This is a genomic window from Pontibacter rugosus, assembly GCF_042678745.1.
In the GTDB taxonomy this organism is placed as follows: Bacteria; Bacteroidota; Bacteroidia; order Cytophagales; family Hymenobacteraceae; genus Pontibacter; species Pontibacter rugosus.
Map to the genome: position 1 here is coordinate 1 of NZ_JBHTLD010000012.1, position 42019 is coordinate 42019.

At 47.8% G+C, this 42019-nt stretch carries 31 protein-coding genes and 1 tRNA gene; 26 read left to right on the forward strand and 6 right to left on the reverse strand.

What is annotated here, in order from left to right; all coding sequences use genetic code 11:
* Positions 1–191: 191 nt before the first annotated feature.
* The 16 genes from ACFQ2O_RS02680 (at position 192) to araA (ending at position 23526) form a co-directional block, all read left to right on the forward strand.
* Complete coding sequence (locus ACFQ2O_RS02680; protein ID WP_377522709.1) at positions 192–419, forward strand: hypothetical protein; 228 nt, start codon at positions 192–194, stop codon at positions 417–419.
* Positions 420–627: 208 nt separating this feature from the next.
* The gene (locus tag ACFQ2O_RS02685) at positions 628–2322 is read left to right on the forward strand and encodes a glycoside hydrolase family 43 protein (RefSeq protein ID WP_377522710.1); all 1695 of its coding nucleotides are present in this window, start codon (positions 628–630) and stop codon (positions 2320–2322) included.
* Positions 2323–2376: 54 nt separating this feature from the next.
* On the forward strand, positions 2377–3519 hold the full coding sequence (locus ACFQ2O_RS02690) for an endo-1,4-beta-xylanase (RefSeq protein WP_377522711.1): 1143 nt from the start codon (positions 2377–2379) through the stop codon (positions 3517–3519).
* A gap of 247 nt (positions 3520–3766) precedes the next feature.
* Complete coding sequence (locus ACFQ2O_RS02695) at positions 3767–5131, forward strand: family 43 glycosylhydrolase (protein ID WP_377522713.1); 1365 nt, start codon at positions 3767–3769, stop codon at positions 5129–5131.
* A gap of 128 nt (positions 5132–5259) precedes the next feature.
* Positions 5260–6573, forward strand: a complete 1314-nt coding sequence (locus ACFQ2O_RS02700) for a glycosyl hydrolase family 8 (RefSeq protein WP_377522714.1) — start codon at positions 5260–5262, stop codon at positions 6571–6573.
* Between the two features lie 82 nt (positions 6574–6655).
* The gene (locus ACFQ2O_RS02705; protein WP_377522717.1) at positions 6656–8248 is read left to right on the forward strand and encodes a glycoside hydrolase family 43 protein; all 1593 of its coding nucleotides are present in this window, start codon (positions 6656–6658) and stop codon (positions 8246–8248) included.
* A gap of 326 nt (positions 8249–8574) precedes the next feature.
* The gene (locus tag ACFQ2O_RS02710) at positions 8575–10116 is read left to right on the forward strand and encodes an alpha-N-arabinofuranosidase (RefSeq protein ID WP_377522718.1); all 1542 of its coding nucleotides are present in this window, start codon (positions 8575–8577) and stop codon (positions 10114–10116) included.
* A 193-nt stretch (positions 10117–10309) separates the two neighbouring features.
* A complete protein-coding gene (locus ACFQ2O_RS02715; protein ID WP_377522719.1) occupies positions 10310–11512 on the forward strand; it encodes an aldose epimerase family protein in 1203 nt (400 codons plus the stop codon).
* 393 nt (positions 11513–11905) lie between these two features.
* Positions 11906–13900: a glycoside hydrolase family 97 protein gene (locus ACFQ2O_RS02720; RefSeq protein ID WP_377522720.1), complete on the forward strand. Its 1995-nt coding sequence runs from the start codon at positions 11906–11908 to the stop codon at positions 13898–13900.
* A gap of 95 nt (positions 13901–13995) precedes the next feature.
* On the forward strand, positions 13996–14688 hold the full coding sequence (locus ACFQ2O_RS02725) for a 3'-5' exonuclease (protein ID WP_377522724.1): 693 nt from the start codon (positions 13996–13998) through the stop codon (positions 14686–14688).
* Positions 14685–16595, forward strand: a complete 1911-nt coding sequence (locus ACFQ2O_RS02730) for a DUF294 nucleotidyltransferase-like domain-containing protein (protein ID WP_377522726.1) — start codon at positions 14685–14687, stop codon at positions 16593–16595. The genes ACFQ2O_RS02725 and ACFQ2O_RS02730 overlap by 4 nt, the downstream gene beginning before the upstream one ends.
* 124 nt (positions 16596–16719) lie before the next feature.
* A complete protein-coding gene (locus ACFQ2O_RS02735) occupies positions 16720–17430 on the forward strand; it encodes an NUDIX hydrolase (protein ID WP_377522728.1) in 711 nt (236 codons plus the stop codon).
* Positions 17431–17503: 73 nt separating this feature from the next.
* On the forward strand, positions 17504–19222 hold the full coding sequence (locus tag ACFQ2O_RS02740) for a ribulokinase (RefSeq protein ID WP_377522729.1): 1719 nt from the start codon (positions 17504–17506) through the stop codon (positions 19220–19222).
* A gap of 8 nt (positions 19223–19230) precedes the next feature.
* Positions 19231–19929 (forward strand): L-ribulose-5-phosphate 4-epimerase, encoded by a 699-nt coding sequence (locus ACFQ2O_RS02745; RefSeq protein ID WP_377522731.1) that lies wholly within the window; start codon positions 19231–19233, stop codon positions 19927–19929.
* Between the two features lie 132 nt (positions 19930–20061).
* Positions 20062–21936, forward strand: a complete 1875-nt coding sequence (locus ACFQ2O_RS02750) for a sodium:solute symporter family transporter (RefSeq protein WP_377522732.1) — start codon at positions 20062–20064, stop codon at positions 21934–21936.
* A gap of 84 nt (positions 21937–22020) precedes the next feature.
* On the forward strand, positions 22021–23526 hold the full coding sequence (gene araA, locus ACFQ2O_RS02755; RefSeq protein WP_377522734.1) for an L-arabinose isomerase: 1506 nt from the start codon (positions 22021–22023) through the stop codon (positions 23524–23526).
* A gap of 72 nt (positions 23527–23598) precedes the next feature.
* Here the strand turns inward: araA and ACFQ2O_RS02760 are convergent, their stop codons facing one another.
* Positions 23599–24270, reverse strand: a complete 672-nt coding sequence (locus tag ACFQ2O_RS02760; RefSeq protein WP_377522762.1) for an HAD family hydrolase — start codon at positions 24268–24270, stop codon at positions 23599–23601.
* Between the two features lie 239 nt (positions 24271–24509).
* Between ACFQ2O_RS02760 and ACFQ2O_RS02765 the strand changes: the two genes are divergently transcribed.
* The 4 genes from ACFQ2O_RS02765 to ACFQ2O_RS02780 all read left to right on the forward strand — a co-directional run bounded on the left by ACFQ2O_RS02765 (position 24510) and on the right by ACFQ2O_RS02780 (position 30487).
* Positions 24510–25679, forward strand: a complete 1170-nt coding sequence (locus tag ACFQ2O_RS02765) for a galactokinase (RefSeq protein WP_377522735.1) — start codon at positions 24510–24512, stop codon at positions 25677–25679.
* A 36-nt stretch (positions 25680–25715) separates the two neighbouring features.
* On the forward strand, positions 25716–26741 hold the full coding sequence (locus ACFQ2O_RS02770) for a UDP-glucose--hexose-1-phosphate uridylyltransferase (protein ID WP_377522738.1): 1026 nt from the start codon (positions 25716–25718) through the stop codon (positions 26739–26741).
* Between the two features lie 162 nt (positions 26742–26903).
* Positions 26904–27944 (forward strand): arabinan endo-1,5-alpha-L-arabinosidase, encoded by a 1041-nt coding sequence (locus tag ACFQ2O_RS02775; RefSeq protein WP_377522739.1) that lies wholly within the window; start codon positions 26904–26906, stop codon positions 27942–27944.
* Positions 27945–28120: 176 nt separating this feature from the next.
* Complete coding sequence (locus ACFQ2O_RS02780; RefSeq protein ID WP_377522741.1) at positions 28121–30487, forward strand: beta-L-arabinofuranosidase domain-containing protein; 2367 nt, start codon at positions 28121–28123, stop codon at positions 30485–30487.
* 331 nt (positions 30488–30818) lie between these two features.
* Here ACFQ2O_RS02780 and ACFQ2O_RS02785 read toward each other — a convergent pair whose 3' ends face one another.
* The 3 genes from ACFQ2O_RS02785 to ACFQ2O_RS02795 form a co-directional block, all read right to left on the reverse strand.
* A complete protein-coding gene (locus ACFQ2O_RS02785; protein ID WP_377522745.1) occupies positions 30819–31853 on the reverse strand; it encodes a glycoside hydrolase family 43 protein in 1035 nt (344 codons plus the stop codon).
* Between the two features lie 30 nt (positions 31854–31883).
* Positions 31884–32120, reverse strand: coding sequence for a hypothetical protein (locus ACFQ2O_RS02790; protein WP_377522747.1), 237 nt, complete (start codon positions 32118–32120; stop codon positions 31884–31886).
* Between the two features lie 24 nt (positions 32121–32144).
* Positions 32145–32218 (reverse strand) — tRNA-Arg (locus tag ACFQ2O_RS02795).
* A 358-nt stretch (positions 32219–32576) separates the two neighbouring features.
* On the opposite strand from ACFQ2O_RS02795, the gene ACFQ2O_RS02800 reads away from it, so the two are divergent.
* Positions 32577–32993 carry an organic hydroperoxide resistance protein gene (locus tag ACFQ2O_RS02800; protein WP_377522749.1) on the forward strand — a complete coding sequence of 139 codons (417 nt, stop codon included), beginning with the start codon at positions 32577–32579 and terminating at the stop codon, positions 32991–32993.
* A 115-nt stretch (positions 32994–33108) separates the two neighbouring features.
* Here the strand turns inward: ACFQ2O_RS02800 and sucC are convergent, their stop codons facing one another.
* Positions 33109–34311, reverse strand: coding sequence for an ADP-forming succinate--CoA ligase subunit beta (gene sucC / locus ACFQ2O_RS02805; RefSeq protein WP_377522753.1), 1203 nt, complete (start codon positions 34309–34311; stop codon positions 33109–33111).
* Positions 34312–34514: 203 nt separating this feature from the next.
* Here sucC and ACFQ2O_RS02810 point away from each other — a divergent pair, with 203 nt between their 5' ends.
* From ACFQ2O_RS02810 to ACFQ2O_RS02830, 5 genes are all read left to right on the forward strand, one after another.
* A complete protein-coding gene (locus ACFQ2O_RS02810) occupies positions 34515–35573 on the forward strand; it encodes an AI-2E family transporter (RefSeq protein WP_377522755.1) in 1059 nt (352 codons plus the stop codon).
* Positions 35574–35721: 148 nt separating this feature from the next.
* Positions 35722–36396: an ABC transporter ATP-binding protein gene (locus ACFQ2O_RS02815; RefSeq protein WP_377522756.1), complete on the forward strand. Its 675-nt coding sequence runs from the start codon at positions 35722–35724 to the stop codon at positions 36394–36396.
* Positions 36397–37050: 654 nt separating this feature from the next.
* Entirely contained in the window at positions 37051–37833 is a 783-nt protein-coding gene (locus ACFQ2O_RS02820; protein WP_377522758.1) for a hypothetical protein, read from the forward strand.
* Positions 37834–37997: 164 nt separating this feature from the next.
* Positions 37998–38777 (forward strand): transporter, encoded by a 780-nt coding sequence (locus tag ACFQ2O_RS02825; RefSeq protein WP_377522759.1) that lies wholly within the window; start codon positions 37998–38000, stop codon positions 38775–38777.
* Between the two features lie 183 nt (positions 38778–38960).
* Positions 38961–40868 (forward strand): RecQ family ATP-dependent DNA helicase, encoded by a 1908-nt coding sequence (locus ACFQ2O_RS02830; protein WP_377522760.1) that lies wholly within the window; start codon positions 38961–38963, stop codon positions 40866–40868.
* A 9-nt stretch (positions 40869–40877) separates the two neighbouring features.
* On the opposite strand, the gene ACFQ2O_RS02835 is transcribed toward ACFQ2O_RS02830, so the two are convergent.
* Positions 40878–41882, reverse strand: coding sequence for a DUF6056 family protein (locus ACFQ2O_RS02835; protein WP_377522763.1), 1005 nt, complete (start codon positions 41880–41882; stop codon positions 40878–40880).
* Positions 41883–42019: the final 137 nt, after the last annotated feature.

The window sequence follows — 42019 nt, forward strand, 5'->3', positions numbered from 1 at the left end:
TTGTAATATTAACACTTAAATAAGAAAGGGGATTGTTGCATCAAAATCAGGTATTTGCCTTTGGGACTGACGCCAAGGGTAGGACTATTGAACTATCTCTGGGCAGTGTTTCAGGGCAGGTGATTTACTCTATATAACAAGAGAGAGTTGAAACAGCCCTTACCTTTTGCCTCCTCTGATTTACAGAAAAATTGCCATCGCTATTTGCCTTTGAAGCGCTGCAAATCATAAATATACATGAAGTAGATACTATACCAGACTGGAAGTATCAGGGCTGTTGGAATGATGCTGTAACAAACCACATCAGGAAAAAGCAGTCGGTACACAAAAAGCCTGCAACTGGAAAAAATACGCTGAAAGTCTGGATGACTAATCTATGGCTTGTTTTTAAAAGTTTGTTACAGATACTAGAGGGCTAATACTAAGTAATAGGGAGTCTTCAGAAAGCGAGGTTCTTTCAGCAAGAAGGCTAAGAAGTAGTTAATAAAGGGCATTCGGCATTGCAGAGACGTGCGAAATAACATTAAACCTTATCTCAAAAATCAACAGTTAAAATTTGACATGAATAGAATGAAATTTGGATTTGCCCTATTAAGAAACAGCCGAGTTGTTCTACTGTGCGCTTTGATGACGTTACTTTCGTTTATGGGAACAGAGGGAAAAAGCCAGTCAAAAGTGAAGATGGCAAAGAATGCTCCCGTATTTTCCAATTTTATATATGAAGGGAAAGACCAGGTATACATAAACAATCCTTTAAAGGAAGGTGAGTTTTACAACCCCATTTTGCAGGGCGCTTATCCCGACCCGGCTATTACCCGCAAAGGCGATGATTATTATATGGTGCACTCCTCGTTTGCCATGTTTCCTGGGGTTCCTATTTTTCATTCTAAGGATTTAGTAAACTGGACGCAGATTGGCCATGTGTTGGATCGTGTTTCGCAGTTAGACGTGCACGATACAAGAATAAGTGCTGGCGTTTATGCACCCGATATCGAATACAACCCGAATAACGATACGTTCTACATGATCACGACAGCATTTGCTGGAGGATTAGGGAATATCGTTGTAAAAACGAAAGATCCCTTACAAGGATGGAGTGATCCTGTTAAGCTAAAGTTCGATGGAATAGATCCTTCTCTTTTCTTTGATGACAACGGGAAAGCTTATGTGGTGCACAACGACGCACCTGATAAAGGAACAGAGCTTTATGAAGGGCACCGCGTGATCAAGGTATGGGAGTATGATCTTGAAAAAGACCAAGTAATCGCCGGAACTGATAAGATCATCGTGAATGGTGGGGTAGATCTTGAGAAAAAACCTATCTGGATCGAGGCTCCCCATATTTACAAAAAGAACGGACGTTATTATTTAATGTGTGCCGAAGGCGGTACAGGCGGTAACCATAGTGAAGTTGTCTTTGTAAGTGACAACGCTAAAGGGCCCTATACACCTGCTCCAAACAATCCCATACTATCTCAAAGACACTTAAACCCAAACAGGGAGAACAAGGTAGATTGGGCTGGGCATGCTGATTTAGTGGAAGGGCCTGATGGCAAACACTATGGCGTGTTCCTGGCTATTCGTCCGAACGAAAAAGGCAGAGTCAATATTGGGCGTGAGACATTTATTCTGCCTGTTGATTGGTCTGGAGAATTCCCAGTTTTTGTAAACGGGCTTGTACCCATGGAGCCAAAGCTGAAAACACCTGAAGGGGTAGCAAACAAAACCGGTAAAGAAGGATACTTCCCGAATGGTAATTTTACTTTCACCGACCGCTTTACTTCAGATAAACTGGATCACAGATGGATTGGTTTAAGAGGCCCCCGCGAAGCTTTTGTTGCATCAACAAAAAAAGGACTTAAGATTAATCCGTTTCCGGTGAATATAAAAGAATTAAAACCTACTTCAACGCTCTTTCACCGGCAACAGCACAACAACTTTTCTTATACAACTACTCTGGAGTATAAGCCTGCCTCAGAGAAAGATTTGGCGGGTATTGTGGCGCTGCAGAGTGAAGCATTCAACTATGTTTTTGGTGTTACCAGAAAAGGGAAGGACTTCTATATTGTATTGCAAAGAACAGAAAAGGGGCAATCTGAAATTATTGCCAGCAGCAAAATAGACTTTAAGAAGCCTATACGACTACAAGTTGAGGCAGACGGAGACAACTACAAATTTAATTACGCAACCAATGGGACCGACTTTGTGAATTTAGGAGGTACCGTTTCAGGCGATATTCTCTCAACCAATGTGGCGGGAGGTTTTACAGGCACATTGCTTGGCTTGTACGCCACTTCTGCCAACGATGCGCACCCACAGTAAAAGGTTCTAGTTATTTCATTTTTATCTGCACCGTTGTGTAATAAGTTTCAGAATATGAAAAAAAAAGGATTTTTAGTCGGTTCGATACTAGCTATACTTTGTGCGTTTGTTTTTGGCGGTGCCTTTACGTTAAAGAAAAAAGAAACGGCTGAGTTAAAACTCAAAAATGCTTTTGAAAAAAAGTTTTACATAGGCACGGCCTTGAATGCGGAGCAGATAATGGGAAATGACGCTGAAGCTATCAAAGTAGTCAAAGCGCATTTTAACGCCGTCGTGGCTGAGAACTGCATGAAAAGTGGCATGATCCAACCCAGAGAGGGCGAGTTTCGTTTTGCCCTGCCAGATCGTTTTGTGGAGTTCGGCGAAAAGAATGGTATGCATATCAATGGGCACACGCTGATTTGGCATTCGCAGGCCCCGCAGTGGTTTTTTACAGATAACAAAGGCCATGATGTGTCTCGTGAAGTATTGATCCAGCGCATGAAGAACCATATTGCGGCTGTGGTAGGCAGGTACAAAGGGCGTGTGCATACTTGGGATGTCGTAAATGAGGCAATACTGGATGATGGGTCTTGGCGGAAAAGTAAGTTTTACGAAATCATCGGAGAAGATTTTATCAAACTGGCCTTTCAGTTTGCCCAAGAGGCTGATCCGGAGGCTGAACTATACTACAACGACTACTCCATGGCCAACCCTGGGAAAAGAGCAGGTGTGGTGGCGATGGTTGAAAAGCTTCAGAAGCAGGGTGTGCGGATAGATGGAATTGGCATGCAAGGGCATATAGGTTTGAACCACCCTAGTATCGAAGAGTTTGAGAAAAGTATAGTGGCTTTTTCAGACTTAGGAGTTAAGGTCATGATCACTGAACTTGATCTTACTGTACTGCCATCTCCAGGGCAGAATGTCGGAGCCGATGTGTCTGCCAATTTTGAGTATCAGCAAAAGATGAATCCCTATGCCAATGGGTTGCCTGACTCCGTGAGCAAAGCCTTTAACGAACGCTATTTACAGTTCTTTAAGCTCTTTCTAAAGCATCAGGATAAGATTACAAGAGTAACTCTTTGGGGAGTAAATGATGGAAGCTCCTGGCGCAACGGTTGGCCGGTTCGGGGCAGGACAGACTATCCTCTGCTTTTTGACCGAAAAAACAAACCGAAGCCTGTAGTTAAATCAATCATTCAGCTGGCTCAACAGTAATAACAGATGGGCAGAAAAGTGTGGCAAGTCTGTACTTTTCTGCCCATCTGTTATTTCAATTTAAACTAACTATACACCACATTCTGTGAGAAGCGTGGTAGAAACAGAGGGTGCCTAGCTCCGGATGTTAAGCTTGTAAGACTTGCTTGAGAAGGGGAGGCTATATCAACAAGATTCTTTCAGGATGACGCATAGGTTCACCTACGATTGCCTAGTACTCCTTAAAATCAACATAACATGATGCCCTATGAAAAACTATAACCGTTTGCTGCTCTTGGTGGTGATTCCGCTGTTCCTCACACTGGGTAATGCGCTGGCACAGAACCCAATTATCCAGAATCAATTTACAGCTGATCCGACGGCAAGGGTTTTCAAGGATAGGGTTTATGTGTATCCTTCGCACGATATCCTGCCTAACCAGGGGAAGGGGAAGCCTGACTGGTTTGTTATGGAAGATTACCACGTGTTCTCTTCTGCTGATCTAAAGGAGTGGACGGATCATGGGGAGATCGTGAATCAGAAAAGTGTGCCTTGGGCTGATCCGGAAGGTTACAGTATGTGGGCCCCTGACTGTGTGGAAAGAAATGGGAAATATTATTTTTACTTCCCAACGAAAGCGCAGGACACAACCTATAACGGGCAAGGATTTTCTATAGGCGTAGCGGTGGCCGACCAGCCCGAAGGTCCTTTCAAACCTCAAGCCAAACCCATTGCCAACGTAAAAGGGATCGACCCAAATGTGCTAATTGATAAGGACGGGCAAGCTTACCTTTATTGGTCGCAAGGCCATATCTACGGAGCCAAGTTAAAAGACAACATGCTGGAACTAGCCTCAGAGCCAAAGGTATTAAAGGATTTGCCAGACAAAGGGCTAAAAGAAGGGCCATTCGTTTTTGAGCGAAATGGAATCTACTACATGACTTACCCTCATGTCGAGAATAAGACCGAAAGGCTGGAATATGCCGTGGGAAATAATCCACTGGGGCCATTCACGTTCAACGGTGTCATTATGGATGAGTCACCCACCGGTTGCTGGACCAATCACCAGTCTATCCTGTCTTTCAAAAACCAGTGGTATTTATTTTATCACCACAATGACCTGTCCCCGAATTTCGACAAAAACAGATCAGTACGAATAGACAGCCTATTCTTTGAGCAGGATGGCGCAATCAGAAAAGTAACACCCACACTTAGAGGAGTAGGGGTAACGCAGGCTTCAGATAAAATCCAATTAGATAGGTATAGCCAGATTAGTGAACACGTGGGAGCATCAATAGCTTTTCTAGATACCCGCGACACATTTAAAGGCTGGAAAGTAGTACTGGATAAGCCCAACGCCTGGGTAAGATTTAATGCAGTTGATTTTGGTAAGGGAAAAGCTAAGTCTGTAACGTTTCGGGCTGTAGCGCCAGAAGGGGGTACAGCCCAATTGCGGCTAGGAGGCAAAGACGGGCCTATACTTTCTACTGTTGAAATAAGCAAAGGCAAAGAGTGGAGTACCTATACAGCGCCAGTTGTTAAAGCTCCAGAAGGACTCCAAGATTTGGTGCTGGTATTACAGGGAGGCCAGAAGGTAGAGGTTGATTGGGTGGAGTTTAAAGAGCAGAAGTAGAATTAAGTCGTATTGATGTTGGGCCTTGTGCTATTAAAAACCGCTCAATAGGTGATGACACAGAATTTGATGAGTGTCTGCAAAATGATAGTTTATCTCACACTATAAATGATAGGAGGCTAGTTCAGGTGAATAAAAATATTAATTCAAGCGTTTCGCTCTTTGTGTTGATCGGGATGTTCCTGATTACGGGATGTGCTTCTGTTAAACCTTGTGAAAATGATGTAAAGGATACACGCGCTAAAATGAAGCCATGGGAAGCTGGAGCTTGGGAAACGGGTAAGTACCGAAATGTATTTCTGGAGGCGGGTTATTCACAAGCCGACATCGATGCAAAGCTGGCAAAAGCATATTATGATACTTTCGAAGGACCAGACAGAGTATATTTTGAAGTAGGCGATTCGATGGCCTATGTATCAGACTTAAAGAATAAGGATGCACGCACCGAAGGACTTTCTTACGGGCTGATGGTGGCCGTTCAGCTTGATAAAAAAGAAGTATTTGATAGGCTTTGGCGTTGGACCAAAGCATACATGCAACACCAGGGAGGGCCACGTGACGCCTATTTTGCATGGAGTGTAGATCCTAAAACAGGAAAACCTAATTCAGAAGGATCGGCCTCGGACGGTGAGCTGTATTTTGTGACGGACCTGCTGTTTGCATCAAACCGATGGGGCAATGATACGGGTATAGACTATTACGCTGAAGCAAGAAGAATACTAAACGCGATGTGGGCTAAAGACGGCACTATGGGAGTTAAGAACGTGATCAATGTAGAACACAAGCAGATTAACTTTGTGCCTGATGAAAGTGGCTATGACTGGACCGATCCATCCTACCATTTACCAGCTTTTTATGAAGTATGGGCCGAGTATGCGAAGGATGGCAGAGAAGCTTTTTACAGAGATCTGGCTGATACTGCAAGGGTATTTCTGCATCGGGCCACTCACCCCGAAACAGGGCTGACACCAGATTATTCTGAGTTTAGTGGTGCCCCACACAGCAGAGGGCAGATGGGAGAAGCTTTTAGATATGACTCCTGGAGGGTACCTATGAACATAGCCATGGATTATAGTTGGTATGCTAAGGATATTAAATGGCAACAGGAGTATGCCAAACGTTTTCAAAACTTTCTTTATTGCCAGGGAATAGATACTTACAATGATCAATATAACATCGATGGGTCACGTCCCGAATGGATTCTGCCTGCCGGAGGTTACCAGAAATTACGCCATTCGCTCGGTTTGGTATCTACTGCCGGTGCGGCTTCTATCATGGGAACCCAAACCAAAAGCTGGAAATTTGTTGACGAGGTCTGGAACGCTAAACTGGAACCTTACGAAGACGGATATTTCGACCCTTATTTCGATGGTTTGCTGTACTTGTTTAGCGTAATGCATCTGAGTGGGAATTATAGGATCATCACTCCTGATATGAAATAAACTCATGACTCACAATTAGTCTAGAAGTAAGGGGATAACAGTTTTCTGCAGTTGTTTTATTTTAGGAGAACAAATACTACTTATGATTAAAAAACTTTTTCAGCTCGGTTTTCTTACTCTTACTTGTCTTTTTATTGCCTCGCCCTCACACAGTCAAGGCGCACAAAACCCAATCATTCATGCGGATGTACCTGACATAGCCATTATCCGTGTTGGTGATACCTACTACATGAGCAGCACCACCATGCACATGAGCCCCGGATTGCCCATCATGAAATCCAGGGATCTTGTGAACTGGGAGCTCGTAAGCTATGCCTATGACACCTTAGGAGATGTGGATGCCTTGAACCTTGTAAATGGGAAGAATGACTACGGGAGAGGTTCCTGGGCCAGTAGCCTGCGTTTTCACAACGGCACCTACTATGCAAGCACTTTCTCCAAAACTACCGGCAAAACCTACATTTTTACGACAAAGGATATAGAAAACGGCCCCTGGAAAGAGTTATCCTTCGAGCCCTCCCTACATGATCATACGTTATTTTTCGATGATGACGGCAAAGTATATATGATTTGGGGCGCTGGTAAAATCCAGATGGTAGAGCTAAAGGAGGATCTCTCTGGAGTGAATCCAGGAACGGAAAGGGTGCTGATAGATAACGCAACGGCGCCTGTTGGTACCGATATCATACTTCCTGCCGAAGGGTCACAGCTCTTTAAGGTGAACGGGAAATATTACTTATTCAACATCGCCTGGCCCAAAGATGGTATGCGCACTGTTATCGTGCACCGCGCTGATAAGATAACAGGCCCCTATGAAAGCAAAGTAGCTTTACAAGACAAAGGGGTAGCGCAGGGTGGATTGATTGATACACCGGATGGCGACTGGTATGCTTATTTATTTAAAGATTATGGTGCGGTAGGCCGTATTCCATACCTTGTTCCGGTAAAGTGGGAGGCAGGTTGGCCTGTAATCGGTTTGGATGGGAAAGTGCCGGATGAGTTGAGTCTTCCTAAAAGCAGAGGACTGCTACCTGCTATTGTGGCATCCGATGAATTCACGCGCAAAAAAGGCGATTCCCCACTGCCCTTAGTGTGGCAGTGGAACCACAACCCCGTAGCTGAGCTTTGGTCGCTTGCCGAGCGGAAAGGCCATCTTAGGCTGAAAACCGGACGGGTTGACAAAGGCTTTCTGCAGGCTAGGAATACACTAACCCAGCGTACCATCGGCCCAGAAAGTGCTGGTGCAACAGCTATTGATGTGTCGAATATGAAGGAGGGAGACTTTGCCGGTCTTGCCCTTCTGCAGCAGAAGTATGGTTTAGTAGGGGTTAAATTTGAGAACGGGTTTAAATCCGTTGTCATGGTCAATGCTGAATCAGGTGATCCGGTTATAGCGGAGCGTGTGCCGCTCAAGCAGAAAAAAGTTTACCTGAAAGCAGAAGCAGACTTTAACGAACGCAGGGATGTGGCCACTTTCTACTATAGCCTGGATGGCAAAAAATGGAAGAAGATAGGTACACAGCTGAAGATGGTGTACACCCTCCCTCACTTTATGGGATATCGCTTTGGGCTATTTAACTACGCCACCAAAATGCCTGGCGGTTATGTAGATTTCGACTATTTCCAAATCAATGATGGCATCACAGACACCAGTAAAGCACAAGCAACCAAGTAAAGTTAAAGTTATTATGCTGGCGATGTTCCACAATCCTTCGTTAATACTTTGCCTTAGCCCTTTTTATGTTGCTTCTACTTGCTAAATATATTTTTAGCAGGCTCTAAACTGCTTTTCAACATAATAATCCATGTTCAGATTTGAATTTCGAAGTTAAAAGGTAAGGTAAGATAATGTAGTTGAGTAGCGCAAGGTAAGTAGTGTTATGAGAGATTAATTCTTTTTCTGGAACAGGTAGCTTATATTTATAAGCGTTAATGATACACTTATGTAGAACTGTAACTATACCCTACCTTTCTAATTTTCTATACAGTATAAAACCCAGTATGAAAAAACTATTAGCATCTTTAGTGCTGGCAGCCTGCACGCTCTCCGGCTACGCACAAAACACCGGCGACCTCAAAGTCCCAACTAAACCCGACAGAGTAATCAGCCGCCACATTTACGGGCACTTTGCCGAGCATTTAGGCCGCTCTATTTACGGCGGCTTTTATGTGGGGGAGGGTAACACCAAAATCCCCAACACGAATGGGGTACGCAATGATGTGGTGGAGGCACTGAAGCGGCTTAATATACCAAACCTGCGCTGGCCAGGCGGCTGCTTTGCCGACACGTACCACTGGATGCATGGTATCGGTGCAAAAGAAGAACGCCCTACCATTGTGAATGCCTGGTGGGGTGGCGTAACGGAAGATAATAGCTTCGGCACACATGACTTCCTGAACATGTGCGAGTTGCTGGGCACGAAGCCATACCTGGCCGGAAACGTTGGCAGCGGTTCGGTGCAGGAGCTTATGGACTGGGTGCAGTATGTAAACTTTGATGGTAAAAGCCCAATGTCTAACCTGCGCCGTAAGAATGGCAGGAGCGAGCCCTGGGAGGTCTTGTACTGGGGAGTGGGCAATGAGCCTTGGGGATGTGGAGGTAACATGACCCCCGAATATTATGCCGATTTATACAAGCAGCATGCAACGTATTTAGGGAAAGGATACTTGGACAAGGGCATTGTTCGGATTGCATCCGGACCTGCCTCCGATGACTATAACTGGACAGAGGTGCTAATGAAAAAGATACCGCTTAGCCTGATGGAAGGGTATGCGCTGCATCATTACGCTGTTACCGATTGGGAAAATAAAGGACCTTCTACTACGTTTTCAGAGCAACAGTACTTTGGCACCATGAAGAGGGCTTTGTTAATGGATGAACTGATCCAGAAGCACGGCGCCATCATGGACAAGTATGACCCGGAGAAAAAGGTGGCTTTAGTGGTTGATGAGTGGGGAGGCTGGTATGAAGTGGAGCCCGGCACAAATCCTGGATTCCTGTACCAGCAAAATACCATGCGCGATGCCATGATTGCTGGCACTACGTTAAATATTTTTAACAACCACAGCGATCGGGTGCGTATGGCAAACCTGGCGCAGACTGTGAACGTGCTACAGGCGGTTATACTTACAGATGAGGAGAAAATGATCCTGACACCTACCTACCACGTGATGGAGATGTATAAAGTGCACCAGGATGCAAACTGGCTGCCGTTAACGATCAAAAGCGAGGCCTATACAGTAGGGAATGAGAATTTACCAGCCGTATCTGGGTCAGCCTCCAAAGACAAAAACGGGCTGACGCACATCTCACTTACAAACATCGACCCCAACCAAGCGCAGGAAATAACCATCAACATAGACGGGACCAAGTATAAAAACCTGTCTGGACGTGTGCTGACATCTAAAAAGCTGCAGGATTACAACACGTTTGATAAGCCGAATACAATAAAGCCAGAGAACTTTAAAGGAGCGAAGCTGAAGGGCAACACCTTAACGGTGAAGCTGCCTCCATTTTCAGTTGTCATGCTGGAACTGAAGTAGTTTCTCGGCGATTTAATTTTATGCCACCAGTTGTTCAAGAACGCTTGATATAACTAAAAAACATGTAAAGCAATTTAGCTCAAGTATGGGAGCTAATTTCTATCTACCTTATGTATGGCAAAACTTCTAGAGCCTATAATAGGATGATTATAGTGAGTAACAAAGAAAAACTATACTTTATACGAACCCAAACATGAACAAGAAGCATTTCAGAAACCGTCTCCTTCTACTGACGTTGGCAAGCTGTGTAGGTGCGGGCAGCCTAGTTGGCTGCTCTGATCAACAGACGGCAGAGGAGAACACAGAAGTAACCGCTACAACAGACAAAAATCAAATGGAGATTAAACAGGAGCCTTTCGGCAAGACAAAGGAAGGAGAAGAAACTACCCTTTACACGCTCACCAATGAGCAAGGCATGCAGGTGCAGATAACCAATTATGGAGCCACCATCACTTCCGTGCTCACACCTGACAGAGAGGGGAAAATGGCCGACGTAGTGCTTGGCTTCGATAGTCTGGCAGGCTACCAGAGCCCGGAGTACATCAAGAGCGGCCCATACTTTGGCGCTATCGTAGGGCGCTACGGCAACAGAATCGCAAAAGGCAAATTCACGATTGACGGCCAGGAGTACAAGCTGGCTACTAATAATGGTGAGAACCACCTGCACGGCGGCGTAAAAGGATACGACAAGGTAGTTTGGGAGGCAGAGCCGGTATCAGGTGAGAATGCCATTCGCTTTAAGTACGTAAGCCCTGACGGCGAAGAAGGATACCCCGGTACCTTGACCAGTACCGTCACCTACACCCTCACAAATGACAACGAAATCAAAATAGACTACGAAGCCACCACCGACAAGGCTACGCCGGTAAACCTGACAAACCACAGCTACTTTAACCTGGCAGCAGGCGAGGAAAAGGACGCACTGGGACATGTGCTTACCTTGAATGCTGATAAGTATACAGTAGTAGATGAGGCGCTTATTCCGACAGGCGAGCAGCGCAACGTGAAAGGCACTGTAATGGACTTCACCACGCCCCAAGCCATCGGGGCACGTGTAAAGCAGGTAGAAGGTGGCGGCTACGACCATAACTATGTCCTTTCAGAATCAGGTGACGGTTTCAAGAAAGCAGCTACGGTGTATGAGCCAACCAGCGGACGCGTGATGGAGGTGCTTACCACTGAACCAGGAATACAGTTCTACTCTGGAAACTTCCTGGATGGCACCATTACCGGTGCAGGCGGCAGCAAGTATGAGAAGCACTATGGCTTTGCCCTGGAAACACAGCACTTCCCGGATTCACCGAACCAACCGGAATTCCCTTCTACAATCCTGGAGCCGGGAGACACCTATAAATCCACGACGGTTTATAAGTTCTCTACCAGAAATGAGCAGTAGAAGCGAGCTTGATTTATAGGTAGCACTGGCTAACACCAACAAGGTAGCAGTGCCATACTTTCGAAGCCTCCAAAGCGCAAGTTTTGGAGGCTTTCTGTTTTAATGACAGGAGGAGTCAGTTTATACTTGGCTGGCATCTTTGCAGGTAAACATTTCCTATTGCTAGCAAAGCAGTATTTTAAGCAATCTTTGAGGTGATACTCGGAATGTTTCCGAATTTAAGTATCTTGTAAGTGTTTAAATGACACTTACAATTGGGGCTATACTTGCTGCAACCCAGTTATCCTGCTGCTGCTTTAAGTGGCAAGTATAAAGCAGTTCAAATAAAGTGTATAATTCAGGTAAAAGATAAAGCCTATACTTCTAAAACATCATCAACTTAAGACCATAACTATGAAATTACCCTTTCACAATTCACACTTGAGAAGCCTGGCGATGTGGTGCCTCACCGTCTTGGCGCTGTTCATCCAGGGATGCTCTTCTACTAAAAACGGGACCGAAGACGGGAGTATAGGCGAAAGCGAGTTAGTTACCTCGAGCCCGGACAAAAGCTTAAGCGTGGAGTTTGGTTTAACAGACGGTGAAATAGCTTTCTATACGGTTAGTAAAAACGATACGCTGGTACTGGAGCAGTCTAGGTTGGGCATTATGCGGGAAGATGCAGACTTTTCACAGGGACTGAAACTGGCTTCTGTGTCGGAAGTGGAACCGGTGCAGGACAAGTATGAAATACTAACCGCCAAGAGAAGAGTAAATACCTACAATGCCAACAGGCGCACGTACCACTTGGCAAATGCCGCCGGAGAAAAAATGGACATTATTTTCCAGGTGTCGAACGATGGGGTGGCATTTCGCTACTATTTCCCCGGCAACTCGTCAGAAGTGAAGAAGATCAGCGACGAGTTGACTTCCTTTAACTTTAAAGCTGATGCAAAGGGGTGGCTGCAGCCCATGTCGGACGCCAAAACAGGCTGGTCCAGAACTAACCCTTCTTACGAGGAGCATTATAAGAAAGGCATCCCCGTAGGCACACCTTCGCCTTTCGAGGCAGGCTGGGTGTATCCAGCGCTTTTCCAGACAGGCAACCATTGGGTGCTGATCACGGAATCAGCTCCGGAAGGTACGTACAGCGGTACGCGTCTACACCAGGAGTCGCCAGCGGGAGAGTATACGATAGATTTTCCGCAGGAAACGGAGAAGATGCCGGGTGGCGTGCTGAACCCGGAGTCGGCGCTGCCGTGGTACACGCCGTGGCGCATTCTGGCGGTGGGAAGCCTCAAAACCTTCACCGAGTCTACACTCGGCACTGACCTTGCAACGCCAGCCGTAAGTATGGATCAGGACTTCATCAAACCGGGCCAGGCATCGTGGAGTTGGGTGCTGCTCAAAGATGATTCCACCACGTTTGAAGTGCAAAAGCGCTTTATCGACTATGCCGCCGACATGAACTGGGAGTATACGCTAATAGATGCTACCTGGGACACCATGATCGGCTACAACAAAATCAAGGAGCTGGCAGATTATGCTAAAACGAAAAATGTAGGCTTGCTGCTGTGGTATAACTCCAACGGCACCTGGAACGATGCACCCCAAACGCCTCGCCACCAAATGCTGATGCACGAAAGCAGAATGAAGGAGTTCAAACGAATTAGCGACATGGGCATCAAAGGTGTGAAAGTGGATTTCTTTGGTGGTGACGGGCAGTCAGTAATGCAATACTATTCTGACATACTGAAAGATGCGGCTGCGAACAACCTGCTGGTGAATTTCCATGGCAGTACGTTGCCACGTGGCCTGCAGCGCACGTATCCGAATCTGATGACGTCAGAGGCGATCAAAGGCTACGAGTTCATTACGTTTGATCAAGGCAATGCCGATGAAGCGCCGTCGCATGGAGCCATGCTGCCCTTTACCCGCAATGTGTTCGACCCGATGGATTTCACGCCGCTAAGCCTGCACATAATCCCGAATATCGAGCGAAGAACAACGGTAGGCCACGAACTGGCACTGTCGGTGCTGTTTATGTCGGGCATACAGCATTACGCCGAAACTGATCAGGGCATGAAGCACGTGCCCTCTTACGTGAAGGACTTTCTGCGGGAGGTGCCTGCGGTTTGGGATGACACCCGTTTTGTCGACGGTTTTCCGGGTAAATTGGCCGTTATCGCGCGTAAGGCCGGCGACCGCTGGTATGTGGCGGGTATCAACGGAGAAAATACCGCGAAAAGCATCAACATCGACCTTTCCTTTCTGGGAGACAAACAGGGGACACTGATAACAGATGACAGTGGAAAGGGAGCTTTCAGAAATGCGGCGGTTGACCTGGGGAACAGCAGAACACAAAAAATAGAGCTGAAGCCTAATGGCGGTTTTGTGATGGTGTTTTAATAGATGCCAACTCCAAAGCAGGAACAGCCAGGCGTGCAAGCGAGGCATAAAGCAGCGTTTATACTTTTCACTAATCAGCAGCGGGCGTGAAGGCCATGTGGGACTACATTATTTTTATAGACACAGAGACCACAGGCATTCCACGTGATTGGAAAGCGCCCTATAGTGATGTCCATAGCTGGCCCTACTCGGTGCAGGTGGCCTGGCTGCTGTACACCAAAGAAGGCAAAGAGCTAAAGTCAGAAGACCACTATATCTATGAGCCGGAAATAGAAATTTCAGAGGATTCTTACCGCATACATGGTATTACAAAGGAGTTCTTGCAGGAAAATGGCAAAGACAGAAAAACTGTGCTTTCGCTGCTGGCCCACGACCTGGAGAAGTATAAGCCGCTGGTGGTAGGCCACTTTATGCAGCTGGATTATCACATACTGGGAGTGGGCTTTCACCGGGCTAACCTGCCAAACCCACTGCCGCAGCTTACCACATTTTGCACTATGGATGTGACCGCAGGATTTCTGCTGCCGCCCCGCAAGAATTTCCTGCGCCTGGGCGAGTTGTACCAGCACTTGTTTCAGCAGCCGCTGGAGTTGCAGCACAATGCCTATTGGGATGCCAGAGCGACAGCCGCCTGCTTTTTCAGGTTGCAGGAGTTGGGGGATATTTCGGAAGAATCCATTTTAAAAACAGAAAGTCCAAAACTAGAAAAGGCTTTTATATCAACGCGCATCCTTGTATCCCTTTTCGTACTAGTTATACTTGTTTGTTTACTGATCTTTTGGTTATGAATGACAAAATCGAATTTCTGAAGACGGTTAGGCCCTTCGATGTGCTACCGGAGGAGGTGCTGGCTGGTGTGGTAGGCTTGCTGCAGGAGGTGCGGTATACTAAAGACACGGCCATCTATCACCAGGAAGTTACAAAGATGAAGGGGGTGGATATTATTGTGGAAGGAGAATACGAAGCATTTTTCTACGATAGCGAACAGAACAAGCGCGTGATAGACCTACACGGCCGGGGTTACTGCTATGGCGGCCTGTCGGTGCTGCTGAACAGGAAAAGGTCGTTGCGGTCGGTGATTGCCAAAAAGGGCACGCTGGTATTCTTTCTGTCGCGGCAGGACTTTAAGCAGCTTTGCCAGGCGTATGAGGAGTTCTTTCATTTCTTCACAGCTGAATTTGGCACGCGCATGCTCAACGATGCCTATGCCCATTTTGTAAAACGCCCCACCGCTTTCGAAGAGAACTATATTGCCTCCGACCAGCTGTACTCCCGCAAAATAGAGTCGTTTGTGTACCGCGACCTGGTTACCTGCCCCAGCGACACACCACTTTATGAGGCTGCCCAACTGATGGCACGCAAGAAGATCAGCTGCCTTTTTGTGCAGGATAACCAGCAGCGCATCGTCGGCTACATTACTGATATCACCTTGCGCGATGTGGTGGCCAGGCAGGTAAGCGTGCAGGAGCCGGTGTCGCTGGTGATGGCCAACCCGCTTGTTTCCATCAGCACCCAGGCCTATGCCTATGAGGCCATTCTGCTCATGTTCCGCACCAAGAGCCAGTACCTGCTGATAGAAGGAGCGGAAGAAGGAAGCTACCTCGGCTTTATCAGTCGTAACAAACTACTGAGCGAGCAGGCGCAGTCGCCGTTCCTGTTTATTCAGTCGGTAAAGCTGACCCAGTCGGTGGAGGAGCTGAAGCGGAAGTGGGGTAAGGTGCCCGAGATCGTATACCAACTCCTGAACCGGGGTGTGAAGCCTGAAATCGTAAACCAGGTGATCACCACGGTATCGGATACCATTGCCCTAAAGGTGATTGAAGGTGTGATAGCGGAGGTGGGTACGCCGCCGGCAAAGTTCGTGTTCATGGTGCTGGGCAGCGAGGGGCGCAAAGAGCAAACACTCAACACAGACCAGGACAACGCCATCATTTACGAAGACAAGGCCAACGAGCAGCGGGAGCTGGTACGGGAGTATTTCCTGCATTTCGCCGAGTTGGTTTCTGAGCGGCTGGATGCCATCGGCTTCAGTTTCTGCAAAGGCGGCTTCATGGCGAAAAACTCCAAGTGGACGCACTCGCTCTCGCACTGGAAGCGCAACTACACCAGCTGGATGAAAGAGCCAGACCCGGAAACAGTGATGAAATTCGCCACCTTCTTTGACTGTCGCTACATCTATGGCGAAGCCGCGATCATGGATGAATTGCGTGACTTCCTGGACCAGCAACTGCAGGAGCCGCTCGACAGGTTTCTGTACCACATGGCCCGAAATGCCCTGCAGTACGAGCCGCCGTTAACCTTTTTCAAAAACATCAAAACCTTTACTGTGGGTGGGCACGAGGTGTTTAACATCAAGAAAACGATGACACCTCTTGTGGACCTCGTACGGGTGTATGCGCTGCAGAAAAGGATATTCAAAACAAACACCGGCGAGCGCCTGAAAGAGTTAAAGGCTGTTGGCGCGTTTACCGATACGGAGGTGCAGGAGCTGATGCATTCCTATTACTACCTGATGAGCCTGAGGCTTAAAAAGCAGGCAGTGCAGATTATTCAGGACAAGGCCGAGCCGGACAACTTTATTGACATTCGGAGCTTGACAAAGATTGAGCAGGTCACGCTGAAAGAGATTTTCAAGACCATCTCCAATTTTCAGACAACCATCAAATTGCAATTCACTAAAGAGTTGTTTGGGTAGCGAAACGTTAGTTTTCAGGAGTTGCTTGCATGTTTATACTTCATTCTATGTATAAAATGGTTGACTACTCCGATCTATCCTTTAGATTTGAGGAATAAAATAGTCAACAGTAAAAAATAGTAAGATGTTGAAATATTCAGGACAGACGCGGATGCTTGTGGCCGTGGACTGCATCATATTCGGTTTTGACGGAGATAGCTATAAGCTTCTACTCGTACAGCGCGGCATAGCGCCTGAAAAGCGGAAGTGGAGCCTGATGGGAGGTTTTGTGCAGCCAAACGAGAATCTAGATGAAGGTGCCATCAGGATATTGAAAGATCTTACCGGGCTCGACGATGTCTATATGGAGCAGCTGCACACGTTCGGAAACCCAAAGCGCGACCCTGTGGAGCGAACCATAGCGGTCGCTTACTTCGCTCTAATTAATATCCAGAAGTATGAAAAGAGCCTGAGCAAAGAGTATAACGCAGAGTGGTTTCCCCTGCAGGCAATGCCAGAACTCATTTTTGACCATGGCGATATGGTAGAGAAAGCCAAACACAGGCTTCGTTACAAAGCATCGCTACACCCGCTTCTGTTCGAACTGTTGCCTGAAAAATTTACGCTTCCGCAGGTACATGCACTCTACGAAGGCCTCTACGAGACGATTTTTGATAAGCGTAACTTTAACCGTAAACTCTTATCTACTAATCTGTTTATCAAGCAAAATGAGAAGGATAAGGAAAGCTCAAAGAAAGGCGCATACTTCTATCAGCTAGATCGCAGTAAATACTCAAGCAACCTTCAGGCCTTTCTGAAGTTTATTCCAAACCCTGAAGAGTACCTTCTTTCCTGATACTTTCAGGCAATATTCTTTTTTACTTTCGAAATAAGTGTTAATTTGACACAAAATAAAAAAGAAGTTGCTTGTGAAAGATATAGCTTATGTGATAGGGGTAGATTACGGAACTGACTCTGTTCGTTCTGTACTGGTAAATGCCCATAACGGAGAGGAGATCTCCTCCTCTGTTTATTATTACCCACGGTGGCAAAAAGGACTGCATTGCATTCCAAGTGAAAACCAGTTCAGGCAACACCCGCTGGATTATGTGGAAGGGCTGGAAAACACCATTAAGGAATGTATCAGCAAGGCAGGTGCTGACGTGGCTCCCCATGTAAAAGGCATCTCCATCGATACGACGGGTTCTACGCCCATTGCCGTTGACAGAACCGGAACACCGCTGGGCCTGTTACCCGAGTTCAGCGAGAACCCCAACGCCATGTTCGTGCTGTGGAAAGACCACACGGCTGTAGGCGAAGCAGCAGAAATAAATGAACACGCCACCAAGTTCGATACCAATTACCTCCAGTATGTAGGCGGCATTTACTCTTCAGAATGGTTCTGGGCAAAGTTGCTGCACGTGCTTCGGGTAGATGAGCAGGTGCGCAATGCCTGCTTCTCCTGGGTAGAGCACTGCGATTGGATTCCGTTTTTGCTAACCGGCGGGAATGATGTGATGCAACTGAAGCGCAGCGTATGCGCAGCCGGACATAAATCGCTTTGGGCCGCCGAGTTTGGAGGCCTTCCTCCCAATAACTTCTTTTCTTCCCTTGATCCGCTGTTGGATGGTTTTACCGATCGCCTTTTCAAAGACGCGTATCCGTCAGATCAGGCAGCTGGCAACCTAAGCCAGGAGTGGGCTGACCGATTGGGGCTAAGCACAGATGTGTTGGTAGGTGTAGGAGCCTTTGACGCACACATGGGTGCCGTTGGCGGGCAGATAGAGCCATACCACCTGAGCAAAGTAATGGGCACTTCTACGTGCGACATGCTGGTTGCGCCTATTGCCGAAGTAGAGGATAAACTGGTAAACGGCATATGTGGCCAGGTGCCCGGTTCTGTTATACCTGCCATGATGGGCCTGGAAGCAGGGCAATCTGCTTTTGGCGATACCTATGCCTGGTTTAAAAGGCTATTGATCTGGCCGCTGGAGCAGTTGCTCTCGCAGTCGCAGGTTATTTCTGCCGAAACGGCTGCGGCGCTTATGCAGGAGGTCTCGGACAAAATCATACCAGAACTTACCAAACAGGCGGAGCAACTGCCGCTGTCAGAAAACGATGCCTTTGCCATAGACTGGTTTAACGGCCGCCGCACACCAGATGCGAACCAACTTCTGAAGGGTGCCATACTTGGGCTGGGCCTCGGCAGTGATGCACCACGCGTGTTTAGAGCGCTGGTAGAGGCTACCTGCTTTGGGGCAAAAAGTATTGTAGACCGCTTCGAAGCGCAGGGCGTTCCGGTAAAAGGACTCATCGGCTTGGGCGGCGTTGCCCGGAAATCACCTTTCATCATGCAAATGATGGCGGACGTGATGAACATGCCCATCCGCATCCACAAGTCAGAGCAGACCTGCGCGATTGGCGCGGCGATGTTTGCCGCCACCGTGGCCGGTGTGTACGATAAAGTAGAGGACGCCATGGAGGCCATGGGACAGGGTTTTGATGCCGAGTATTTCCCAGACAGCACGCGCGCTGCCCTGTATGCCAGCCGCTATAAGCAGTACAAAGCGCATGGCAAGGCAATTGAAAACCTGGTGCCGACTGCTAAACTACAGGTAACGGACAAGCAGGAAGAAGTAGTAAGATAAGCGACAGCATGAGCAAGTATCAGGATATAAGACAAAGTGCCTACGAGGCTAACATGGAGCTGCCCAAACTGGGGCTCGTACTTTTTACCTTCGGAAACGTGAGTGCCGCCGACCGTGACCTTGGCGTTTTTGCCATCAAACCAAGCGGAGTGCCTTATGTGGACCTTTCGCCGGAGAACATGGTGATTGTTGATTTTGACGGCAATACCGTGGAAGGCGACCTGCGGCCATCTTCCGATACCAAAACCCACGCCGTGCTGTACAAGCACTGGGAGAAAATCGGTGGCATTGTACACACTCACTCGACCTACGCCACCTCCTGGGCGCAGGCGCAGCGCGATATTCCTATTTACGGCACCACCCACGCCGATCATAACACCGTGGATATTCCGTGTGCTCCACCCATGAGCGATGAGATGATTCAGGGGAATTATGAGTACCAGACAGGCTTTCAGATCATGGATTACCTGAAGGGGAAAAATATGAGCTACGAGGAGGTGGAGATGGTGCTGGTGGGAAATCATGCGCCCTTTACATGGGGCAAAACAGCAGCCAAGGCTGTTTATAACAGCGCCGTGCTGGAGGAAGTGGCTCGCATGGCCTTCTTAACAGAACAGATCAGGCCGGATGCACCACGCCTGCAGGACTCGCTCATCAGGAAGCATTACGAGCGCAAGCACGGCCCCGACTCCTACTATGGACAATAAGGCCTGTTTCGTCTGCTGGTAAGATAAATGTTGGTTGTGGGGGGATAGTAGACGCAGTTAAGTGCTAAGTAAGTAAAGATATTTCCATATATTCAAATTTCTACAAACTAAAAACACTAAAGCTATCCCTACATGACAGCCGGATTCTCGACACTAGACTACATAGTCTTCGTTCTTTATGCCATAATCATCCTATCTCTTGGGCTTTGGGTATCCAGAACCAAAAAAGGAGTAGAAAAGACATCTCAGGAGTATTTTTTGGCTGACAAGTCCCTGACTTGGTGGGCTGTGGGTGCTTCCCTGATTGCTGCTAACATCTCTGCAGAACACTTTATCGGCACCTCCGGCTCTGGCTTTGCCATCGGCTTGGCTATTTCGGCTTATGAGTGGATGGCCGCTGTGGCGCTGATCATCGTGGCAAAGTTCTTCCTGCCTGTGTTTATCGACAAGGGCATTTATACCATGCCACAGTTCCTGAATCAGCGTTTTAACAGGGGCGTAAGTACAGCCTTTGCGGTTTTCTGGCTGTTAGTGTACGTTTTCGTAAACCTTACCTCGGTAAGTTACCTGGGTGCACTTGCTATGGAGAGTATCATGGGCGTGCCGCTTCAGTACGGAATCATTGGCCTGCTGCTCTTCTCCGCCATCTACTCCATCTACGGCGGCTTGGAAGCGGTAGCCTGGACAGATGTGGTGCAGGTGGTGTTCATGGTAGGCGGTGGCCTTCTGACAACATATTTGGCTTTAGATGCCGTTGGCGCAGGGGAGGGTATCTTCGCCGGCCTTTCTAACTTATACGATAGAGCCAGAGAGCACTTTACTATGGTAATCCCAGAGGGCAGAATCTATGTGCCGGACGGTACAGGTGGGCAGAAAGACGCTTTTATTGACCTGCCGGGTATCGCTGTAATTGCTGGTGCCATGTGGGCTACAAACCTAGGTTATTGGGGCTTTAACCAGTATATCATCCAGAAAGGCCTCGCTGCTAAAAGTATAAACGAAGCGAAGAGAGGTCTCCTTTTCGCTGGTTACCTTAAAATCTTAATGCCGATTATCGTGGTTATACCAGGTATAGCCGCATACGTGCTCCTGAATGCACACACACCGGAGGAACTTGCTGTTATTTTGGGTAAATCAGTAGGTGAGATAGGTACGATCGCGAAGTCAGACCAGGCGTACCCTTGGTTGCTGAAAAACTTTGTGCCATCTGGTATCCGAGGACTGGCGTTTGCCGCCCTGGCTGCTGCTATTGTTTCTTCCCTGGCCTCGATGGTGAACAGTACCGCCACCATCTTTACTATGGACATTTACAACCCATACTTCAAACCGAACGCAACCAGCCGCCAGTTGGTGCGCGTGGGTAGAATTGTGGCTATCGTTTCGCTGGCAATTGCGGCTATTGTGGCGCCGCAGCTAAGCTCGCTCGACCAGGTGTTCCAGTACATCCAGGAGTATACCGGCTACATTTACCCAGGTGTGGTGGCCGTGTTCGGTATGGGCCTTTTCTGGAGACAGATTACGGCCAACGCCGCGCTTTGGACAGCCATTGCCACCATTCCGGCAGGTATCATCTTCAAGGTGATCAGCCCCGAGATGCCGTTCCTGCTCCGCATGGGCTATGTATTCATCATCCTCTGCGTGATCGCTTCTGTGATTAGCTTTGCCGAGACAGGAGTAAAAATAAAGTCGCCGCTTCCGCCGGAAAGCAGACAGCGCAAGATTGCAGGGTTCTCCTACGTATTCTTTGTGCTGGGTATTATCACACTGCTTGCCGGGATTGTTTACACACCCGAGTACAGCTACTACGGCATTGAGGCGCTTTACTTCCTGGCTGCCCTGTTCCTGATGATCGGAATTATATTATACACTAATGCCAAAATGCCGCTTTCTGATCCAAAGGCAATTGTATCGGATCCGGTGCTGTTTAACACGGGCACGCCATTCAACATTGGTGCTGCGGGTATAGTGCTCATTATAGGATTGATTTATTACTTCCTCTGGTTTTAAAGTAGAAAGAGGGTGTTGCAGCAAAGGAGCTGCAACACCCTCTTTTTTGCCAAAAGTTATTATTGTTAAAAACACACTTTATTTATGATAGATTTAAAGCAGTTCGAAATCTGGTTTGTGACAGGCAGCCAGCATTTATATGGCGAGGAAACGCTGCGCCAGGTAGCGGAGCACTCACAGCAAATAGCGCAGGGTCTTGACCAGGCGGGGCAGGTACCGGTGAAGGTGGTATTTAAGCCAGTGGTAAAGACAACGGAGGAGATCTACCGCATTTGCCAGGACGCAAACGTGGCGGAGAACTGCATAGGCGTTGTCGCCTGGATGCACACCTTCTCCCCAGCTAAGATGTGGATTGGCGGCCTGAAAATACTCAAGAAGCCGCTGCTGCACCTGCACACCCAGTTTAACCGCGACATTCCGTGGAGCTCCATCGACATGGACTTCATGAACCTGAACCAAAGCGCGCACGGCGACCGGGAATTCGGTTTTATCGTGTCGCGACTGCGCATGAACCGCAAGGTGGTGGTCGGCCACTGGCAGGATAGTGAAGTACTAGAGCAGGTAGGCGCTTGGGCGCGTGTGGCCTGTGGCTGGCACGACTGGCAGGGAGCCAAGTTTGCCCGCTTCGGTGACAACATGCGCTTTGTGGCCGTAACCGATGGCGACAAAGTAGAGGCAGAGATGAAGTTTGGCTTCTCGGTAAACACCTACGGCATCGGCGACTTAGTAAAGATAATTAACCAAGTAAGCGATGGCGAAATCAACACGCTGACAAAAGAGTATGAGGAACGCTACGCCGTAGTGGAAAAACTGCGTAAAGGCGGTGATCAGTACAACTCGCTCCGTGAGGCTGCTAAAATTGAAATAGGCCTGCGCGCGTTTCTGGAAGACGGCAACTTCAAAGGGTTCTCGGACACCTTTGAAGACCTGCACGGCATGGCGCAGTTGCCGGGTATAGCCGCCCAGCGCCTAATGGCCCAGGGCTACGGCTTTGCTGGCGAGGGCGACTGGAAAACAGCTGCCCTGGTGCGAGCCATGAAAGTAATGGGAAGCGGGCTGGAAGGTGGCAACGCTTTTATGGAAGACTATACCTATCATTTCGACCCGAACAACCAGCTGGTGCTGGGCTCACACATGCTGGAGATTGATGAGTCGATTGCCAGTGGAAAACCTTCGTGCGAGGTGCACCCGCTGGGAATTGGTGGCAAGCAAGATCCGGTGCGCCTGGTGTTTAACGTGGCGGGAGGCCCGGCGCTGAACGCTTCCATCATCGATATGGGCAACCGCTTCAGATTGCTGGTAAATGAGGTGGAGGCGGTGGAGCCGCAGGAAGACCTGCCGAACCTGCCGGTGGCACGCGTGCTCTGGAAGCCATATCCGGACATGAAAACTGGTTGCGCTGCCTGGATACTAGCCGGTGGTGCCCACCATACTTGCTACAGCCAGAACCTAAGCTCGGAGCAGTTGCAGGACTTTGCCGACATAGCCGGCATTGAATCCGTAGTGATTGACAAAGACACAAAACTGCGCCAACTGCAGAATGAACTGCGTTGGAGCGAAGTGTACTACCAGATAAACAAAACCTTTTAGCCAACCAAAGGGCAGGAGCAAAGCGAAGAAGCGGGCCAAACAATCCGTGATTCGCTTTGCTCCATCTTTTGCTTACTGCTGCTCAAAAAAGTTCTTGATGTAAGGTTCCGTATAATCGGCGATGTAGCCTATCACGTTGTCGTACTGGGCAAAGTCCTCTTTGGGGTGCGCCGTAGTAATTACAACACACCGCATACCCGCATTCTGGGCTGCCTCTACACCTTTGGGCGCATCCTCAAACACAATGCAATCAGCCGGATCTGCATTTAACTTCTCGGCGGCTTTCAGGAATGTCTCTGGGTTAGGTTTGCTGGTGGAAACATCGTCGGCACTAACCAAGGCCTGGAAGTAGTGACGGATGTTCAGGTTGTCGATGACAAAATCAATGTTGTCGGTAATAGCGGCAGAGGCAATGGCCATTTTTACGTTGGCGGCAGCTGCCTGAGCCAGGAACTCCTGCAACCCGTTGATCAGCTCCAGGTGGGGCTTGTAGGCATGCTGGTAATAGCTTTCTTTTTTTGTAGATAGTTTTTCAATTTCATCTGTATCGAAATGATCCTCTCCGAAAATGCGAACCAGCACCTCAGCGTTCTTTCCATACATCTCCTGCTTTACTTCCTCAAACGTAAGGTCCGCGCCCAGGTCTTCGGCAAGTATGTGGTACCATGCTTTGGCATGATAAGCCATGTCGTCAATAATAGTCCCGTTCAGGTCGAAGAGAAATGCGGTGTTTTTAGGATTCATCATTTACAAGTATAAAGTAAGGGCAGGGAAAATCGTATTTAAAAATTATCCAGCTTCATAGCGCAGCAAAGTGTCAAATATAAGATTAGAAGCCTTTGCTACCTACATGCCAGTGCTTGAAACGGGACAAACACTGCATAGGTTTATGGAAAGCAGGCATCCGGCTAACAAAGTATAAAGCTTTAACCTGGGCTAATGCCGGAGCTAGAAAGCAAAATTGAAATTAAAGAACAAAGACTTTGGAAGATATCATTCAGCAGAAGTTCGAAAGCATATTCCAGGCAACGCCCACGCTTGTGCGTTCTCCGGGCCGTGTCAACCTGATTGGGGAGCATACGGATTATAATGAAGGGTTTGTGCTTCCTGCCGCGATCAACAAGGAAATATACTTTGCTATTGCCTTCAACGGCACGGACAAACTCCGCTTTCATGCCCACGATTTGGAAGAGAGTGCGGAGTTCTATCTAGCTAATATCGGCAAAACAGACATCGGCTGGGCCAACTACCTGCTGGGTGTGGTAAAGCAGTTTCAGAAAGCGACCCTGGAGGTGAAGGGCTTCGACCTCGTTTTTGGTGGCAACATACCCATCGGAGCGGGACTGTCCTCATCGGCGGCGGTGGAGTGCGGCCTGGCATTTGCGCTAGACCACCTGCACGGTTTTGGGCTGGAGCGCCTCACGATGGTGCGCATGGCGCAGAAAGCCGAGCACGAGTTTGCCGGTGTGCTGTGCGGCATCATGGACCAGTTTGCAAGTATGTTTGGCAAGCAGCACCACGCCGTGAAGCTGGACTGCCGCTCCCTGGCGTATGAGTACTTCCCGGTGGACATGCAAGAATACCGCATTGTGCTGTGCGATACGCAGGTAAAGCATTCGCTCGCCTCATCAGAATACAATACACGCCGGCAGGAGTGCGAGGCGGGTGTGGCGCTGCTGCAGCAACATTACCCTGAGGTGCAAAGCCTGCGGGATGCTACACTGGCAATGCTGGAGCGATACAAGGAGGAATTTGACGCGGTGGTGTACAAGCGCTGTAAGTATATCGTGCTGGAGAATGCGCGGGTGGAGGAAGCCTGCCAGCACCTGCAGTGCGGCGAGATGGAGGCGTTTGGGCAGAACATGTATGCCTCGCATGCAGGGCTGCAGCATGATTACGAAGTAAGCTGCCCTGAGCTGGATTTCCTGGTGGCAGCGGCAAAAGGCAAGGCAGGCGTGCTGGGTGCCCGCATGATGGGCGGCGGCTTCGGCGGATGTACCATCAACTTAGTGCGGCTTCAGGAGATTGATTCCTTTATCGCGCAGCAACAGGAGGCTTACCAGCGTAAGTTCGGCATCAGCCTCAAAACCTATATGGCCGAAATAGTAAACGGCTCCAGCCTTGTGGCGCAGCCAATAACAAAGACAGCATAGCAGCAGATACAGGTTTAAACCTAACGCATTACACGTATGGCAGCATTTGATTTAGCAGAGCATCCGCACCGCAGGTATAACCCTTTAAGTGGCGAATGGGTGCTTGTGTCGCCGCATCGGGCCAAGCGGCCGTGGCAGGGGCAGCAGGAGAAAATTACAAAGGCAGAGCGGCCGGAGTACGACCCTACCTGCTACCTGTGTCCTTCGAATGAGCGGATTGGGGGGGAGCGCAACCCGGCTTATACTTCTACTTATATTTTCCAAAACGACTTTGCAGCTTTAACGGAAAATACACCCGAAGGAGGCTTTCACAAGGGCGGGCTTTTGAAGGCCGAGAGCGAGCGCGGCATCTGCAAGGTGATCTGCTTCTCGCCCCGCCACGACCAGACGCTGGCCGACATGGACGTGAGCGACATCCGGAAAGTGGTGGACCTGTGGCAGCAAGAGTACGAGGAACTGGGAAAGCTGGACTACATTAACCACGTACAGATTTTTGAGAACAAGGGCGAGGCCATGGGCTGCAGCAACCCGCACCCGCACGGCCAGATTTGGGCCCAAAGCACCGTGCCCGCTGCCCCTGCCCAGGAAACGAAGCAGCAGCAGGCATACTTCCAGGAGCACGGCCGCAGTCTGCTGCAGGACTATGTGGAATTGGAACTGGAGGAGAAGGAGCGGCTGCTGTACCAGAACGAGCACTTTGTGGTGCTGGTGCCTTTTTGGGCGGTCTGGCCTTTCGAGACGATGATTTTGCCGAAGAAGCACCTGCAGCACATCGGGCAACTGGGCGACGACGAGAAGACTGCCTTTGCCGATGCCATCCGGCAACTGACCGCCACGTACGACCGTTTGTTTGACATCTCCTTCCCTTATTCAGCCGGCATCCATCAAAGTCCGACAGACGGACAGCAGCATGAAGGCTGGCACTGGCACATGCACTTCTACCCGCCGCTCCTGCGTTCGGCCACGGTGAAGAAGTTTATGGTGGGCTACGAAATGCTAGGCGATCCACAGCGCGACATCACCCCGGAAACAAGCGCCGAGCGGCTTAGAGCCGTGATGTAACGGGTCCACCTGTGGCCCCGCAAGTATAAAGCTTAACAGCGGCCGCAAGTGGAAGATATGCAAGTGCAACAAGTATAAGTAAGAAGTATAAGAGGAGGGAAGTATAAACCGGCAGCTCCTTCACCGTCATCTAAATAAATCAGCAACCGCAAAACGTGCAGTATGAAGTATAAAAAACTAGTGGTGCTTTGCCTGGGTGTGTTCCTGGCAATGAACCTGCAGGCGCAGTCTCCGAACCAGGAGCAGCCTTTACGCAAAGACATTATTGTACATGACCCGGTCATGATTAAGCAGGACGATACCTACTACCTTTTCAGCACTGGGAACGGCATTGCGATGTGGTCGTCGAAGGACCTGGAGAGCTGGAAATTTGTGAAGCCGGTGTTTGATGCCCCGCCCCAGTGGGCGGTAGAGGCTATCCCGGGCTTTAAGGGCCACATCTGGGCACCTGATATCAGCTACCACGACGGCAAGTACTATCTCTATTACTCAGTGTCAGCGTTTGGCAAGAACACCTCGGCCATCGGGCTGGCCACGAATACTACGCTCGATGCGTCTGATCCGAACTACAAGTGGACGGACCACGGCAAGATCATTCAGTCTTACCCGGGCAAAACCAACTGGAACGCCATCGATCCGAACCTGATCACGGACAAAAAGGGAACGCCTTACCTCTCATTCGGTTCTTTCTGGAACGGACTGCCCATCGTGAAGCTCACCAAAGACAGGATGCACCTGGCCGAGGAACCGGAGAACCTGCAGATTATCGCCAGCCGCAAAAAAGACCTTTCAGCGCCCAATCCGCCCTCTGTCGACAACAACCCGGTAGACGCGGGCGGCAATGCCATCGAAGCGCCATTTATCTTTCAGAAGGGCAAGTACTACTATCTGTTTGCTTCTATTGACTATTGCTGCAAAGGCGTGAACAGCTCCTATAAAATGATTGTGGGACGGTCTAAAAAGCTAGTCGGTCCTTATGTGGACAAGGAGGGAAACGCATTGCAAACCGGCGGCGGCACCATACTTTTAGCGGGCGACAGCAAGTGGCATGGAGTAGGACATAACGCCGTGGAGACGTTTGATGGCAAGGACTACATCATTTTCCATGGGTATGATGCACAGGACGAGGGCAAGCCAAAGCTGCGCATCGAGGAGCTGCGCTGGACTAAGGATGGCTGGCCTAAAGTGATGACAAAGGAGTAAGCACTGTGTGCAGCAGCAACCGGACCTTGCAAACAGCTGCTTCTATACTTGTAGTAGCGCCGTTTGTATGGCGCAGTAGCTTGAAATACTGAATTTTACCTATGTACCGAATGTTGCCTTGCAGAAGGAAGAGCATCTTTTCATCTGTAAGGCAGAAGCCTAATCATATGATACCTATGAGCATTAAACCATTTTTTCTCATTCTCCTGTTGTTTCCGGCTATCGGATTTGCGCAGGAACGGCAGCTGGAGGCTTTTCCCCTCGCTGCTGTGAAACTGAAAGACAGTCCTTTCAAGCAGGCGCAGCAAACGGACATGGAGTATATCCTGGCGCTTGACCCGGACAGGCTGCTGGCGCCATACTTGCGGGAAGCCGGAATCAAACCAAAAGCCGAGAGTTACGGGAACTGGGAAAACACCGGCCTCGACGGGCATATCGGCGGCCACTACCTTACCGCGCTTTCGCTGATGTATTCGGCCACGGGAAACCCGGAACTGCTGCAGCGGCTGAATTACATGGTGGACCAACTGGCGGCTTGTCAGCAGCAGAACGGCAACGGCTACATTGGCGGCGTGCCCGGCGGAGAGGCCATGTGGCAGGAAATCGCGAAGGGGAATATTGATGCCGGAAGCTTTTCGCTGAACGACAAATGGGTGCCCTGGTACAACATCCACAAACTGTACGCCGGCCTGCGCGACGCTTACCTGTACACCGGTAATGAGAAGGCAAAGGACATGCTCGTAAAACTATCGGACTGGAGCCTGAACCTGACGAAGGATTTAACGGACGCACATATGCAGGACATGCTGCGCAGCGAACACGGCGGCATGAACGAAGTGTTTGCTGATGTGGCCGAGATTACCGGAGACAAAAAGTACCTGGAGCTGGCCCGGCGGTTTTCGCACCGCGCCATACTTGACCCCTTGCTTGCTGGCAAAGATAACCTGACCGGCATGCATGCCAACACACAGATTCCGAAAGTGATCGGCTACAAGCGCGTGGCAGAAGTAGGCGGTGACCCCGCCTGGGCGGGTGCCGCGGGCTTTTTCTGGAATACCGTCGTCAACGACAGAACCGTCTCTATTGGGGGCAACAGCGTGCGCGAACATTTCCATCCCACCAACGATTTCTCGCCGATGATCGAGTCGCGGGAGGGGCCGGAGACCTGCAACACCTACAACATGCTGAAGCTCTCGAAGCAGCTATACTTAACAGAGGCTTCGGCTGAATACATCGACTACTACGAGCGCGGCCTGTACAATCACATCCTCTCATCGCAGCACCCCACGCGGGGCGGTTTTGTATACTTTACGCCCATGCGGCCACGCCACTACCGGGTGTACTCCAAACCGGAAGATGGCTTCTGGTGCTGTGTCGGCTCGGGGCTGGAGAACCACGGCAAGTATGGCGAGCTAATTTATGCGCACAACGAGCAGGATCTTTTTGTGAACCTATTTATCCCCTCCACGCTGGAGTGGAAGGAGCGGGACATCACCCTGACGCAAAGCACCAGCTTCCCCTACGAAGAAGCCACATCGCTGAAACTGGCGCTCAAAAAGCCGCAGAAGTTCGCCCTGAACATTAGAAAACCAAGCTGGATAAAGGAGGGAAACCTGCAGGTGCTGGTAAACAGCAAGGCGGTGAAAACCACAACGGCTCCCGGTGCTGCCTATGTAACCGTAGCGCGCAAATGGAAGTCAGGGGATGTGGTGACGGTGGCGCTGCCGATGGAGACAAAGGCCGAGTACCTGCCCGATTCCTCCGGCTGGGTCTCTTTTGTGCATGGCCCCATCGTATTGGCCGCTGTCACGGATAAAACTGATCTGGAGGGCTTGGTGGCCGATGGCAGCCGCATGGGGCACATCGCCAACGGACCTTTGTACTCGATTGAAGAAGCGCCTGTGCTGGTTACCAACGACAAAAATGTTGCCGCTGGCATAAGTCCGGTTGCAGGGAAGCCGCTCACCTTTACAGCGTCCAGCCTCATCGCGTCAGACAAGTATAAAAACGTGGAACTGGTGCCCTTTTTCCAGGTGCACGATGCGCGCTATATGGTCTATTGGCCCATATCGACACCGGAGGCACTGGAAGCCCGAAAGCAGGCGCTGCGGGAAGAAGAACGCGTGAAGCTGCTGTTGGAGGCCAGTACTGTGGACCGAGTGGTGCCGGGAGAGCAGCAACCCGAGTCAGACCACAACTACAAAGGCGAGCAAACAGAATCCGGCGTGTTCCGCGACCGCCACTGGCGCCACGCCAGCCGGTGGTTCAGCTACGATCTGCGGAACAAGGACAAGGCGGGCCGCAAACTGCGCGTCACCTACTACGGCCTCGACAAAGACCGCAGCTTCGACATTTACGTGAATGACAAGTTGCTAAAAACGGTGCAGCTGGATGGCACCCAGGGAGACACGTTCTTCAACGTTGATTATGAGCTGCCGGAGGCGGTAACGAGAAATACACGAAACAATATCCTTACTGTGAAGTTTGCAGCGCATGACGGCTCTGTGGCGGGTGGTGTATATGATGTGCGCCTGCTAAAGTAAGTATTGTAGGAAACTAGAAAATTCTATACTTCAGAATAGTCATGAGGGATGATTTTGTCCGATAATAATGTAAGTCTGCTTGTTCAAGTATAAACTGTGGGCATTCCTTCCATATTTATGCCTGCAGCAACGAGAGGTTCCTTCATGATAATTTAAAAACAATCAGCTACCAAGTGAGCAGGAAGAATAACTGCATTACTAAGTAGCTGACTGTTTTTTATAATAAGCGCCGGATTAATCAAAGTGATGTTTTGCTTATTCACATATCCCAAACATTACTTTAACGGTGCGTGCTAAAAAGCCTAAGGTGTTTCAGATCAAGCCTACTTTCTTATTGCTTTAATGCCGTTTCATCGTCATTTAAGTTTTGACCAAAATCAGGCATACCGTCTTTTGTCCAATGCAACACTCTGGCACGAGTGTGACGATTTGGGTCGTACAGTGGCTCGCCATTGATATCTTTATAATCACGGGCATGGTAAATCATTATGTCTGTTTTACCGTCCTCAGCCACCGTAAAGCTATTGTGTCCTGGACCGAAACGCTTGAGTTCAGGGTTAGAGTAAAAAACTGGCTCGGGTAATTTATTCCAAGATTCAGGATTAAGAAAATCTGCATTCTCATCGGCCCATATTAAGCCTATGGCATAATTGGCATCGGTGGCACTAGCTGAGAAAGTGACAAACACCTTTCCGTTGCGTATAAGCACTGCCGGAGCCTCATTCACGTTATGTCCCTGCCGTTCCCATGCATACTCAGGTTGAGAAATTACCACCTGTTTGTCATCAAGAGTAGTTGGGCTTGTCATCTTTGCAATGTATAAGCCGGTATTTACTTCTTTGTTAGATGCCCTGTCTACCCATATCATATACCGTTGACCCTTATGCACAAAGGTGGTGGCATCGAGGGTGAATTCATTTCTGTTGCTCACAATCTCTCCTTCTTCTTTCCATGCGCCTGTTGTAGGATCTTCCGACGCATTTGATAAAGCATACTTGCGGATTGCCCATTTATCCTCTGTTGAAGCGGCTGCAAAATAGATGTACCATTTTCCATTGATATGATGCAGTTCCGGAGCCCAAATATGTTGCCCCATAGGACCTTCTTCATGCTTGTTCCACACGACCACCGGTTTGGCTTCTTTGATGCCATTAATGGTTTTTGACTTACGTATCTCTATACGATCGTATTCAGGTACTGTGGCAATAAAGTAGTATGTGTCATCGGCCGCTTTCCACACATGCGGGTCTGCCCTTTGCAAGGCAATTGGGTTGTTGAACTGGTTCTTCCTAACTTTTTGCATGTTGCCTGCACATCCACTAAAAAGGAACGTTACGGCAAGTATTAGTATTCTAGTAGTAATCATTTGAAAAGTGCTGAACGTGTGATAATAAAACTACGTTGCTAATATAGCTCTGTTGTTTATAAGTGCCAGGTTGTAATCGGTTTTTGTAGGTGAAAACCGGCTGGAAATTGTTCTGGCAAAGCGGTTTTGGGCATTAAAGCAGTGCGATGGGGCGATAAAACCGTGACCAGGATCCGTTAAAGGTGGTTTATAACGTTCTTCAACATTTATCCTAGCACTATTTAAAACACCGCTTAATTTAACATAAAAAAGGCCTTGTAAATACATTTTACAAGGCCTTTTCTAAAGATGTGCACCCGAGAGGATTCGAACCCCTAACCCTCGGAGCCGAAATCCGATATTCTATCCAGTTGAACTACGGGTGCAAGTATGTGGTGCAAAAATAGGAAGTATGCGCAGAAAACGAAACATATACTTCGCTTTTTTATTAATGGCTACATCTGCTTCTCTTATCGCAAGGAGTAAGGGTTTAAATGTAAGAAAAAACTAGCCGCATGACCATTTATTCTCGGAGCAATTTTCTGAAGATTGTAAAATGGTTGACTATGGCTTTTATTTCCTCATACTTGAATTTTAAACCACAGCAGCCTTAAATCTTGATATTAAAGTTACTGGCACAGTAAAGCAGTAAACTCAAAGCTACTAACTCAATTAGAAAACATTCAGCTTACTTCTATAGTTAAGGTATAAGTAGGGTATCATCAAGTATAAAACAAACTAACTATGGAAAAATTGTATACAGCAGTGGTAACTGCAACAGGTGGCCGTAAAGGCGAAGTAAAATCTGATGACGGTATAATTGATATGAAATTAGCCTTACCTGCAAGTTTGGGTGGCCAGGGAGAAAGCACAAATCCCGAACAGCTATTTGCAGCTGGGTATGCTGCTTGCTTCCAAAGTGCCTTGCTTGTGGTAGCTGGTAATCATAAAGAACGTCTGAATCCTGAATCTACTGTGACAGCTCATGTCGATCTGAACAAGAATGATGACGGAGCTTTTGGACTTGCCGTTAAGCTGCGTGTAGATTTAAAAGGCGTTGATAACGAAAAAGCAAAGCAGATGGTGGATGAGGCGCATCAAATTTGTCCGTATTCTGTGGGAACACGCGGCAATATTAATGTTGAACTGGAAGTGGTATAGAGAGGTGTACTTCTTAAAAGTAGCGAAGGAAGGCTATACAAAGTTTCCTTCGTTAGCTATAAAACAGAAAAGGCTGCCAATTTTGGCAGCCTTTTCTGTTTTATAAAAATTTGAACTAGATGCCTTGCTCAGCAAGTACCTGCTTTACTTTCTCAGCAGCCTCTTTTAGAACTACAGCTGAGTAAACTTTCAAGCCAGACTCATCAATGATGCGAGCACCTTCTTCTGCATTTGTACCTTGCAAACGAACGATGATTGGAACACGGATATCGCCAATGTTTTTATAAGCCTCAACCACACCATTCGCAACACGGTCGCAACGTACGATACCGCCAAAGATGTTGATTAGAATAGCCTTAACATTAGGGTCTTTCAGGATAATACGGAAACCAGCTTCAACTGTCTGAGCGTTTGCGCTACCACCTACGTCCAGGAAGTTAGCTGGCTCGCCACCAGAAAGCTTGATAATATCCATCGTTGCCATGGCCAGACCAGCACCGTTCACCATACAGCCAACGTTACCATCAAGCTTCACATAGTTAAGGTTATACTCGCCAGCTTCAACTTCCAAAGGATCTTCTTCTGACGTGTCACGTAGGTCAGCCAGGTTCTTGTGGCGGAACAAAGCGTTGTCATCCAGGTCAACTTTAGCGTCAACGGCTAATATTTTGTTATCAGAAGTTTTCAATACTGGGTTGATCTCGAACATAGAAGAGTCGGTATCAACATAAGCTTTGTAAAGATTGGTAACAAACTTCACCATCTCTTTAAAGGCTTCACCTTCTAAACCGAAAGCAAAAGCTACTTTACGAGCCTGGAAACCTTGCAGACCAACAGCAGGGTCAATCCACTCTTTGATGATTTTTTCTGGAGTCTTCTCAGCTACCTCTTCAATGTCCATACCACCTTCGGTAGAGGCCATAATCACATTCTGACCTTTTGCACGGTCAAGCAGGATGCTCAGGTAAAACTCTTTTGGCTCAGAGTCGCCAGGGTAGTAAACATCCTGTGCCACTAGTACTTTTTGTACCAGTTTACCTTCAGGGCCTGTTTGGTGTGTCACCAATGTCATGCCCAGGATCTGGTCAGAAATCTCTTTTACCTGCTCAAGGTTTTTAGCCAGTTTCACACCGCCACCTTTACCACGGCCACCCGCATGGATCTGCGCCTTGATAACGTGCCAGCTAGTGCCAGTCTCTTCTGTCAGTTTCTTAGCAGCCTCAACAGCTTGCTCTGGCGTGTCAGCCACGATTCCTTCCTGGATGCGTACGCCGTAGCCTTTTAAAATCTCTTTAGCCTGATATTCGTGTATGTTCATGCTTTCAGTTTTAATGGACGCACGAAAGTAAGCCTTTATCGCCTTAATTTCAAGTAATGCGTTTTTAAAATATTCTTACGTAGTGCGCGCGTGCCTGTTGTATAACAAGTAAGAACAATGCCCTTCATGTTCTTTTGAAACGAGTATACCATAATCCAAGTAAACAGGGTTAGTTAATTATTTTGTATGATTTTCCAGTTACTATGCCTGATATATATACTTATTCTAAACGTGTTGCCATTGCCGCTGCCATTGTATTGCTAGTTGCCGCTGCTTTTTATATGCTTGGCACCCATGGTTATTTCTTTTTGCTTGTTTTGGCTGCTATATTGCTCGCAGTGCTTTTCTGTGGTATGACTGATTGGCTAGTGGATAAGCTTCATATAAAGCGGGGGATAAGTTTATTGCTGGCGGTGCTGTTTTTCTTCGGGAGTATTGTGGCCGCCTTTTGGCTGGTAGCGCCTACGGTTAGTAAGCAAGTGCAGGAAATGCAGGAAACAATACCTCAGGCTGTTGATCAGGTACAGAATTGGCTCACACAGTATGGCTGGGGACAAAAGCTGGTAGATAATGTGCCTGATGACATGACTAAAATGGTGCCTAAGCAGGACGCGCTTTTCTCAAACATATCGGGTGTATTCTCCACAACACTAAGCTTTCTGGCCGATTTTGGTATTGTTATAATTACAGCTTTGTTTTTGGCATCTAACCCCAAATTATATACAGTAGGCCTTACTAAATTATTTCCTGTTCGTTCCCGAACGCGTGTAATGGAAGTGCTGGGGAAGTGTTATACTACGCTTAAGTCATGGCTGGTAGGCATGTTGTCGGCTATGGCGGTAGTTGGCGTTAGTTCTGCCATTGGTTATAACCTGATCGGTTTGCCCATGGCATTTGCTCTGGCGCTTATTGCCTTTTTCTTGTCTTTTATACCAAATGTGGGGCCATGGCTGGCGGGTTTGCCGGCAGTGTTAGTTGGGCTTACCGTTGGCCCTGATATGGCCTTGTATGTGGTTCTTGTGTATGGTGGCATTCAGCTAATTGAAAGCTATGTTGTTACACCTATCATTTTTCAGAAAACTGTAGATTTGCCGCCGGCCTTGCTTCTGTTTTTTCAGGTGCTTTTAGGTATAACTCAGGGTGCATTAGGTTTACTTATGGCTGCTCCGTTATTAGCAATACTGATGGTTGTCATCAATGAGTTATATATTAAAGATGTATTGGAAGATGCGCCACCCACTACAGCTGATGCTAAGGCATAAACATAAAAGAGAGGTTGAAACAGCTGTAGCAGATCGTAAAAAGCTATAGCAGGCACAGCTCAGGTGTTCTAAATATATCAACTATCAGGAAAATTTGTAGCTTTGGGAATTAACTCAGTTCTTTTTAGCCAATTCATTCTTATACATAGTGCTGCAGGTAACAAACATTCATAAAAAATATGGTGCTTTAGATGTGCTGAAAGGTATCGACCTGACAATCGGCACAGGCGAAGTGGTCTCCATTGTGGGGGCATCAGGAGCAGGCAAAAGCACACTGCTGCACATACTGGGCACCCTTGATACTGCCGATTCAGGAGAGGTTATGTTTGATGGCAACAATATCGCTAAAATGAGTGCTGCTGACATGGCACGTTTCCGTAACCGCCATATAGGCTTTATTTTTCAGTTCCATAACCTGCTGCCAGAGTTTAGTGCCCTCGAAAATGCCTGCCTACCGGGCTTTTTGGCGGGCCGACCAGAAAAAGAAGTACGCGAAAGAGCAGAAGAGTTACTGCACATGCTGAACCTATCGCATCGCCTGCGGCACAAGCCATCTGAGTTATCTGGTGGAGAGCAGCAGCGAACGGCTGTCGCACGTGCCTTGATCAATTCGCCCAAAGTAATTTTTGCTGATGAACCAAGCGGAAACCTTGATTCTAAAAATGCGCAGGAATTACACGATATCTTCTTTCGCTTGCGCCAGGAGTTTAACCAGACCTTTGTAATTGTAACGCACAACGAGCAGCTGGCAACCATGGCCGACCGTACGCTGGTGATGAAGGATGGCTTAATTGTAGATGAATTGATTACAGGCAACGATTAAGTAAAGAAGGAGCCAATGCTGTCATTCCCCAACATCCTATTAGTATAAAGACTTACGAGGCTCCGACTTTAGCACTTATCTTTGATGTTTATACTTGAAGCAGCTACTGGTAAAGGCTTTACAACAGGCTGTTGTTTAAGCTAAGTATAAACAACAGCCTGTTAAACTTTATCAAACTACTTAGCTTAGCTTGCATACTTCCTAGTGCTGCTACAAAGCTCAACAATGCTTTGCCAAAACCCTTTTCTATCCAATTGCTGCTTATAAAAGCAAAATGTAAACAGGTTAGAAGCCTATAAAACTATAGCAACTTTGCTTTTAGTTTGCTCTTCTAACGTGTACTTAAGGCAGTAGTCACCTGCATCCCTGTAAACTTCTTATTCCTCTGTAGTTTTAAGCTTACCGTCACTTCTTTATTTTCTCATATTTGTCGGTGCAAATCTAATTCATGATTTGTTACGTATTCATACTTCACCCTATTCTCAACTTTTAGCTTTTTGTTTAGCTGCTGTTAATTTATTGCAGAAGCAGGAAAATAAATTATAATGCATTTATAATCAGTGTTTTAATTTTAAATTTTCTGACTTGATTTTGCACTATTTGCTAGGCAGCTATGTTTATTAACTGTACAACAACTATGAAAGCTAATTAAGTATGGATCAGTCAAATAAAGAGGTAAAGGTGCAGAAAAAAGCAAAAATCGAAAGCTACGATATAGCTAAATCTGATGAAACGCTTCATCTGGCCGTTGACCTTGCAAAGTTTATAAAAGAGAACCGCCTGTATCAAAACATACAAGGCAAAGAGTATGTGAATGTAGAAGGCTGGCAGTATGCTGGCTCTCGGTTAGGTATTTTGCCTGTAGTGGAGCATGTGGTGAATATCAGCACAGACGAGGAAATCAAATATCAGGCTAAGGTAAACCTGCTTGATCTTAGAAGCCAGCAGGTAGTTGGTGCGGGTTTTGCTATTTGCTCTAACCGTGAGCAAGGCAAAAAGTATTATCAAGAGTTTGCTATTGCTTCTATGGCTCAGACACGTGCCATTGGTAAGGCATATCGTAACATATTAGCCTGGATTATCAGGGCAGCTGGCTATGAGCCGACTCCGGTAGAGGAAATGGACTACAGTGGCAACGAACCCACTGCTAAACCAGCGGTGCCGACTGAGAAGAAAGCTACGATGAAATCTTCTTCCAACACGGTAGAAGCAACCAAAGAGCCGGAAGAAGATAAATCCGCCAGTGTGCGTTATGCATCAGCAAAGCAGAAAGAAGAAATTATTCGCCTGCTTAATAACCCGACCATTACGCGTCAGGAGAAAACCAAGATGCTGCTTAACATCAACCGTTTTGATGAAGAGCGCGCTGCTCAAGCAATTGAGAAATTGAAAAAAGTTATAGAAGACCGCGAAGACGGGCAGTCTGCCGCCGCGTAATTCTACTTTACCAGTAGTTTTAGCCCCTGCTTTAAAAAAGCAGGGGCTTTTCTTTTTAGTACCTGCATGATGAGCTCATTTTTAAATCACTTCCCTTTGTTTTGATGGCTGCTCCGTAAAACAACCAAAAAAGTAGAATAAGTATAAATCTGGAGAAATTACACATGAAAAGCATCAAGCTTCTGTTAGCAGTAGTCGGCTTTCTTTTACTAACTCTTGAGCAGAGTTATGGGCAGGAGCAAGTTGAAAAGATAAGCTCGGGAAGGCCAGATCTAACCCAGGGTACCTACACGGTGCCCCAGGGTATGGTGCAGGTAGAGGCAGGACTAACCCTTTGGCAAGATACTCAGAATGAAGATAAAACAACTTCACATGCATATCCTAATGTGTTAGTGCGGGCTGGTATATTAAAGGGGCTGGAATTGCGGCTGCAAAGTATGATACAGGATTCTGTCATAGAAAATAGCAGTGGCCGCAGAAAAGTGAATGGTATTGGGCCGCTGAATGTAGCACTGCGCGTGCAGCTGTGGGAGCAGAATGGCCTTTTGCCGCAGGCAGCATTGCAATCAGGGCTTAATTTACCAGTGGGTAGCAAAGAAGTTACTCCCAGGCATGCGGATCCTGAGTTTGTGCTGGCTTTATCTCATGAGCTAAACCAGCGGTTTGATCTAACCTATAACTTAGGCTATAGTTGGGAAGAAAGTGAACCACTCCAAAGCTATGGAGTTAATTTAACCGCTGATGTATCAGACAAGTTAATGACATACATCGAAGTGCTTGGAGAGAAACAAAAAGGTGAAAAAGCTGAACACTTTGCTGATATGGGACTGATGTTCCTGTTACAAAACAACCTGCAGCTAGATGTAGGGGCTGGTATAGGGCTTAGTAAGGCAGCACCTGATTTATTTATTACTACAGGCATTTCTTTCCGTTTGCCAAGGTAGCAGCGAGGTTTGTCTGGCCTGTATTTTTTTGCGATTTAGTTTTACTTCTGTACCTGTAGTATGCCTCGATGACGTAGTGCCTGCTTATTCTGAGTAATCAGGTAGACACTAGTATAAAGCTGCTCCCTACGCTCTGACTTCTATATGTTATAGAGTATCTTTGCCACTTTAAGCTAGTCTACATTGCAGGATATCCATCACATCTTAAAAACCTATTGGGGCTATACTCAGTTCAGGCCTTTGCAGGAAGAGATTGTGCAGTCGGTGCTGACTGGGCATGATACACTTGCTTTGCTTCCTACCGGCGGTGGAAAGTCAATCTGTTTCCAGGTGCCTGCTATGGCCTTGGAGGGCATTTGCCTCGTCATTACGCCATTGATCGCTTTGATGAAAGACCAGGTCGAGAACCTGAAGAAGCGTGGTATAGCTGCCATTGCTGTTTACTCAGGTATGAGCCGGCGCGAGATTGACATAGCACTTGATAATTGCGTTTACGGACAGGTAAAATTTTTATACTTGTCGCCGGAGCGGCTGCTAACTGATTTGTTTCAGGAGCGGGTGAAGCGCATGAACGTTTCCCTTCTGGCTGTAGATGAGGCACACTGTATTTCGCAGTGGGGGTATGATTTCAGGCCACCATACCTGCAGTTAGCAGAGTTGAGGGACTTGCTGCCGCATACACCCGTAATAGCACTTACTGCTACAGCCACAGAGCAGGTAAAGCTGGATATACAGGAGAAGCTGCGTTTCCCAAAACAGAATGTATTTCAAAAGAGCTTTGCGCGTTCCAACCTTTCCTACTCTTGCCTCTATACAGAAGATAAAACAAACCGACTACTCGAAATACTGCAGCGCATGCAAGGGCAGAGCATCGTCTATGTAAGAAGCCGCCGCCAGACAGTAGAAATGGCAAAGCTGCTACAGAGCCGGCACATAGCGGCCGCCGCTTATCATGCAGGCTTAAAGTTTGAGCAGCGGAGTGCGGTGCAGGCGCTGTGGGTGGAGGATAAAGTGCGGGTTATAGTGGCCACAAATGCCTTTGGTATGGGTATTGATAAACCAGACGTTCGGTTGGTCGTGCACCTGGATCTGCCTGAAAGTCTGGAAGCCTATTATCAGGAAGCGGGCCGTGCGGGACGTGATGAAATGTACGCGTATGCCACACTGCTTTATGGCCCGAACGATGTGGCAGAGTTGAAGCGCAAAGTGGAGGAAGCTCACCCTGCTGTAGAAGATATCAGAAGGGTGTACCAGTGCCTGGCAAACTATTTCCAATTGGCCGTAGGCAGCGGGCAGTTCAGCAGCTTCGACTTTGACCTCGCTGACTTTGCTAAACAGTATAAACTTAAAGCCCTGGGAGCACACCACGCCATGAAGCGTTTAGAATCAGAAGGCCTCATTCAACTGAACGAAGGGTACTATATGCCCTCCCGGCTAATGCTGCTGTTAGAAAACACAGCGCTTTACAGCTTTCAGTTAAAGAACCCTGAACACGATAAACTGATACAATTGCTATTAAGGTTGTACGGAGGCGAAGCTTTCGTGAACTATGTAAAACTACAGGAGCGAAAGATGGCGCAGCTACTGCAGGTAACGGAGCAGGAGCTGCGTAAAAAGCTGGAATATTTGCATCGGCTCCAGGTGCTTAGTTATGAGCCGCAGCATGATTCCCCGCAGCTTGTTTTTACAGCACCCCGCGAAGAGGCAGGTAAGCTTTCGCTAGATACTAAAAAGCTGAAGACTCTACGGGAGCGTGCTCTTCAGCAGGCAACCGAAATAGGGCGTTATGTTGAGACAGAAAATCGCTGCCGCACGCAACTCTTATTGGAATACTTTGGAGAAATCACCGACAAGCGCTGCCGTATCTGTGACTACTGCCTGTCCATGCGAAAAAAAGAGCGGGAAGGGCAGGAGCATGCGGCTTTGCGGGATAAACTCTTGCAGCTTATAGAAGTCAGGAATTACTTGCCAAAGGAGCTGGTGCAGCAGTTTGAGGTAAAACATGCTGCTGCCGTTACCGAACTTATACGGGAACTGCTGGATGTAGGCAAGATCAAATATGTAGCATCTGGAAAGCTGGAGCTAAAGTAAATACATAATCTACTCCGCCGTATTTCTGCGCCACTGCTTCCCAAGATCTACTAAAGTTTTAACATTATCTTTTACGGGAGGATTTGGTGCTGCTAAAATTATGGATTTTTTATTAAAATAGGCTTCATTTACCCATTTATGTTCTGTCTCTCCGATTGGCTCAATATCCAACAAGTGTAGCGAAGCTGGCACGGTAGGCAAGGCAGGAACAATGCACTTGTAGCATTTACTCTCATGAAGGTATGCCGCTCGATCCTGAAGCGCTGAGTTATACTTCGCTGCTTTGCCTGAAAGCAAATCCAGGTAGGCTGTGCTGACGTTATTTTGAATATCAAGAACAGACAGCAAAAACAATAGCAAAATCCCGCCCTTCACAAGAAAAGGAGCCTGCTGTATCAGAAGCCAGGAAGGTCGTTGTATGATGAGTACTTGTAAGGTATAAAACCAGCTGAGCAGCAGAAAAAAGTAAATAACATTTTCTACTCTAGGTGTAGGTCTTTCGCCTGTTGCCCACGTGAAGACAAAATGCATCAGAAACAGCGTACCAATAATGTAGAGAAAGAGGAGTGACAGCGGTACTTTAAACAGTCTCGATTGCTGGTATGCTTCTCTGATCTGAGCTCCAAACACCAGCACATATACCAGGGATGCCAGAATAAGCAGGCCTCCCCAGCGGTACAGCGAAACCAGCGTAAGTGCCCCAGCATATAGTACAGACCATACCGGCTGCCTTGCCACAGCATGCATCTCCATCCGCGCATAATTTCCTGGTGCAAGTACTACAAACAGGCTTACAAGCAAGCAAAAAGAAAATATTGTGAAGAGGTAGTACCTGTCTTTTGATTTTTTGATCCAGCTCACGATTAGTATAAACAATAGAGTTGTCATCATATATACTAATGCTAGCTCGTTTGATCCCGCCATAAAGGCGCCAGCTATACTAGCCAATACTGTACATGCAACTTTGATAGCCACATTAGACTGCCGATGTATTAGTAGCAAAAGAATGAGCATCCATAGAAACAAAATATTAGCAAGTGTATAAGTTAACGTGAACTCGGTAATTAAGCCAGCGTTCTGGCGGGGTTGAACCTTTTGTTTTTGTGGTCTAGAAAGGTGTAGGCTGTCAGTCCTGAGAGGATATGGACCAG

Bases quoted from the DNA above. Each gene is read 5' to 3' on its own strand.
- ACFQ2O_RS02690 (WP_377522711.1), top strand. From the start codon at position 2,377: ATGAAAAAAAAAGGATTTTTAGTCGGTTCGATACTAGCTATACTTTGT.
- araA (WP_377522734.1), top strand. From the start codon at position 22,021: ATGATAGATTTAAAGCAGTTCGAAATCTGGTTTGTGACAGGCAGCCAG.
- ACFQ2O_RS02715 (WP_377522719.1), top strand. From the start codon at position 10,310: ATGAACAAGAAGCATTTCAGAAACCGTCTCCTTCTACTGACGTTGGCA.
- ACFQ2O_RS02735 (WP_377522728.1), top strand. From the start codon at position 16,720: ATGTTGAAATATTCAGGACAGACGCGGATGCTTGTGGCCGTGGACTGC.
- ACFQ2O_RS02810 (WP_377522755.1), top strand. From the start codon at position 34,515: ATGCCTGATATATATACTTATTCTAAACGTGTTGCCATTGCCGCTGCC.
- ACFQ2O_RS02835 (WP_377522763.1), bottom strand. From the start codon at position 41,882: ATGCTCATTCTTTTGCTACTAATACATCGGCAGTCTAATGTGGCTATC.
- ACFQ2O_RS02705 (WP_377522717.1), top strand. From the start codon at position 6,656: ATGATTAAAAAACTTTTTCAGCTCGGTTTTCTTACTCTTACTTGTCTT.
- ACFQ2O_RS02695 (WP_377522713.1), top strand. From the start codon at position 3,767: ATGAAAAACTATAACCGTTTGCTGCTCTTGGTGGTGATTCCGCTGTTC.
- ACFQ2O_RS02720 (WP_377522720.1), top strand. From the start codon at position 11,906: ATGAAATTACCCTTTCACAATTCACACTTGAGAAGCCTGGCGATGTGG.
- ACFQ2O_RS02780 (WP_377522741.1), top strand. From the start codon at position 28,121: ATGAGCATTAAACCATTTTTTCTCATTCTCCTGTTGTTTCCGGCTATC.
- ACFQ2O_RS02760 (WP_377522762.1), bottom strand. From the start codon at position 24,270: ATGAATCCTAAAAACACCGCATTTCTCTTCGACCTGAACGGGACTATT.
- ACFQ2O_RS02775 (WP_377522739.1), top strand. From the start codon at position 26,904: ATGAAGTATAAAAAACTAGTGGTGCTTTGCCTGGGTGTGTTCCTGGCA.
- ACFQ2O_RS02745 (WP_377522731.1), top strand. From the start codon at position 19,231: ATGAGCAAGTATCAGGATATAAGACAAAGTGCCTACGAGGCTAACATG.
- sucC (WP_377522753.1), bottom strand. From the start codon at position 34,311: ATGAACATACACGAATATCAGGCTAAAGAGATTTTAAAAGGCTACGGC.
- ACFQ2O_RS02800 (WP_377522749.1), top strand. From the start codon at position 32,577: ATGGAAAAATTGTATACAGCAGTGGTAACTGCAACAGGTGGCCGTAAA.
- ACFQ2O_RS02825 (WP_377522759.1), top strand. From the start codon at position 37,998: ATGAAAAGCATCAAGCTTCTGTTAGCAGTAGTCGGCTTTCTTTTACTA.
- ACFQ2O_RS02730 (WP_377522726.1), top strand. From the start codon at position 14,685: ATGAATGACAAAATCGAATTTCTGAAGACGGTTAGGCCCTTCGATGTG.
- ACFQ2O_RS02750 (WP_377522732.1), top strand. From the start codon at position 20,062: ATGACAGCCGGATTCTCGACACTAGACTACATAGTCTTCGTTCTTTAT.
- ACFQ2O_RS02770 (WP_377522738.1), top strand. From the start codon at position 25,716: ATGGCAGCATTTGATTTAGCAGAGCATCCGCACCGCAGGTATAACCCT.
- ACFQ2O_RS02685 (WP_377522710.1), top strand. From the start codon at position 628: ATGACGTTACTTTCGTTTATGGGAACAGAGGGAAAAAGCCAGTCAAAA.
- ACFQ2O_RS02820 (WP_377522758.1), top strand. From the start codon at position 37,051: ATGGATCAGTCAAATAAAGAGGTAAAGGTGCAGAAAAAAGCAAAAATC.
- ACFQ2O_RS02725 (WP_377522724.1), top strand. From the start codon at position 13,996: ATGTGGGACTACATTATTTTTATAGACACAGAGACCACAGGCATTCCA.
- ACFQ2O_RS02710 (WP_377522718.1), top strand. From the start codon at position 8,575: ATGAAAAAACTATTAGCATCTTTAGTGCTGGCAGCCTGCACGCTCTCC.
- ACFQ2O_RS02790 (WP_377522747.1), bottom strand. From the start codon at position 32,120: ATGTATTTACAAGGCCTTTTTTATGTTAAATTAAGCGGTGTTTTAAAT.
- ACFQ2O_RS02785 (WP_377522745.1), bottom strand. From the start codon at position 31,853: ATGATTACTACTAGAATACTAATACTTGCCGTAACGTTCCTTTTTAGT.